This window comes from Fodinibius halophilus (assembly GCF_011059105.1).
Taxonomy (GTDB): Bacteria; Bacteroidota; Rhodothermia; order Balneolales; family Balneolaceae; genus Fodinibius; species Fodinibius halophilus.
Window position 1 is genome coordinate 115,344 of record NZ_JAALLS010000002.1, and the last position, 56,655, is coordinate 171,998.

General features: G+C 41.1%; 63 protein-coding genes and 1 tRNA gene (2 of these 64 running past the window's edge). 27 read left to right on the forward strand and 37 right to left on the reverse strand.

Annotated features, from left to right (window positions below; all coding sequences use genetic code 11):
- From G3569_RS02145 to rpmB, 7 genes are all read right to left on the reverse strand, one after another.
- Positions 1-61: the 5' end (the start) of an exodeoxyribonuclease III gene (locus G3569_RS02145; RefSeq protein WP_165265632.1), read on the reverse strand. 707 nt of this gene lie to the left of the window's left edge; 61 of the gene's 768 nt are visible here — the first part of the coding sequence; it begins with the start codon at positions 59-61; its stop codon lies off the left edge, out of view.
- A 96-nt stretch (positions 62-157) separates the two neighbouring features.
- A complete protein-coding gene (gene tyrS, locus G3569_RS02150; protein ID WP_165265634.1) occupies positions 158-1,372 on the reverse strand; it encodes a tyrosine--tRNA ligase in 1,215 nt (404 codons plus the stop codon).
- A 7-nt stretch (positions 1,373-1,379) separates the two neighbouring features.
- On the reverse strand, positions 1,380-1,949 hold the full coding sequence (locus G3569_RS02155) for a CvpA family protein (protein ID WP_165265636.1): 570 nt from the start codon (positions 1,947-1,949) through the stop codon (positions 1,380-1,382).
- Between the two features lie 11 nt (positions 1,950-1,960).
- Positions 1,961-2,416, reverse strand: coding sequence for a GatB/YqeY domain-containing protein (locus tag G3569_RS02160; protein ID WP_165265638.1), 456 nt, complete (start codon positions 2,414-2,416; stop codon positions 1,961-1,963).
- A gap of 111 nt (positions 2,417-2,527) precedes the next feature.
- Positions 2,528-2,701, reverse strand: a complete 174-nt coding sequence (locus G3569_RS02165) for a DUF4295 family protein (RefSeq protein WP_165265640.1) — start codon at positions 2,699-2,701, stop codon at positions 2,528-2,530.
- Positions 2,702-2,721: 20 nt separating this feature from the next.
- On the reverse strand, positions 2,722-2,886 hold the full coding sequence (gene rpmG, locus G3569_RS02170) for a 50S ribosomal protein L33 (RefSeq protein ID WP_165265642.1): 165 nt from the start codon (positions 2,884-2,886) through the stop codon (positions 2,722-2,724).
- 3 nt (positions 2,887-2,889) lie between these two features.
- Entirely contained in the window at positions 2,890-3,135 is a 246-nt protein-coding gene (gene rpmB / locus G3569_RS02175; RefSeq protein ID WP_165265644.1) for a 50S ribosomal protein L28, read from the reverse strand.
- A 286-nt stretch (positions 3,136-3,421) separates the two neighbouring features.
- Here rpmB and gyrB point away from each other — a divergent pair, with 286 nt between their 5' ends.
- The 5 genes from gyrB to G3569_RS02200 all read left to right on the forward strand — a co-directional run bounded on the left by gyrB (position 3,422) and on the right by G3569_RS02200 (position 10,008).
- Entirely contained in the window at positions 3,422-5,347 is a 1,926-nt protein-coding gene (gene gyrB, locus G3569_RS02180) for a DNA topoisomerase (ATP-hydrolyzing) subunit B (protein ID WP_165265646.1), read from the forward strand.
- A gap of 58 nt (positions 5,348-5,405) precedes the next feature.
- Complete coding sequence (gyrA, locus tag G3569_RS02185) at positions 5,406-7,865, forward strand: DNA gyrase subunit A (protein ID WP_165265648.1); 2,460 nt, start codon at positions 5,406-5,408, stop codon at positions 7,863-7,865.
- A 184-nt stretch (positions 7,866-8,049) separates the two neighbouring features.
- A complete protein-coding gene (locus tag G3569_RS02190) occupies positions 8,050-8,409 on the forward strand; it encodes a hypothetical protein (RefSeq protein WP_165265650.1) in 360 nt (119 codons plus the stop codon).
- Between the two features lie 147 nt (positions 8,410-8,556).
- Positions 8,557-8,784: a hypothetical protein gene (locus tag G3569_RS02195; RefSeq protein WP_165265652.1), complete on the forward strand. Its 228-nt coding sequence runs from the start codon at positions 8,557-8,559 to the stop codon at positions 8,782-8,784.
- Between the two features lie 210 nt (positions 8,785-8,994).
- Positions 8,995-10,008, forward strand: coding sequence for a 6-bladed beta-propeller (locus G3569_RS02200; protein WP_165265654.1), 1,014 nt, complete (start codon positions 8,995-8,997; stop codon positions 10,006-10,008).
- Between the two features lie 519 nt (positions 10,009-10,527).
- On the opposite strand, the gene G3569_RS18875 is transcribed toward G3569_RS02200, so the two are convergent.
- The 5 genes from G3569_RS18875 to G3569_RS02235 all read right to left on the reverse strand — a co-directional run bounded on the left by G3569_RS18875 (position 10,528) and on the right by G3569_RS02235 (position 15,105).
- The gene (locus G3569_RS18875; protein WP_165266006.1) at positions 10,528-10,635 is read right to left on the reverse strand and encodes a hypothetical protein; all 108 of its coding nucleotides are present in this window, start codon (positions 10,633-10,635) and stop codon (positions 10,528-10,530) included.
- Between the two features lie 34 nt (positions 10,636-10,669).
- Positions 10,670-11,617 (reverse strand): helix-turn-helix transcriptional regulator, encoded by a 948-nt coding sequence (locus G3569_RS02215; RefSeq protein WP_165265656.1) that lies wholly within the window; start codon positions 11,615-11,617, stop codon positions 10,670-10,672.
- A 110-nt stretch (positions 11,618-11,727) separates the two neighbouring features.
- Entirely contained in the window at positions 11,728-12,360 is a 633-nt protein-coding gene (locus G3569_RS02220) for an RsmG family class I SAM-dependent methyltransferase (protein WP_165265657.1), read from the reverse strand.
- 45 nt (positions 12,361-12,405) lie between these two features.
- Complete coding sequence (gene mnmG / locus G3569_RS02225) at positions 12,406-14,295, reverse strand: tRNA uridine-5-carboxymethylaminomethyl(34) synthesis enzyme MnmG (protein ID WP_165265659.1); 1,890 nt, start codon at positions 14,293-14,295, stop codon at positions 12,406-12,408.
- Between the two features lie 417 nt (positions 14,296-14,712).
- A complete protein-coding gene (locus G3569_RS02235; RefSeq protein WP_165265660.1) occupies positions 14,713-15,105 on the reverse strand; it encodes a hypothetical protein in 393 nt (130 codons plus the stop codon).
- A gap of 179 nt (positions 15,106-15,284) precedes the next feature.
- Here G3569_RS02235 and G3569_RS02240 point away from each other — a divergent pair, with 179 nt between their 5' ends.
- Positions 15,285-16,052, forward strand: a complete 768-nt coding sequence (locus G3569_RS02240) for a sugar phosphate nucleotidyltransferase (RefSeq protein WP_165265662.1) — start codon at positions 15,285-15,287, stop codon at positions 16,050-16,052.
- Between the two features lie 305 nt (positions 16,053-16,357).
- Here G3569_RS02240 and G3569_RS18685 read toward each other — a convergent pair whose 3' ends face one another.
- The 6 genes from G3569_RS18685 to G3569_RS02265 form a co-directional block, all read right to left on the reverse strand.
- The gene (locus tag G3569_RS18685) at positions 16,358-16,486 is read right to left on the reverse strand and encodes a hypothetical protein (RefSeq protein ID WP_276611281.1); all 129 of its coding nucleotides are present in this window, start codon (positions 16,484-16,486) and stop codon (positions 16,358-16,360) included.
- 300 nt (positions 16,487-16,786) lie between these two features.
- The gene (locus tag G3569_RS02245; RefSeq protein ID WP_165265664.1) at positions 16,787-17,947 is read right to left on the reverse strand and encodes an ABC transporter permease; all 1,161 of its coding nucleotides are present in this window, start codon (positions 17,945-17,947) and stop codon (positions 16,787-16,789) included.
- A gap of 4 nt (positions 17,948-17,951) precedes the next feature.
- The gene (locus G3569_RS02250) at positions 17,952-18,911 is read right to left on the reverse strand and encodes an HlyD family secretion protein (RefSeq protein ID WP_165265666.1); all 960 of its coding nucleotides are present in this window, start codon (positions 18,909-18,911) and stop codon (positions 17,952-17,954) included.
- 19 nt (positions 18,912-18,930) lie between these two features.
- Complete coding sequence (locus tag G3569_RS02255) at positions 18,931-20,340, reverse strand: TolC family protein (RefSeq protein ID WP_165265668.1); 1,410 nt, start codon at positions 20,338-20,340, stop codon at positions 18,931-18,933.
- A 12-nt stretch (positions 20,341-20,352) separates the two neighbouring features.
- On the reverse strand, positions 20,353-20,955 hold the full coding sequence (locus tag G3569_RS02260; protein WP_165265670.1) for a TetR/AcrR family transcriptional regulator: 603 nt from the start codon (positions 20,953-20,955) through the stop codon (positions 20,353-20,355).
- A gap of 601 nt (positions 20,956-21,556) precedes the next feature.
- Positions 21,557-21,630: transfer RNA gene (locus G3569_RS02265), tRNA-Asp, on the reverse strand.
- 123 nt (positions 21,631-21,753) lie between these two features.
- Here G3569_RS02265 and apaG point away from each other — a divergent pair.
- Positions 21,754-22,146 carry a Co2+/Mg2+ efflux protein ApaG gene (gene apaG, locus G3569_RS02270; RefSeq protein WP_165265672.1) on the forward strand — a complete coding sequence of 131 codons (393 nt, stop codon included), beginning with the start codon at positions 21,754-21,756 and terminating at the stop codon, positions 22,144-22,146.
- 76 nt (positions 22,147-22,222) lie between these two features.
- On the opposite strand, the gene G3569_RS02275 is transcribed toward apaG, so the two are convergent.
- A complete protein-coding gene (locus G3569_RS02275) occupies positions 22,223-22,771 on the reverse strand; it encodes a glutathione peroxidase (protein WP_165265674.1) in 549 nt (182 codons plus the stop codon).
- 127 nt (positions 22,772-22,898) lie between these two features.
- Between G3569_RS02275 and G3569_RS02280 the strand changes: the two genes are divergently transcribed.
- From G3569_RS02280 to G3569_RS02290, 3 genes are read left to right on the forward strand one after another with little or no spacing between them, the layout of a single operon-like run.
- On the forward strand, positions 22,899-23,585 hold the full coding sequence (locus G3569_RS02280) for a hypothetical protein (RefSeq protein ID WP_165265676.1): 687 nt from the start codon (positions 22,899-22,901) through the stop codon (positions 23,583-23,585).
- A 10-nt stretch (positions 23,586-23,595) separates the two neighbouring features.
- A complete protein-coding gene (locus G3569_RS02285) occupies positions 23,596-23,901 on the forward strand; it encodes a hypothetical protein (RefSeq protein WP_165265678.1) in 306 nt (101 codons plus the stop codon).
- The gene (locus G3569_RS02290) at positions 23,901-24,659 is read left to right on the forward strand and encodes an MBL fold metallo-hydrolase (RefSeq protein ID WP_165265680.1); all 759 of its coding nucleotides are present in this window, start codon (positions 23,901-23,903) and stop codon (positions 24,657-24,659) included. The genes G3569_RS02285 and G3569_RS02290 overlap by 1 nt, the downstream gene beginning before the upstream one ends.
- Positions 24,660-24,693: 34 nt before the next feature.
- On the opposite strand, the gene G3569_RS02295 is transcribed toward G3569_RS02290, so the two are convergent.
- The 5 genes from G3569_RS02295 to G3569_RS02315 form a co-directional block, all read right to left on the reverse strand.
- Complete coding sequence (locus G3569_RS02295; protein ID WP_165265681.1) at positions 24,694-25,158, reverse strand: hypothetical protein; 465 nt, start codon at positions 25,156-25,158, stop codon at positions 24,694-24,696.
- Positions 25,159-25,297: 139 nt separating this feature from the next.
- On the reverse strand, positions 25,298-26,383 hold the full coding sequence (locus tag G3569_RS02300) for a mannose-1-phosphate guanylyltransferase (protein WP_165265682.1): 1,086 nt from the start codon (positions 26,381-26,383) through the stop codon (positions 25,298-25,300).
- An 86-nt stretch (positions 26,384-26,469) separates the two neighbouring features.
- Entirely contained in the window at positions 26,470-26,718 is a 249-nt protein-coding gene (locus tag G3569_RS02305; protein WP_165265683.1) for a tetratricopeptide repeat protein, read from the reverse strand.
- Between the two features lie 10 nt (positions 26,719-26,728).
- On the reverse strand, positions 26,729-27,826 hold the full coding sequence (locus tag G3569_RS02310; RefSeq protein ID WP_165265684.1) for a sensor histidine kinase: 1,098 nt from the start codon (positions 27,824-27,826) through the stop codon (positions 26,729-26,731).
- Positions 27,823-28,503, reverse strand: a complete 681-nt coding sequence (locus tag G3569_RS02315) for a response regulator transcription factor (protein ID WP_165265685.1) — start codon at positions 28,501-28,503, stop codon at positions 27,823-27,825. Before G3569_RS02315 ends, G3569_RS02310 begins: the two co-directional genes overlap by 4 nt.
- Before the next feature lie 252 nt (positions 28,504-28,755).
- Between G3569_RS02315 and trkA the strand changes: the two genes are divergently transcribed.
- Entirely contained in the window at positions 28,756-30,096 is a 1,341-nt protein-coding gene (trkA, locus tag G3569_RS02320) for a Trk system potassium transporter TrkA (protein ID WP_165265686.1), read from the forward strand.
- Positions 30,093-31,589: a TrkH family potassium uptake protein gene (locus G3569_RS02325; RefSeq protein WP_165265687.1), complete on the forward strand. Its 1,497-nt coding sequence runs from the start codon at positions 30,093-30,095 to the stop codon at positions 31,587-31,589. The genes trkA and G3569_RS02325 overlap by 4 nt, the downstream gene beginning before the upstream one ends.
- A gap of 51 nt (positions 31,590-31,640) precedes the next feature.
- Here the strand turns inward: G3569_RS02325 and ruvA are convergent, their stop codons facing one another.
- The 3 genes from ruvA to G3569_RS02340 all read right to left on the reverse strand — a co-directional run bounded on the left by ruvA (position 31,641) and on the right by G3569_RS02340 (position 33,463).
- A complete protein-coding gene (ruvA, locus tag G3569_RS02330) occupies positions 31,641-32,243 on the reverse strand; it encodes a Holliday junction branch migration protein RuvA (RefSeq protein WP_165265688.1) in 603 nt (200 codons plus the stop codon).
- Between the two features lie 22 nt (positions 32,244-32,265).
- Positions 32,266-32,847: a crossover junction endodeoxyribonuclease RuvC gene (ruvC, locus tag G3569_RS02335; protein WP_165265689.1), complete on the reverse strand. Its 582-nt coding sequence runs from the start codon at positions 32,845-32,847 to the stop codon at positions 32,266-32,268.
- A gap of 136 nt (positions 32,848-32,983) precedes the next feature.
- Positions 32,984-33,463, reverse strand: a complete 480-nt coding sequence (locus G3569_RS02340) for an ankyrin repeat domain-containing protein (protein ID WP_165265691.1) — start codon at positions 33,461-33,463, stop codon at positions 32,984-32,986.
- Positions 33,464-33,805: 342 nt separating this feature from the next.
- Between G3569_RS02340 and G3569_RS18690 the strand changes: the two genes are divergently transcribed.
- Positions 33,806-33,937, forward strand: coding sequence for a hypothetical protein (locus tag G3569_RS18690; protein WP_276611283.1), 132 nt, complete (start codon positions 33,806-33,808; stop codon positions 33,935-33,937).
- Between the two features lie 83 nt (positions 33,938-34,020).
- On the opposite strand, the gene G3569_RS02345 is transcribed toward G3569_RS18690, so the two are convergent.
- Entirely contained in the window at positions 34,021-35,454 is a 1,434-nt protein-coding gene (locus G3569_RS02345) for an alanine/glycine:cation symporter family protein (RefSeq protein ID WP_491523259.1), read from the reverse strand.
- Positions 35,455-35,503: 49 nt separating this feature from the next.
- Positions 35,504-35,971: a DinB family protein gene (locus tag G3569_RS02350; protein ID WP_165265695.1), complete on the reverse strand. Its 468-nt coding sequence runs from the start codon at positions 35,969-35,971 to the stop codon at positions 35,504-35,506.
- Between the two features lie 126 nt (positions 35,972-36,097).
- Between G3569_RS02350 and G3569_RS02355 the strand changes: the two genes are divergently transcribed.
- Positions 36,098-36,862, forward strand: coding sequence for a type III pantothenate kinase (locus G3569_RS02355; RefSeq protein WP_165265697.1), 765 nt, complete (start codon positions 36,098-36,100; stop codon positions 36,860-36,862).
- A gap of 18 nt (positions 36,863-36,880) precedes the next feature.
- Here the strand turns inward: G3569_RS02355 and G3569_RS02360 are convergent, their stop codons facing one another.
- Positions 36,881-37,555, reverse strand: a complete 675-nt coding sequence (locus tag G3569_RS02360; protein WP_165265699.1) for a MarC family NAAT transporter — start codon at positions 37,553-37,555, stop codon at positions 36,881-36,883.
- A gap of 132 nt (positions 37,556-37,687) precedes the next feature.
- Between G3569_RS02360 and G3569_RS02365 the strand changes: the two genes are divergently transcribed.
- Both G3569_RS02365 and G3569_RS02370 read left to right on the forward strand, forming a co-directional pair.
- A complete protein-coding gene (locus G3569_RS02365; protein ID WP_165265701.1) occupies positions 37,688-38,164 on the forward strand; it encodes a GAF domain-containing protein in 477 nt (158 codons plus the stop codon).
- Positions 38,165-38,182: 18 nt separating this feature from the next.
- Positions 38,183-38,680 (forward strand): DUF4920 domain-containing protein, encoded by a 498-nt coding sequence (locus G3569_RS02370; protein WP_165265703.1) that lies wholly within the window; start codon positions 38,183-38,185, stop codon positions 38,678-38,680.
- A gap of 94 nt (positions 38,681-38,774) precedes the next feature.
- Here G3569_RS02370 and moeB read toward each other — a convergent pair whose 3' ends face one another.
- Genes moeB through G3569_RS02390 form a run of 4 tightly spaced genes read right to left on the reverse strand, consistent with a single transcriptional unit; the run spans position 38,775 to position 41,657 of the window.
- Entirely contained in the window at positions 38,775-39,953 is a 1,179-nt protein-coding gene (gene moeB / locus G3569_RS02375; RefSeq protein WP_165265705.1) for a molybdopterin-synthase adenylyltransferase MoeB, read from the reverse strand.
- Positions 39,954-39,978: 25 nt separating this feature from the next.
- The gene (locus G3569_RS02380) at positions 39,979-40,263 is read right to left on the reverse strand and encodes a MoaD/ThiS family protein (RefSeq protein ID WP_165265707.1); all 285 of its coding nucleotides are present in this window, start codon (positions 40,261-40,263) and stop codon (positions 39,979-39,981) included.
- Positions 40,264-40,280: 17 nt separating this feature from the next.
- Entirely contained in the window at positions 40,281-40,712 is a 432-nt protein-coding gene (locus G3569_RS02385) for a M67 family metallopeptidase (protein ID WP_165265709.1), read from the reverse strand.
- Positions 40,713-40,721: 9 nt separating this feature from the next.
- Positions 40,722-41,657, reverse strand: a complete 936-nt coding sequence (locus G3569_RS02390) for a PLP-dependent cysteine synthase family protein (protein WP_165265711.1) — start codon at positions 41,655-41,657, stop codon at positions 40,722-40,724.
- A gap of 665 nt (positions 41,658-42,322) precedes the next feature.
- Between G3569_RS02390 and G3569_RS02395 the strand changes: the two genes are divergently transcribed.
- The 7 genes from G3569_RS02395 to G3569_RS02425 all read left to right on the forward strand — a co-directional run bounded on the left by G3569_RS02395 (position 42,323) and on the right by G3569_RS02425 (position 48,951).
- Positions 42,323-43,165, forward strand: a complete 843-nt coding sequence (locus G3569_RS02395) for a sulfurtransferase (RefSeq protein ID WP_165265713.1) — start codon at positions 42,323-42,325, stop codon at positions 43,163-43,165.
- 32 nt (positions 43,166-43,197) lie between these two features.
- A complete protein-coding gene (locus tag G3569_RS02400) occupies positions 43,198-44,883 on the forward strand; it encodes an NADPH-dependent assimilatory sulfite reductase hemoprotein subunit (protein WP_165265715.1) in 1,686 nt (561 codons plus the stop codon).
- 18 nt (positions 44,884-44,901) lie between these two features.
- On the forward strand, positions 44,902-45,714 hold the full coding sequence (gene cobA / locus G3569_RS02405) for a uroporphyrinogen-III C-methyltransferase (protein ID WP_165265716.1): 813 nt from the start codon (positions 44,902-44,904) through the stop codon (positions 45,712-45,714).
- 3 nt (positions 45,715-45,717) lie between these two features.
- Positions 45,718-46,458 carry a phosphoadenylyl-sulfate reductase gene (locus G3569_RS02410; protein WP_165265718.1) on the forward strand — a complete coding sequence of 247 codons (741 nt, stop codon included), beginning with the start codon at positions 45,718-45,720 and terminating at the stop codon, positions 46,456-46,458.
- 35 nt (positions 46,459-46,493) lie between these two features.
- Positions 46,494-47,168: a precorrin-2 dehydrogenase/sirohydrochlorin ferrochelatase family protein gene (locus G3569_RS02415; protein ID WP_165265720.1), complete on the forward strand. Its 675-nt coding sequence runs from the start codon at positions 46,494-46,496 to the stop codon at positions 47,166-47,168.
- A 46-nt stretch (positions 47,169-47,214) separates the two neighbouring features.
- Positions 47,215-47,553, forward strand: a complete 339-nt coding sequence (fdxA, locus tag G3569_RS02420) for a ferredoxin FdxA (RefSeq protein WP_165265722.1) — start codon at positions 47,215-47,217, stop codon at positions 47,551-47,553.
- A 93-nt stretch (positions 47,554-47,646) separates the two neighbouring features.
- On the forward strand, positions 47,647-48,951 hold the full coding sequence (locus tag G3569_RS02425; RefSeq protein WP_205719992.1) for a hypothetical protein: 1,305 nt from the start codon (positions 47,647-47,649) through the stop codon (positions 48,949-48,951).
- Between the two features lie 3 nt (positions 48,952-48,954).
- On the opposite strand, the gene G3569_RS02430 is transcribed toward G3569_RS02425, so the two are convergent.
- Positions 48,955-49,989, reverse strand: a complete 1,035-nt coding sequence (locus tag G3569_RS02430; protein ID WP_165265726.1) for a class I SAM-dependent methyltransferase — start codon at positions 49,987-49,989, stop codon at positions 48,955-48,957.
- A 684-nt stretch (positions 49,990-50,673) separates the two neighbouring features.
- Here G3569_RS02430 and G3569_RS02435 point away from each other — a divergent pair.
- The 4 genes from G3569_RS02435 (at position 50,674) to G3569_RS02450 (ending at position 54,913) form a co-directional block, all read left to right on the forward strand.
- Positions 50,674-50,934 (forward strand): response regulator transcription factor, encoded by a 261-nt coding sequence (locus G3569_RS02435; RefSeq protein WP_165265728.1) that lies wholly within the window; start codon positions 50,674-50,676, stop codon positions 50,932-50,934.
- A gap of 111 nt (positions 50,935-51,045) precedes the next feature.
- On the forward strand, positions 51,046-51,375 hold the full coding sequence (locus G3569_RS02440) for a hypothetical protein (RefSeq protein WP_165265729.1): 330 nt from the start codon (positions 51,046-51,048) through the stop codon (positions 51,373-51,375).
- 113 nt (positions 51,376-51,488) lie between these two features.
- Complete coding sequence (locus G3569_RS02445) at positions 51,489-52,253, forward strand: GLPGLI family protein (protein ID WP_165265731.1); 765 nt, start codon at positions 51,489-51,491, stop codon at positions 52,251-52,253.
- Positions 52,253-54,913, forward strand: a complete 2,661-nt coding sequence (locus G3569_RS02450) for a carboxypeptidase-like regulatory domain-containing protein (RefSeq protein WP_165265733.1) — start codon at positions 52,253-52,255, stop codon at positions 54,911-54,913. The genes G3569_RS02445 and G3569_RS02450 overlap by 1 nt, the downstream gene beginning before the upstream one ends.
- Positions 54,914-55,509: 596 nt before the next feature.
- On the opposite strand, the gene leuB is transcribed toward G3569_RS02450, so the two are convergent.
- Both leuB and G3569_RS02460 read right to left on the reverse strand, forming a co-directional pair.
- Positions 55,510-56,619, reverse strand: a complete 1,110-nt coding sequence (gene leuB, locus G3569_RS02455; RefSeq protein ID WP_165265735.1) for a 3-isopropylmalate dehydrogenase — start codon at positions 56,617-56,619, stop codon at positions 55,510-55,512.
- Positions 56,606-56,655, reverse strand: partial view of a 3-isopropylmalate dehydratase gene (locus G3569_RS02460; RefSeq protein WP_165265737.1) — the end only. 523 nt of this gene lie beyond the right edge of the window; the window shows 50 of its 573 coding nt (coding positions 524-573); its start codon lies off the right edge, out of view; it ends in the stop codon at positions 56,606-56,608. The genes leuB and G3569_RS02460 overlap by 14 nt, the downstream gene beginning before the upstream one ends.

Consider the following 56,655-nt stretch of genomic DNA (forward strand, 5'->3'; position numbering starts at 1 on the left):
TAAAACCATGCCGATGAGCCGCACGAATACCATTAAGGTTTAATGATGATATTTTAAGCAAGGTAGAGGAGTTTCAAATTGAGGTTCAGAGAAAAAGAAGTGAGAACAAAAGACGTAATGCGTATGGAATTACTCCTCACGCATTACGCATCAAAAACTACTTAGCTTTTACGATAGCATATTTCCGTTTACCAACCTTTAAGGTAAATTCCGTGGCATCGTCAAAAGTAATGCTGTATCCTTTATCTGATATTTTTTCATCATCAATAGAGATACCGCCCTGCTTAATAAGACGCTTGGTTTCTCCGTTACTGGAAGTAAATTCAGCGTCAGAGACGATATCAAGAAGGCGTACTTCTGATCCGGCCTCATATTCCAGCGTAGGAGCATCATCGGGCACAGCGTTGCCGATCACTGTTTTTTCAAAATGTTCACGTGCCGCTTTGGCTTTTTCTTCTCCGTGATAGATGCGAGTGACAGAGAGTGCAAGTTCGTGCTTGGTATTACGGGGATCTTCTTCGATCTTTTTCTTGTATTTCGGAAGGTCATCTACGTCAATATCAGAGACCAGTTCAAACCATGAGTACATTAACTCATCCGGGATAGAAAGAACTTTTCCATACATATCATTGGCATCTTCTGTAATGCCAATATAGTTGTCATAAGATTTGGACATCTTTTTAGTTCCGTCAGTGCCAACTAGCAGAGGCATCATCAGGGCAATTTGTGGCTCTTGCCCATCATCTTTTTGGAGTTCACGGCCTACCAGAAGATTGAATTTCTGATCGGTACCGCCCAGTTCCACATCCGACTGCAGGTGAACTGAATCTTGGCCCTGAGCCAGTGGATATAAAAATTCGTGCAAGGATATGGGTTCATTGTTGTTGTACCGCTTAGAGAAGTCGTCACGCTCAATCATCCGTGCAACGGTAAGCTTAGATGTCAGTTTAATAACATCCTGGAAGTTCATAGATCCTAACCACTCAGAGTTATATACAATAGTGGTCTGCGATTCATCCAGAATTTTAGTAGCCTGGTCTAAATAGGTCTTGGCATTTTCACGAATCTCTTCAGGGGTAAGAGCAGGACGCGTTTCATTTTGTCCCGTAGGGTCGCCGATGAGAGCAGTAAAATCTCCGATAATCAAAATAGCTTCATGGCCCAGATCTTGGAACTGGCGAAGTTTGCGCAAGATTACAGAGTGCCCCAGGTGTAAATCAGGGCGCGTTGGATCGCATCCTAACTTAATCTTGAGGGGTTTATCCTCTTTCTTTGATTTTTTGAGCTTTTCAACAAGCTCGTCTTCCGGTACAATTTCAACAGTACCTCTTTTAATTACGTCAAGTTGTTCGTCAACAGGTAAGAATGCCATAGTAGTTTTAGGAATTACTGTTCTTATCTAACGTTGGGAAATTGTTTATTGGGTTATTTTTCTCAAGCGTTTGTTCTATCGTTGCTTTAAAGTCTTCGGCGCCGGGATAGATAGTGGCAACCACATCATAGGCCCATGGGGCAAAATATATCACATAAGAATAGGTTGCGGAAGCATCGCGAGATTCTTGTGAGGGAAGGCTAAAGCCAGCCATAATTAACAAGACAGCACTTATAACAATACCACTTTTTAAGGAGCTGAATAACGCACCTGCGATTCTATTGATAAAGTTGAGCTTAATTGTTTCTAAAACCTTTTTGCTGAGATACGCTATAAGGTTTACCCCGGCCACGGTACCTATAAAAATCACCAGTCCCGAAATAAAGGGGACAAAGGATGCTTTTTCTTCAAAGAGGGGTTCAATAATACGACCCACCGGCTCCATATATTGGAAAGTGAAGAAGACAGCCAGTATTATACCAACAATGCTAAGTACTTCTTTAATGATACCATTCATGAATCCGCGGTAACAAAAATATGCGATGGGTAGCAGTATAAGGATATCCAGCAGATTCATGATCAAATAGGCTATGAGAGTTCTTCTTTAACCACTTTGCTGACAAGAGAACCTTCTGCTTTGCCTTTAAGTTCTTGCATCATTACTCCCATAACCCGGCCCATATCAGACATGTCATTGGCACCAAGTTCATCTATCTTGGCTTGAGCTACATCGCGGACTTCTTCCTCAGAAAGCATTTCAGGGAGGTACGATTCAATAATCTCAAGCTCTTCTTTTTCATTTTGAGCTAAGTCAGCACGATCGCCTTTTTCAAACTGATCGATAGATTCTTTTCGCTGTTTAGCCGCTTTCATTAACACTTCTGTTGCCTGTTCATCAGAAATGGAGCCTTCACCACCTTCACGTTCGCTTATTTCACGTTCTAATAACTTAGATTTAAGTGAACGAAGTACGCGAAGTCGATCTTTGTCTTTGTTTTTCATGGCTTCTTTAAGGTCTGCCATGATCTGTTCTTTGATAGCCATAATGCCGTAATGGTTATGTTAACGGTATTGTGAGTGGGTACTCCCATCCCATAAAAAAAGGTTCCACTCGTAAAAACGAATGCAACCTTTTTGGCAAGTAAAGACTGGGTCTTAGTTCTCTTTATTTTCTTTAATAAAGTCCTTTACATCCTCTTGGTCAATGATTGCTTCTTTATAACCGTACTTGTTGTTATCGGTTTTAGTAGCAACAATTACCTTTGCCATTCGTCGGTCAGCGGAACTGCTTCCTTCGCCTTCTGTTCCAAATGTTTTCTTTTTAGCCATAACTCTACTCTGTTCTTGTACTATTTAATTTCTTTGTGAACGGTGTGCTTTTGAAGAACCGGGTTGTACTTCTTAAGCTCAATCCGATCAGGAGAGTTACGACGATTTTTTGTCGTAACATATCGGGATGAGCCCGGCTTTTCGGTGCACTCTAAAATTACCTGTATTCTGTTTCCTTTTGCCATTGTCTAAACGTCTTTTATGATAGTTCCTTTTCTTCGGGCTTCTTCCAGTACGGCATGAATGCCTTTTTTATTAATTGTGCGAAGCGTCTTAGCAGAAACCTTTAACGTAACCCACTTATCTTCCTCGGGGACATAGAACTTCTTTTTTTGCAGATTCTGCTGAAACTTGTGCTTCGTTTTGTTATTAGATTTTGAAGAGCGGTAGCCGTTCTGCGCTCCTTTTCCTGTTATGTCGTCTTTACGTGCCATGTCAATAAAAGCTCATTAATTGTGTTTCTCAGATAGACTGGAAAAATAGGCTTATTACAAAAAAATATCAATGTTTCTTTTAGACTGATTTTTTTTACATATTTGGAGCGATTCAGCCGCAAGCATTTAGCTGTAAATATGGCATTTTAAAAGACGCTTTAAATTGCATGTGCAAGCTTATCTCAACTTTTGGCGATAAGGGTATTGCTTTCTTTGATTTTGCCTATTTATGCGCTATTTTCAGGCGTCTTCATCATTGTTTTAACCCCTAGTCACACCTTTATTTATGGCGAAAGAGAAAAGATCAGATTATAAGGCGGAAAATATACAGGTATTAGAAGGGCTTGAAGCCGTCCGCAAGCGTCCGGCAATGTATATCGGAGACACCGGTCAGCGCGGGCTTCACCACTTGATCAATGAGGTTATTGATAATTCCATTGATGAAGCAATGGAAGGCCACTGTGATTTAATCGAGATTATAATCAATGAAGACGGTTCCATTACGATTACTGATAATGGCCGTGGTATTCCGGTGGATGAACATCCGAAAATCAAGTTACCGGCCGTAGAAGTTGTGCTTACCAAGCTGCATGCTGGCGGTAAGTTTGATAGTAATACCTATAAAGTATCTGGTGGTCTGCACGGTGTGGGTGTAAGTTGTGTGAATGGTCTATCTTCACATTTCTATGCTGAAATCCATCGTGATGGCGAAATATATGTGATGGAGTTTGAGCACGGTAAAACCGTACAACCCCTAAAGGTAAAGGGCAAAACAGACAAAACGGGCACAACCATTACCTTTACTCCAGATCCGGAGATTTTCAAACAAACAACTGAATTTAAGTACGAAATTATTGCAAGCCGAATGAGGGAGCTTGCATTCCTGAATCCCGAGATCACAATTTTGTTGCGTGATGAACGTGAGGATGAGCTTGAAGATGAGTTTCACTACGAAGGCGGAGTTAAAGATTTTGTTCAATACCTGGATGAGGATCGTGAACCAATGATGGATGAACCTATCCTGATTGAGGGGGAGGTTGATATGGTTCCGGTTGAGCTGGCGATACAATATAATGGCAGTTATTCTCAGAACGTCCACTCTTACGTTAATAATATTAATACGCGCGAGGGTGGTACACATATTTCAGGATTCAGACGTGCCTTAACCCGATCATTGAAAAAATATGCGAAGGATAACAACCTGATAAAAAGTGATATTAAAGTATCAGGAAGTGATTTCCGCGAAGGGATGACGGCTGTACTGAGTGTTAAGGTTCCTGAACCACAGTTTGAGGGGCAGACTAAGACAAAGCTTGGTAACTCTGAAGTACAGAGTGCAGTGGAGGTTATTGTGTATGAGCAGATGAACGAATTCCTCGAACGCAATCCTAAAACTGCCAAGACTATTCTTAAAAAAGTTATTCTTGCTGCTGAGGCCCGTCAGGCGGCCAAAAAGGCTCGAAAACTTATTCAGCGGAAGAGTGCAATGAGCGGCGGTGGACTTCCTGGAAAGCTGGCCGATTGCTCTATTAAAGATCCCGAGCACAGTGAAATCTATCTGGTGGAGGGTGACTCTGCCGGTGGTTCTGCAAAGATGGGTCGTAATCGAAGTTTTCAGGCTATTCTGCCACTTCGAGGTAAGATATTGAATACCGAGAAGGCCAAAATCAATCGAATTCTGAAGAACAATGAAATTCAGGCGATGATTACCGCACTCGGTGCGGGGGTTGGCCACTCAGAAGAGGATTTTGACCTCGATAACCTGCGGTATCATAAGATCATTATTATGACAGATGCCGATGTCGATGGCTCCCACATTCGAACGCTGTTACTCACATTCTTTTATCGGTATATGAAACCACTGGTAGAAGGAGGGCATGTATATATTGCAACGCCACCACTCTACAGAATCTCTTATACAAGAGACAATATTGAGTATGCGTGGGATGATGACACACGAGATAAGATTATCAAAGACTTGAAAAGCTCTCGTAAAAAATTCGATGTATCTCGTTACAAGGGTCTTGGAGAGATGAATCCAGAGCAGCTTTGGGAAACCACTATGGATCCTGAAACAAGAACACTGCAGCGCGTGACTGTTGAAAATGCAGCGGCTGCCGATAAGCTCTTCTCTCGTCTCATGGGACCTGATGTGAAGCCCCGTCGTGAGTTTATTGAGCAGAATGCAAAGTATGCTACGCTGGATATATAACAGCGATCTGATAACACAACTAAATTTAGATTAACACTGACTTAGATTAGAATTATCTATGGCGAAAGAAAAAATTGTACCTATTGCGATAGAAGATGAGATGCAATCGGCTTACATCGATTATTCGATGTCGGTTATTGTGTCTCGGGCCTTACCCGATGTTCGGGATGGTATGAAGCCGGTCCACCGCCGTATTCTGTACGGAATGAGCGAGCTGGGTATGCTTCACAATAGAAATTATAAAAAGAGTGCTCGTATTGTAGGTGAGGTGTTGGGTAAGTATCACCCACACGGCGACTCTGCAGTATATGACTCTATCGTTCGAATGGTGCAGGACTTTTCTCTGCGTTATCCGTTGGTTGACGGGCAGGGGAACTTTGGTTCTATTGATGGCGACTCTGCAGCGGCCATGCGTTATACTGAGGTTCGCATGCAGCGTATTGCCGAAGAGATGTTGACTGATATCAACAAAAACACGGTCGACTATCAAACAAACTTTGATGATACCCTGCAAGAGCCAACCGTTCTGCCGAGTATGTTGCCAAACTTACTCCTGAATGGTGCTTCGGGTATTGCCGTGGGGATGGCCACTAATATGGCGCCTCATAATATTACGGAAACTATTGACGGGATCGTTGCCTATATCGACAATCCTGATATCGAATGTGAAGAGTTGATGGAGCATATTACAGCTCCCGACTTTCCAACGGGCGGTATTATTTATGGTTATGGCGGAGTTAAAGAGGCGTATGAAACAGGGCGTGGTAAAATTACACTACGAGCACGCTGTACTACCGAAGAACTACGGCATGGACGTGAACAGATTGTAATTACAGAAATACCATACCAGGTCAACAAGACTACGCTTGTTAAAAAGATTGCCCGGTTGACCCAAAATGATAAGCTTGATGAGATTTCTGAGATTCGCGATGAGTCTGACAGAGATGGAATGCGTATCGTAGTTGTGCTGAAACGTAATGCTAATACAGGCATTGTGCTTAATCAGCTCTATAAGTATACGCAAATGCAGACCACTTTTGGGGTTATTAGCTTAGCACTTGTGCAAGGGCGGCCCAAGGTGATGCCGCTCAAAGAGCTTATCTACCATTATGTTGAGCATCGCATTGAGATTATTATTCGCCGAACTCTTTATGACTTGGATCAGGCGGAAGCTCGAGCTCATATTCTGGAAGGCTTAAAGATTGCCCTTGACGATCTTGATGAAGTCATTAGAACTATTCGAGGATCTGACAGTCCTAAAGAGGCAAATGCAGAGCTCCGCCGTAAGTTTGCTTTAACTGATATCCAAGCTAAAGCAATTCTGGATATGCGACTGCAAAAGCTAACCGGACTCGAACGCGATAAGGTTGAACTTGAGTACAACGATATCGCTGAAAAGATTGCAGAGTTTAGAGAAATCTTGTGGAACAGGGGTCGTCAGACTGACATCATTAAAGAAGAACTCCTCGAGCTACAAGATCGCTACGGTGATGCACGTCGTACACAAGTAGTACATTCTGCTGAAGATTTCAGTGTCGAAGATATGATTGCTGATGAGGATGTGGTAGTAACCATCTCCAATAAAGGATTTATTAAACGTATGCCAGTCAGCGGATACCGACGACAGAAGCGCGGTGGTAAAGGAATGAAAGGTACAACTACAAAAGATGATGAATATGTAGAGCATCTGTTTGTGGCTACTAACCATAACTACATACTCTTCTTTACAGAGAAGGGACAGTGTTACTGGTTGAAAGTTTACGAAATTCCCGAAGCTTCCAGAACGGCAAGGGGGCGAGCAATAGTCAACCTTATCAATATTGAAAAGGATGATTCTATCAAGACCTTTGTGCCTGTTAAAACGCTTGATGATGAAGAGTATATTAACAACCACTACATTATAATGGCTACTAGAGAAGGTCAGGTTAAGAAGACTTCGCTAGAAGCATATAGCCGACCTCGTAGTGATGGTATTATCGGAATCAATATCAAGGAAGGTGATGCATTGCTTGAAGCTGCACTTACAGATGGCGAGAGTAATGTACTCTTATCAAATCGAAAAGGCCGTGCTATTCGGTTCCATGAAGATGAAGTACGAGATATGGGGCGTAATACGACCGGAGTTAAAGGCATGGACCTTGGCGAAGAGGATAATGAGCTTGTTGATATGGTTGTACTCAGAAATACTCACGAGGCAACGGTATTGGCCATCTCCGAAAATGGATACGGTAAACGTTCTCTTGTTGAAGATTACAGGGAGCAGAGCCGTGGAGGCAAGGGTGTAATTACACTTAAGGTAACTCAAAAAACAGGAGAACTGATTGCACTCAAGCAAGTCTCTGATAAAGATGACCTTATGGTAATAACGGAAGGCGGAAAAGTAATTCGAATGAATTGTGGTGGCATACGAACAATGGGGCGTAATACCCAGGGAGTTCGAATAATGCGACTCGATTCTGACGGTAAAATTGCTGCCGTTACACCGGTCGTCAACGAAGAAGAGGATGAAACGGTGTAGGCTTAAATAGCTAAATACAAAATTTTAAAAGCCTGATGGGAGAAATCCTGTCAGGCTTTTTTTATATGTCTCATATAAGATCAGCTGTAGAAGCATTAGAATCTTCTAAGAGCTTCATTTTTCTTGTAACAGATTGGGAGGTAGTTACTCTTGTCTAGTTACAGGCTAATGATAAAAGATGAATATGTCTGACGGAGAGGCACCGCGATTGATAGAGAACTCAAAAATTTCGATGGATCGGGCACTAGACATTTTGGAAGATCACTTTCATGAGATTAAGATGGTATGTGATTGGTCTATAAAGATGGGCTGGAAAGGAAAATGTTTATTTTCGGATGCTTTTCGCGCAAATAAAGCAGTACAGCTGCTCTGGAATACCACCCAAACAAACTATGCGATTGCAATAAAGTTGCAACTAAAAGATGAAAGGGGATTTTACCAATTTCTAAAACGACAGACCGGATATTCGCCAACAGAGATTAAAAAACTAACGGAACATGAGTATAACCTGCTTATCGAAAGATTAAATAACGTAATTATATAACAAGATTATATAAAGAAATTAGCGAACGGAAGTGCTTGCGGTTTTAGAGATGAGTTTTAACTATTTAAGGGAGTTAAGCTTCGGATAACCCCTTTGGGTTAAGTAATTATAGCACATTTTATTAACCTTAATTATAGAAAACTTGTTATGAACAATTCAGCAAACATTTTTAAAACTTCAATTTTTTTATTTTTTCTTCTATTACTAAGTATCAATCCTTCAAACACTAATGCCCTTGATGTTGATTGTGATGCAATGGTTGAAGAGTGTTCGGATAGAAACCCTTATTGGTATATTTTACAACCGGGCGAATGGGCAGCATATGAAATGGGATGCGGGAATGCTGGTGATATTTGTAAAGCTATGAAAGAGTAACAACCGTATACGAAAGTTGAAACTGTAAAATATTAGTCTAGCGTCAGTTCGGTATAGCAATCTTATATCGAACTGACGTTAAAATTATTAAATAATATGAAGGAGCTTATAAATATAATTTTCATTGTAATCTTTTGTTTACTCTTCTTCGGTTGCTCGAATAAACAAGAAACTGGGGAGTACAGAACGGATAATAACTTTCACCTTTTTTTGGATTCGTTAGACAGACATAAGCCAACTAATGTATCCATTTTTTCAGGGGAGGATGCAATAGTAGACAGGCCAATCCGTATTACTGCTGATCAATTCGGTCGGGCTATTATCGTTGATGCTGCTGATTGGAGCCTTAATTTGTTGGGTATTGATGGAAATCTATTATTCAAAACCGGACGAACGGGCGAGGGACCGGGTGAATATAAATTGATTAATCAGGTAGAGATGTTCAATGACAACAAGCTTTCTGTACTTGATAAAAAGCTTTATAGATTAACTTTTTATTCTATTACCGAAGATAGTCTTACATTGATAAAAACGGTTAATTTACCTGATTATGCGCCCCTTCGAGTGGTTTCTATCCATAGCACATCAAACAATGAATTTGTTGGGGTGTTTAAAAAAATAGGGCATCCAGAAGATGGGAATTTTATAATTCATAAATTGGATACAAACTTCAAGCCTAAAAATAAGCTTCTTGAATTACCCGGAAATGATCAATTATTACTTAGTGGATCTAACAGTCGCCATATAGATGATGCATTGGGAGCTAGGACTCATTGGGTTGTATCTGAGAATAAATTAAGTTTTGCCCGGTCAGATGAATTGAGGATCCATCCAATAGATTTAAAGGATCAATCAAAGGAGCAAGTTATCTTTGACAGGGAGATTCCCGAATACCAAAAGAATTCAAAAACTCAAAAATACCTTTCAGAAAGATTTGCTCCAATTACTAACAAGTTTCCGGATATGGCAAATAAACTTTTTGAGAGAGAACTGTTACCCTATTTTTTAAAATTTGCAGCAGCTGATAGACATTTCTACTTTTCTATTTTTAACTCTGGTATTGCGGAAAGAGGAAAAATACTGCAAATAAATAAAAAAACGGAAGCAGTAAAGGTTATCGATGTTCCCAAGACCTTTACTTTGTTCAGTGCTACTAATGAGAGATTGTATGGCATTATCGTTAAAAACAATGGTGCAAATGATATAGCGGTCATAAAACTATAGGTTGAGGTGGGCTAGTAATAAAAGGTATCAACTATGAAGTTTTAATTTAAATCAACCTTAATGATCCTTTTACTTTTTCTATTCAGTTCTATTTAGAGTGTAAAACCTAAATTAGAAAATACTGATATACAGGTATGTCACTTTTATATTGAGATAGTTTCACAATTTGTTTCAATAAAAATTTATTGTTTATTAGAATCTCTATCATTAGCAATTCTGAATTCCCTGTTCTTTGAATCTTCCAGTTCTCAGTTCTTTTGAAACATAAGTTAATTTATAAACATGATTTATTGCTATAATAAGGATTGCAATAGGGGCGTACTTATCGTGATTTGAAATGATGTTTCTATAAACAGAGACGTTCCTGATTAATAATTCAAGACGTGATTCATCGGGTGAGATCTATCCCACGCCGTGTGTAACTACGGTAACTTGTGAGTCGGTGAGATCCTCATAAGTTCCTGACCTGACTTTCACATCTCCCACCAGGAGCTGCCCATTCATAAGATCCATCGCTTCTCACTGCGCTTTTTCTTCATCAAGATCTACCAATGTTATTTCACTGGCAATCCGTTGATTTAAGAGGGTATAGGCTGCGGCTACTCCAACATTGCCTGTACCTATTATAGTAACTGATTATTTTTGAACTATATATATACTATTATTTGTCTTTGTCTATCATAACTTCTAGTAATTTACTTCTTTTTTCTAATAAAAGATCTGGAGAAATAATTTTAATATTATTTGCGAATTGCAGGAGCCATTCATTGATAAAATCCAGATTATCAAAAGAGAACCAAAACCGAATAAAATTAGGTTTAGCTTCTTTTTTCTTAAAAACCTTAGCCGGCAGATTTGCCTTAAACCGCTTTTCTATGGATTTGTGTACATCTAACTCTATTTCATGGGTTTTGCCGTTAGATCGAAAAATAAGGGATTCTACGTCGATTTTGCCATATGGGACGAATTCTTCGTCCAATAATTGAATATCAGACATGCGATCGAGCACAAAATTCCGAACAGCCTCTCTTTTGTGCGAATGTCCAATTACGTTCCAATGATCTCGGTAAAAAACAATAAGGTAGGGATCAATTTTTCGAGTTGATTTTTTTTCATCAGATTTTGATCGGTATTCAAATTTAATGGATTGATTTTGAGAAATTGCATTGCTGATGATATACCAGTCACCGCCCGCCATTTTCTCTGCTCCAAAATTTAAGTAGGGGTCTACCACTGTTCGCTCATTGATAGATTCCATGAACGCTCTGAGATCATCGGGAATGACCTCTTTAATTTTTAATTCTACGCCTTTAGCATCATCGATCAGCGTTTTGTCAACTTGGGATTTTACAAAGTTGAGCCCCACCATAATAGTAGCCAACTCTTTTGAAGTGAACATAAGCGGCGGAATTTTATAACTCGGTATAATTCCATACCCTTTATATTTATCGTGGGTTACGGGCACATTCATTTCCGAGAGGCCGTTAAAATCTCTAAAAACGGTACGCCTGCTTACGTCAAATTTTTCAGCAATGGTATCTACGGTAATTCGACTATTGGATTGTTGAAGCATAAGAATGAGCTTCATCCGTCGTTCTGAGCTGTTCATTCGTCTGGGGATTAATGAGCTTTTAAGGATTAATTTAAGCTCAATATAAATGAAAGTCACTAGTTTATCAGCAGAAGGTGGGCTAATTTAGAGTACTAAAGAAAAGGTACTTACCGGGAAATAACGAGAATAGATTTGCCTTCATAGAACTCCGAATAACCGGAAAGATTATAGCAATTTATGTTTAGAGGGGTGGAAATGTCTTCCAGTTCTTGTTCGAAAGAAGCCCCTTTATAGAGCACTATCTTTTGCCAGGGGAGGTGGGAAGTCATCTGGATGAGATCACTTATCTTGAATGCGTGCTTTGAGATAAGCAGAAAAGATTGGTCTTGTTCAAGATGTTCAATAGAACCATCAATAATCCCAATATTTTTAAGTTGCAACTTTTGAGCCATCTGCTTTATGGCTAAGCATTTTTTTGTTACTAAATCATTGAGTACCAAATGTTTATCCGGGTGGGTGATGGCAAGGGGCAGGCCGGGTAGCCCCCCACCGGTACCTGCATCGACAATAAGTTCGGCATTTATAAAAGCATCAAATTGAGATAGCAATAACGAGTGGCGTATATGTTGGAGTATTGTTTCACGTGGAACATTGCGACTTACTAAATTTAAGCGACTGTTCCACCACAGAAGGCGCTCAAGGTATAGATTTATCTTGTCATGGTACTGATCAACGATATCTTCCGTGCGATCAAATGTTTCACCTGATACGGTATGGGTTGAGATGTGATGATGTTCCACGTGAAACAATAGTTGGTCTTAAGGGTTGGAAGGGCTATTTAGTTGTTAGTTCTTGAGATAAACCATCAGAACTGAGACATCGCTGGGGCTTACTCCACTAATTCTGCTTGCTTGCCCAAGGGTTTCCGGCCGAATACGGTCCATCTTTTGTTTCCCTTCAGCTGAAAGACTTTCAATTTTGTCGTAATCGAGGGATTCAGGGATGAGTGTATCTTCCTGTTTTTTCATCTCTTTTACCATCTCAAACTCTTTCTCAATATAACCAGCGTATTTGATCTGGATTTCAACCTGTTCAAAGACAAGCTCATTAGTCGTAATTTCAAGAGCCTTATCTTTTAGTTCAGAGTCAGCTTCCATGATATTGCGGATGGAGAGCTCAGGGCGGGGGATCAAGGTTTTGGCTTTAACAGGCTGGCTAAGAGTAGAGGTCCCGTTTTCTTTGAGCATTGGGTCCATCTTTTCGGGATAAACGGTGTAGTCAGCAAGCAGGTCATGCAGCTCATCAATAGCTTTTTTCTTCTCTGCAAACTGATTGTATCGCTCGTCAGAGGCTAAACCAATTTTGTGCCCTAACTCTGTTAGTCGTAAATCTGCATTGTCCTGTCGCAGTAATATGCGATGCTCAGCACGGGAGGTGAACATGCGGTAGGGCTCTTCGGTACCTTTAGTGATCAGGTCATCAATAAGCACACCGATATAAGCTTCGGATCGCTTAAGGATAAATTCATCTTCTCCCTGTACCTTACGGGCTGCATTGATGCCGGCCATCAATCCCTGGCAAGCGGCTTCTTCATAACCGGTAGTGCCGTTAATTTGTCCGGCAAAGAAAAGTCCTTCAGTTATTTTTGTCTCCATACTTCTGCGAATTTGGTATGGGGGGAAATAGTCATACTCAATAGCATAACCGGGTCGCAGCATTACGGCATCCTCAAAACCGGGAATGGTCCGAAGTGCTTTATACTGCACATCTTCGGGGAGGGAGGTAGAAAATCCATTGAGATACATCTCGTAAGTATTCCAACCCTCAGGTTCTAAAAAGAGCTGGTGACTATTCTTGTCAGAAAATCGGTTTATCTTATCCTCAATGCTAGGGCAGTATCGAGGTCCTGTTGATTCAATAGTGCCATTAAACATAGGGCTTCGATCGAAACCGGACCGTAATACATCATGAACCTCCTCATTGGTATCTCCAATCCAACAGGTAAGCTGCTCTTCACGGGTTGGTAGAGAATCTGTCATAAATGAGAAGGCAGTTGGTTCTTCGTCTCCATATTGAACTTCCAGCTGGTCAAGGTCGATCGATCGGCCATCAATACGTGGAGGGGTTCCCGTTTTAAGACGACCAACTTCAAAGCCGAGATCTTCAAGAGCAGCAGAAATTCCAATAGAGGCACGTTCCCCGGAGCGTCCACCACCAAAATTAGTATCCCCAATATGCATAAGGCCGTTCCCGAAAGTGCCGGTAGTGAGTATAACTGATTGGGCTTGAAATACTTGTCCCGTTGCAGTACGAACTCCTTTAGCTCGTTTACCGTCTTCTGTAGTAATAACATCAACGACATTATCTTGGCGAAAATGGAGGTTATTTTTCTTTTCCAACTCCAGGCGCATCGTTTTACTATAAAGAGCTCGGTCGCTTTGGCAGCGTGGACTCCACATAGCAGGTCCTTTACTGGTGTTGAGAATGCGAAACTGAACACCAGACTTATCAGCTACTTTACCCATTAGGCCTCCAAGGGCGTCTATCTCTTTTACCAGTTGGCCTTTTGCAACCCCGCCTATAGCGGGATTACAAGACATTTTTGCAATGGCATCAAGATTCATGGTAATAAGTAGCGTTTTGGCACCAATTTCTGCAGCAGCACCGGCGGCTTCACTGCCGGCATGTCCAGCGCCAACAACGATGACATCGTAATGGGGATATAGCGACTTCATTTTGTGTAAGTGTATGTTTTTATTACACTTATTAAGTGTTATTGTTGTTATGCTCTAATAAGAGCTCAGATAGGGTATTTGTTTCTCCTCAATCCAAAAGAACCCGTACAGGGAGTCTCCTAAAATAAGGGTTTTATCGCTAAATGTTTAGTTGCCCGGAATTTTTGTTTGCTCTCCATTTTTAAACGAAGTGAGATTCTTCTTCTTCAAGGCTATCAACCCCGTGGTTAATATTGAGGTAAAACTGTTCGGGGCCGACTAGATCCTTGAGGCCGGACCTTTGAGAAATATCACGTACCAGGCCTTTAACACCAGTAAATAGCAGATCAATGTCTCAACGCTGATATTCATCAGTAAGTTCTTTTAAAGCATGAAGGGCACTGGTATCAACTTTATTAATGCCAATAGCATTAATGATTACATGGTCCAGATTCTTACCGTTTTCAATTTCCAGTTCTTTGAGCTTTTATTTCCTATAAGGAATATTGGGAAGTATAGAGAGGCGTCGATGCGAACGATGATCATATTTGTTTGTGTTAGTCCTTCCGGATGGCGTTCAAGGTCTCTATAGTGATCAGTATCAGGCAGGCGACCTAGAATTACGATATTTGGATAGCTGCTGTGGTGGATAACAATGCAAAAAGAAATAATTACTCCGATTCCAATTCCCTCTAAAATGCCCAAGCCAAGGCTAGCACTGAATAGTAAAGATATACTTGTTTGGGCTTGATTTTGTTCATTGACGGCAGTTATGAAAAAGCTGTCGGCAACCGGGTAAACATTAAAAACAGATCCGACCATGTTAGCCAACCCAAGATCTTTTTTAAGTACGAAACGTTATAGTCACGTCCCCAATTGGTTATGGGGATATACTGATCCAGTAGGGTCTTGTTGTTCATTCCTGTGTAATGGATATTTATTTGTTATTTATAAATTCCATTGCTGATAACGAGATAAAAATAATTCCAATTATCAAACAATAAGTAGATATGGAGAGGATAAAGAAGGCTGTAATACCGGCCGCCGGCAGGGGTAGTCGGTTATCACCTATCACTAGTTATCTGCCTAAAGCTATGCTTCCATTGGGTAAAAAGCCGGTTCTGCATCATATCGTTGATGAACTGTTACAAACATCAATTAAAGAGATAGCAGTGATAGCAAAGTCTAACCAAACGGCTATTTTCAAATATTTTAGAGAATGGTCTCAAATACAAATCATTATTGATGATACCGAGTCTGGGCCCGGAGGGGCCGTGTTAAGTGCAGAAGAGTTTGTGGGAGGGGAATCGTTCTTAGTCTCATTTGCAGATGCGCCTATTTGGGGAGAAGGAAAATCAGATTATATACAACAGCTATTGGAGCTCAAGAATGAAAAAGAGGCAGATGAGGTGATAGGCGTATATAAAATTCCTAAAGAAGAGCGAAGCAGTAGGGGCGTAGTGATGTCTGAAGGAAGTTTAGAAATAAACATTCCCGTTAGGCTTCGGGACATAATCGAGAAGCCGAAGAATGGGACAGTAGAAAGTTGCTGGGCTGCAGTAGGTCGTTATGTATTGGATCAACATATTTTCAAAGCCCTAAAAGAAATTGATGAAGATGATAAAGGGGAGCGGCAAATAACAACCGCTATTCGTCATATAATTAAGAAGGGCGGGCAGTTTTGGGGACTGCCTCTTGATGATGAATTAAAAAGATATGATACGGGAACCTTTAAAGGGTACTATAGCGCAGTGAAGGATGTAGTATTAGAAAGTTAAGCCATCTATTTTGATAGGTCAATGAATGTTAAATAGTCTTACTAAAAGAGATATCAGAGAGCTTGGTTTTGATGAAATGGCTTAACATCCAGGTATAGATATAAAAATTAAGATAGGCTAAAGAAATCAGTGAATAAGTAATAATAATATTTTCGATGTCTACTGTTAGGTATATTGCAACGGGTAGTAATACGAAGAACCCAAAAGTGTAAATAGCAGAATACCATTTAGCGCGAAATAGTTGCCATAACATATAGGGTGTAAAAACCAAAGCTAACACGGTTAAGATCATAAAAACGATCCCCCTAAGGCATGAACCCGATAGCTCCACCCAGAATCCATGTATGCTTTTCATAGTCAAGCCAGTAGCGGACTTTTTTGAGGGCTTCTTCCTTAACTGAAACCCTATTATTTAGCAGTTCGTCTTTGTCCATTGTTTACGATCCGTTGATGAATGTTAGCAGATCTGAGATTTGTAGTTCATATAAAGCGTAATGAAAGAAATAGTAAACAATAATGCACGTAAATTTTTAAATACGGGGCCTTACCGCTTTCGGTAATCAAAATATTTTTAGATATCTATTGACCCAAATCATATTGATATTAAGCTCCCGTTAGAAATACAGAAAATATAAAGTTGACATATTGGGTTAGCAGTTGGGCTAAGGACAAATATAGCTTGTAGAAAAGAGGGGAAAATCCGAGGGTTGGTTATACCCCCGGATTATGGATTTTTACGTTTTATGATGTCTTCGTATGCGGTATTGTAATGCAAAGTAGGACAGCACAAACAGGACCACACACATTATAATCAATACCCAAAACTGCTGCATCACATTGCCCAGTGAAGCACCCATTAATTCCAGTTTGCGGTAGGCCTTAAGGAAATGGGTAAGTGGAATGAGGTTTGAAACATAGGTAACGACCCATTCCGGCATGCCATTGAGCGGCCAGGTAAAACCACTTAGAATAAAGCTGGGCATAGAGATGGCCATCAATATTTCAGTTGCTTTGAGCTGGGAGGGAAAGCAGATACTGACCAAGATTCCCAGAAACACATTGGCAAGAGTGAACAGGAATACCAATATCCAGTTACTAAGCATAGCAGCAGGAAGCATTACCTTGAATAGGGGATAAAATCCATAATACACCAGTCCCCACATTAAAAAGGTGAGCACCATAATAGGCAGGCTTTTGATAAAGATGAGGAATGTGGGAGAATCAGAAAGTTTAACCAGCTTCCGGAAGCTTTCATTTTCAAACTCCATGGCAAAGCTTAACGCCATCACAATAAGTATGACTTGCTGCATAACCGCACCCATAATTCCCGGCCAAATAAACTGAAGATAATTATTGGCAGGGTTGTAAAAGCGATTAACCGTTACATTAAATGGCTGAAACTGCGTTTTCGCTGTAGCTTCGGGCAGTCCTTGTTTTTTCATGGATTCGATTTCAATACCTGCGTTGAGGGTCCCCAGTACCTTTTGTATTCCCGAAGAGGCATAATTACCCGATACCATATTGCTGCCGTTAAGTTCGACATTTACTTCGGGCTGGCGCTTTTGCAGAATATTACCCTCAAATTCATCAGGAATATAAATAGCAGCAACATAATCATTTTCCACTACTTTTTGCTCTACCTCTTTTTGCAGGTATTGCACTTCCGCTACGTCTAGGTATTGGTTGTCATCCAAGGCATCAATCATTTTGTTGCTTAACGGAGTATTGTCAGCATCTACTACAATAACCTCCAGGTTGGTGAGTTTGCCCTGCATATATGTACTACCAACCATTAATGCGTAACCGATGGGAGCAGCAAAAAAGATGAATACTGCTACGCTGTTCGAGAAAAACAGCTTCAGTTCACGTTTAAATAACTTGCTGAAAATATTCATGATACTATTGGTTAAGAAGTATAGTCGTATTGGTGTATATATCGTTAAGCTGTTCAGTTGAAGCAGGGATCATTTTTAATTCATAAACTGCTTCACCCAAAGAATAATTAGGATAGGAACTGGTCTTATTAGCATAGGCTGCCAGTTGTTTTACGCTAACCAGCTTAGCAGTGAACTGTTTCTCGGTGTAAGGATCTTTTACATTATAACTAGTGCCGGTTTTGAAGTTGCCAAGCTTACTTTCAGCTACGGTAAAACGTAGGTAGGGGGCCTTAAGACGATAACCGGTAAAGATACTATAGCCCGCTAATGCTAACTCGCCCTCATCCAGCGAAATCGTTTGGATATCCATCGTGGCCGGGGCCACAATATAGCGTTCGTCGTAGGCGATGGTGGCCTCTTCAAGAGCTCCTTCGGCACGATTAAGCTGTCCTCTTGTTATACGCACCTTTTCCGTTCGTACACCGACCAGCACTTCTTCCTTTTTGGCTCGGGCTTGTTCGTATTGTGCCTTTGCCCCCTTAAATTTGGCCATGACTTCGTCATACTTTTGAGCAGAAATCAGTGAGTCATTATACATCTCACTCATACGCTGCATTGTCTTTTTAAGGAATTCAAACTGTTCTTTTGCTGCTTGATAAACTGCATCAACCTGTTCCTTTTGTTCTGATGTAGCGCCGTTAACAGCCATGTCGTGTTGTGATTTGGCCGACAGCCAAGCGCCTTCTGCTTGCTGTAGCTTGGCTTCAACTTCCGGGATGTCTAAAACGGCCAGTGTATCACCTTTATGCACGACATCGCCTTCTTCTACCTTCAGCTCAATGATTCGCCCCGGTACTTTGGTAGTCAGCTCTAATGTTTCCCGTTTAAATTTTCCTTGAAGAGCTTCTTGTTCGGTATTTCCACAAGCCGAGACCAGAAGCATCAATACTGTAAGTGCTAATATGTTATTGCGAATATTCATAGTTAAACCTTTATCTGTTTTAATTACGATCGTTATTAATACCGAAGAGTGAGTTCAATTTTCCACCTGCTACCAGGTAGTTAACCACAGCCATGTTGTGATTGAACAGGGATTGACTGTAGCCAAGTTCTGCCTTTTGCAGATCACTTTCTGCATCCAGGAAATCTTTCTGTGAGGACAAGCCCACTTTATATTGCTTGCGATTGATGGTGTAGGTCTTTTTCGAAGTATGGAGTTGCTTTTGAGCTACTTGCATCTTCTGTTTGGCCTTGCTCAGCGCCAGCGATTCTTTGGTAAGGTTAAGTTCCAGCTTTTCGCTTACCAGGTCTTTCTTTAATCGACTGTTCAATACCTCTATCTTGGCATTTTGCAGATCCCGCGAGCGTTTAAGTCCATCAAAGATATTCCACTGCAGGCCTACACCCACCATCCATTTGGGGTCCAGTATCGATAAGTCATCTTCGTATAATTCTTTTCGACCGAATATTTTTACCTTGGGTAAGAAGTTGCTATACACCGACTTTTTCTTGAACTCGGTGGCTCTTTGGGCCTCTTGCAGAGCTTGGAGTTCCGGTCGGTGTTTAGCTGAAAGCTGTAATCTACCCACAGACCATTCTTCAAGCCTGGGATTTAACTGCTCAAGCTGGGTTTTGTTATTACCGGTAAGCTGTTGCAAAAGCGAAAGTACCAGCTCTCGTTTGGTATCCAGTTCAATATTCTTTTCCTCCAGCTTCTGTTCTGCCAGTTGAATGCGGGATTTTGCAAGGTCGGTAGTTAACCCATTTTCAATAGCCTTATTAACATATCGTTTTTGTTCATTAAGACGTGTTTGGCTTTTATCTAAGACCTTTTCGGATTCCCTGATCAATGCCAGGCTTTGGTAGGCCTGCAAGGTTTGACGTATAACTGCTGACTTTTTTGCATTGCTTAATGCATGGTATGCGTTTCGCTGGTGCTCGGCAGCTTTAGCCAGGAAAGGAACTTTGAGCCCACTGAAGACAACCATATCAGCTTGCAAGGTAGCTTTAAAGATATCCTGTTCTTGAATGGGGGCAACCTCTTTAACGGGAACTGACGGCGGGAGAGGAGTATTAAACCCTAACCCCATCTGTTCCTTAATCAGCAGCTTCTGGGTACCAACAAGCAGAGTTTCCAGATTGTCGGGAAAGCGGATCTCTTCATTTAAATGAGTAAAGCTACCCGTGATATCCAGGGTAGGTAAATAAGTTTGATAAGCTTTTTTTCGGTTGTTCTCTGCAATATTGGCCTCGTTTTCTTTCATTTGTACTGCCTGTGAAGACTCCACGGCATCGTGTACAAGCTGTTTAAGCTCACCGTGTACGGCTAAGTTCTGCGCCTGCGAGGTAGCCGAGAGGGCAGTAAGTATCAATATTACTAAGTAAACTATATACGTTTTTTTAGTTTCCATATTATAAAAAAATTATGAGTTATCTGTAAGAATTCCATTTAGCATAACTTCAACCATCCCGCGAAACATATCGGTAGATTTATAGGGTAGCTGTGCTTTTACTTCATCCGGAATTTGTTGGGTGTTGGCAGGATTCATTACCCATTCAATGATGGAGGCATATAATAAAACAGCCATACTTCGGTCGATATCCTGGCGAACATATCCCTTTTGGATACCTTCATCGAGTAGAGCATTAAACCGGCCGAAGGCAGCCTCTTTTTTATATTCATCCAGTTCTCGGCTTAGAGCAGGGGAAGTACGTTTTAAGTCCGAAATAAAAGTGGCTTCCATACCAGATAATTTACTGGCAATAAAAGAGAGTATAGAGCTCAGTTTTTCAATAAAGTTAAGACTATCATCTACTAAAATTCGGTCAACGCCGGAGCTTAATTCATGTTTTAGATCTTTTATAACCAGTTCCAGCATCTCCGATTTACTGCTAAAATGGTTATAGAGCGTTTTTTTGCTCATTCCCAGCTCCGAAGCCAGTTCATCCATGGTTACTTTGCTGAATCCTCGTTTAAAGAAGAGTTCACGAACCTTGTTTAATATTCGTTCTTTTGTATTGTTCATTTTGGAAACTATTTTGGTTTCTTTAGTGTAATTTATGAACTCTTTTCTATAAAGTCAAAAAATTATAAAGGGGGGCATGAGAGAATGGTATCACAAGGGTTTGAGAATTCAAATCCGACTGTCGGAAAATATTTCCCGGCTTTTATTCCAGTGATAAAAGGTGATATCGGTAACTCAAAAAAAAGATTAAACTTGAGATGCTTCTACGTTAGAAGCTTTTGAAGAGGTATTAATCAACTAAAAAGGTCGTTATTTAGGAATAAAAAGGGATTTTAAAACTAGGTTGGTAGAGAGTATCGCTTGGTAAAATATCAAATAATGTTATTAAACCGAGCGATGTAGCAAGAATTCCGAGGAGGCTGGCATAATAATTTCATTATATACTACCTCTGGTCAGTTATTTCATAACATATTTAAGAATGACCAGATCAGAGCCGATAATAACCATAGATAGTTAGTTTGCTCACAGAAGTGACGGAGGTTAGTGAGTAATTAAAAAAGGCTCGAGAAATGGGTAGGTCCCTAACAGTTTGTAAGTAAGGGGAGCCCTGGTAGCAAAAGTTAAAGCCTCTAACTCCGAGGAGCTAGAGGCTTTAAAGAGCGATCCGGACGAGATTCGAACTCGCGACCTCCTGCGTGACAGGCAGGCGTTCTAACCAGCTGAACTACCGGACCAAACGAGAGCCCAAATATAAGAACCTTTAGTGCCACATGTCAAGTAATATTTGACCTTTTTTGAGTTTTTAGTTGGCTAAAGGAATATGGTTACAATGAAAGCTTAATTAAAGATTAGTTATTATGTATCAGCCAAAATTTGTAGAAGTTTCGCATGATGTCAGTGTTGAAGTAAAACCTGTATATTTAGAAGAAGAATCTAACCCTATAGCGCATAAGCACGTATTTGCGTATTTTATTGAAATAAAAAATATGGGTGATGAGCCTGTACAATTAGTGAGTAGATACTGGGAAATTGAAGATTCAAAAGGTAAAGACCATGAAATTAGTGGCGACGGTGTTATTGGGGTACAACCGGTAATTCAACCTAATGATTCACATAGCTATAACAGTTTTTGTGTGCTGAAATCTTTTGAAGGGAGCATGCAAGGGCATTATACCATGAAGCGTGAGGATGGAGAGAAAATTGAAGTACGTATACCAAAATTTCTTCTTGTTTCTCATTTATTGAACTAAATAAAAAGGAGAGCCGCAAGTATCAGTTGCGGCCCTCCGTCGGGATGGTGATGGGATGTATTAGGGATACATCACATTATTGGTTCAAAGCGTTTTCTATGGCATTTGTCAGTTCATCGCTTTCGGGTTCAACATCGCTTCGAAAACGATGGAGTAATTTGCCATCTTTACTGATCAAGAATTTTTCAAAATTCCATTTAATTGCACCCGTAAAGTCTGGATTCTGAGCAGAAGTTAAATAATCGAAAAGCGGGTGCTGATCTTTTCCTTTTACTGATATTTTAGAGAACATTGGGAAACTCACATCATAGTTCACCTTACAAAACTTTTTAATTTGCTTATCCGTTCCCGGTTCTTGTCCACCGAAGTTATTTGCAGGAAATCCTAAAACATTAAAGCCTTTCTTATTATATTTTTCCTGTAACGCCTGAAGACCCTCATATTGCGGAGTATATCCACACTCCGAGGCGGTATTAACAATAAGCAGAACATCTCCTTTAAACTTATTTAGGGATGTTTCTTTTCCATTAATGTTTGTAGGTTTGAAGTCGTAAATAGTATCAACTGTTATATTTGTTGGTATAGTCATTACCGATAGTAATATTAGGTATAAAAAGGTTTTCATTTGTAAAGAACTGTTTTAATAGGCTATATATATGAAATGTGATTATACACCAAAGAATTCCCGAAGTACAAAAATAGTTGCCTCCAATATAACGATAATAGTTTTTGTATTAATATCATTGTTTGTGATGCCTGCAATAGTCAGGGCGCAGATGTTTTCTGTGGGAGAGGAAGAACCCCGCTTTAATATCCCCAGTACAATAATATATGTGGGCTTAGAATCGATTGATGTTTCTTATTCCGGCCCTGCCAGCTTAAATAGCGGGGGGCAATTTGAATTTACGGGCACTATTCTAAGAGCAGGGTATAAAAATCGATTTGTGAATTTTAGAATAGGAAGCGGTGGTGGAATAACAGGACTGGAACACGCATCGTATTTTGATGCAGGTGGGGATCTGAATGTTTTTCTGGATCTATATAAGTCAGAAAAATTATCTTTGCTATTACCTGTTCGTATTTCCTCGAGGTTTGTGAATATGACCAATAGTGAAAACTATTATCCCCGGTTTAATTCTTTTCGTTTTGGAAGCCTGGCTGCAGGGGTAGGGCCTAAGCTGTTATTACGACCGATGGACAAGCTTAGAATTCATATAGGGGGAATTCCAAGTTATGGGTTCGGATTCGCTTCTGCAGGCTCTGACGGTGGTTCATATGCATCTGTTGCCCTGAATGGTCAGCTTTATTTTGATCGGTTATTCGGAGATAGCGGATTAAGTATTGGATATAAATATTTTTATAGAAGTTACGATATTGATCAAAATGTATATGACTATAAGATTAGAGGTCATAATATTGAGATAGGCTTCACCTTTTAGAATAAGTGATATGAAAACGGAAAATCTACTACTAGAACTCGAAAAACTGGTAAAACAGGCGGGGTACACCATCCGCAAGGAGAAGGGGACTTTCAGAGGCGATTCTTGTGTGATGGAAGGTGAAATGCTTGTTGTGTTAAACAAGAAAAAGCCCCCTCAGCAGCAAGTGGGGCTGTTGGCTCGTGTACTTAAAGGTAAAAACTTACAGGATATATATATTAAACCGGTAGTACGTAAACAACTTGAAGAGTTGTGGGATCGTTTTGATGAATTTAAAGACAGTGAAATCGAAGAACTGGATATCGAGCTGGAATAATGAAATTTACTTTTTTGGGCACAGGCACATCAATGGGAGTACCCATAGCCGGTGGTTTTGGCAAGGAGCATATTGATGGAGATCCGCGAAATATAAGATGGCGTTGTTCGGCCTGGGTAAAAACGGAGAAATCGTCAATAGTTATTGACACAGGCCCGGAATTTAGATTGCAAACGATACGGTCTGGACTATCTCAGATAGATCTTGTGCTAATTACCCATGAGCATATGGACCATATTGCGGGACTCGATGACTTGCGCCCGTTTTGTTATAAGCAAGAGCAAAAAATTCCCGTATATGGTAGTGCAACTTGTTTGGAGGCCATTCGAAGTAGGTTTGATTATATGTTTGGTCCAGATCGATATCCCGGGGCAACTGATATTGATCTTGTGGAAGTACACCAACCAATGACGTTTCGGGATGTCGATATAACCCCATTGCCGGCTATACACGGGAAGGTCGATGTGTTAGGATATAGGTTAAATAACATATCCTACCTAACAGATGTGAAAGAGATGCCGGAAAAAACAAAAGAATTGGTTCGGGGTTCGGAAGTGATGGTGCTAAGCGGATTGCGGTGGAAGCCAGAACATCCAACCCATCTGACAATACCTGAAGCTGTGGATATGGCTGATGAGTTGGATATTCCTCAAACCTATCTTATCCATATGAACTCTTATGTCAACCACCAAGAGACCAATGAACGATTACCTGATCACGTAAAACTGGCCTATGATCAGTTGACAATTGAGATATAGAAAATTAGATTTTTTTGGCAAGGTAAGAGATAGGTTAGCTCGTTCTTTGTGCTGCTATCTTTTCCTCTTCTGTATTATCTATAGGCAGATAACTTAATACAAGCTTGTTTCCGTCTTCACAGTCTAGGCCAATTACAGCTTCTTTGGCAGGATTACCATGGTTATTATATAAGACATAATTTTCCTCAACATATTTTTCCAGGCATTTCATTGATTGTGCATCCAATAAATTGCCGATGAAGGTTAATCCAGCCCCTATACTGGTAATTGGGCCGGGATTGAGGAGTACAAATTCGGTAAAGGTGGGTCCTGAAATTCCTACCCGCAGTGAACTGGGGCCAAATAGAAGAGTTCCAATACCGACAACTAAAAAGATGATAGCGATGTAAAAGACAAACTTGGCAATATACATCAGTATATTGGACTGGTTGATCACTTTCAGATCAGTTAAGGTTATAGGTAGATCGTTAGCAGTGATACGCTTGGGTTGAGTCTTCATTAAACAGTAAATATTAGGTGCAGGAATATTGTGCTTCCAGTATTCGAAAGGTACTCAGCAGCTATCCCCGATTCGATGTTAGAGTGATGGGTTACTTAAAGAAGAAATATTTATATGCATTGTTTGCCGGTTTGTTCCGTCAAACAAACTTTTTGAGATGGTCATTTTTGCGCATATAGTTAACAACATCTTTGATGCCTTGAGAATCATCAAGATTGCACACCATAATTGCAGTATCAGTTTCTACGACAGCAATGTTTTCAACCCCGATTAGGGCAATCATCTTATCACTGTTGCTGTGGATTAGGTTGTTTTTGGAATGTGCAAATGTAGCATGATCTGTTTCTATGACATTACCATTTTCGTCTTTAGAGCGTAGGTCATAGACGGCTCTCCAGCTACCAACGTCGTTCCAGCCAAATGACCCGGGTACTACAAATACCGATTTAGAACGTTCCATAATCCCATAATCAATAGAGATAGAAGGGCAAGCATGGTAAAACTTGTCGACAGCGTCTTTTTGGGATCCCGTTGTTAGAGAAGAACGGAGCTTTTCTATTTCCTGGTTGATTTCGGGAAGGTGTTCAGAAAACTCTTCAAGAATAGTAGAGGCCTGCCAAACAAACATGCCGCTGTTCCATAAAAAGTTACCGGCTTTTATAAATTGTTCCGCTGTTTCCCGGTCTGGTTTTTCACGAAACTGTGCTACTTTTTTTACTTCGTGGTCTCCGTGGGATTCAGAATGCTCTTCATCATATTCAACATAACCGTAGCCGGTTTCAGGTCTGTCGGGTTTAATACCTATAGTTACTAATGCATTGCTGTCAGCGGCTTTAGATTCTGCAGATTTGAGGATGGATAAAAAAGTATCTGTATCGCTGATAAGGTGATCAGCAGGAAGAACGACCATAGTTGCCTCTGGGTCACGGTCTTCAATTAAGGTAGCTGCAGCGGCAACGCATGGCGCGGTATTACGGCCTACCGGTTCACCCACGATATTTTCGGTAGGTAGATCGGGCAGTTGTTTTTGTACTAAATCCACATATTTATCATTGGTGATGACCCATACCCGTTCAGCTGGTACGAGTGCTTCAATCCGTTCAACTGTGGATTGTAGCATTGTACGATCCCCAAAAATATTCAAAAACTGTTTGGGATGTTGTTCAGTACTTCGGGGCCAAAAGCGTGTGCCGGATCCGCCGGCCATAACTACGGCATGGAGCATTATTCAATGATTTATTTGAGTGAATTATTAATGCACAAAAGTAGGGATAATTCTGGCAATATTGAAAAGCACAATTCCTGGAAAACTCAGTTAAAATGATATGTTTGATCAAGATAATCGTGCCGAATGACTTCAATTAGCTTACGTGCAGATTCGGCATAAAAGCTCTCAGGATAGTGTTCTATAATTTTTTCGGCGGTATATATAGCCGCTATATATTGATCTTCTTCTACCAGAGAATGAGCCAGTTTAAGAGTAGCATGCTCTTTGTTAGCGCCGGCAGCTGCAATTAGGCCGGTAACTAAAAAAATAGCCTCTGTTTTAAGGTTGTTCATTATTCAGTAGTTATTCTTTAGGGCTCGTGGCGGCAGGACCGCTATTATCTACTTTCGTGAGCGTAAAGCTAAATGTTGAGCCTACATTGGGAGTACTTTCAATGAAAAATTCCTCATCATGGGCCTCCATAATATGCTTAACAATAGCCAGGCCGAGTCCGGTTCCGCCTTTTCCGCGAGATCGAGATTTATCTACTCGAAAGAAACGCTCTGTGACCCTGTCAATATACTGCTGATTAATACCAATTCCAGTATCTTCTACGTATACCAGCACGCGACTTTCGTCTTGCGAGTAGGGTTTAACCCCAACTGTAACGCTACCATCGGGTTTGTTATATTTAATAGCATTTTCAACCAGGTTGATAAGCACCTGTTTGATCTGGTTATGGTCGGCGGTAACAAGTAGGTTTTTGGGAATTTCTTCAACCTGGAGCTTAATTTCTTCTTTATTGGCTTTATATTGCAAGCTCTCGACGACGTCAAGAATCACATCTCGCAGGTAGATATCCTGAATTTCCGACTTTAACTCCCCTGTTTCTAGCTTTGAAATCTCCATCAGATCTTTGGTGAGAAAGGTGAGCCGGTTCACATTTCTCATCGCCTTTTTCAGAAACTTTCTGTTTACATTATCGTCTTCAATAGCCCCATTAAGCAGGGTTTCAATAAAACCCTGGATGGCAAAGATAGGGGTCTTTAATTCGTGAGAAATATCCCCAATGAACTCTTTTCGGTAATTTTCTATTCTATTGAGGCGTTGAATTTCACGTTCTACCGTTTTACTGGCTCTAATGGATTGTTTAATGAGATAGTCAAGCTCATCATGCCCCCCGGTTCTGAGATCTTCGTAATCACGAAACCGTTTACGGGCGATATTGCGGTTAATCTCATTGAGAGTTTCTAAACGTGAAAACTGCAGCCTATAGATCACCAGATAGACAGTGGTGCAGCAAATAATAGCCAGCGCTCCACCGGTTAAAAGCGAGTATCCCCACCACATGTTAGACAGAAGCAGGCAACCGGCAGCGGTAAGTGTTCCTAATATAAGAGAGGAGAACAGTCCACCTCGAAAAGCCAGACGCGAAGATTTTTTGAAAGGATTCCTTTTCATTCTTTAAAGCGATATCCCACACCTTTTACAGTTTCAATATATTTTTTCCCAAGTTTTTCCCGAATCTTTCGAACGTGCACATCTACCGTGCGGTCTACAACATAAACATTGTTGCCCCATACATGGTTGAGCAGGGTTTGGCGATCCATCACTTTGCCTTTACGGCTGGCCAGGTAATAAAGCAGTTCAAATTCTTTTCGCGGCAGCTGGTGCTCGTCTTCACCCTGTGTAACAATATAGCGATCTTTATCGATGACAATATCGTGGACCTCTATTTTATCGGTCATCGTTTCGGTCTCTTCAAAACGTCGTAAAACGGCCTTAATACGTGAGATCAGCTTTGTAGTACTAATGGGTTTCGTGATATAATCATCACCGCCTTTATCGAGACCTTCCACCTCTGTTTTTTCATCGCCACGGGCCGTAAGAAAGATGATAGGGATATGCTGTAACTTGCTATCATTACGTATTTTTTCCACCACTTCCAGCCCATCCATTTTAGGCATCATTATATCGAGCAGCATGAGGTTAGGATTGTGCTCTCTGGCCATTTCGATACCTTCCAGCCCATTTTCTGCTTTTAGTACATTGAAGCCTTCTTTTTGGAGATTGTATTCTATTAGGTCGAGGAGGTCCTGTTCATCATCAACAACAAGGATGGTTTGTTTGTCAGACACGGGCAAAAGGTTTATTGGAATGTTTCGCTGAGATATTGTAGTGTTCCGAAAATTTGTCTGCCAAATTACGAAGCCCTTATCTTAAATTAAACCCCAAGGCTGTTAAATAATTGTTATTTCTTTTGGGAAAATGGAGCTTTTATAATTTTGGGTTGATCAATTTATGGGATATTATTCTCATTATTTAATTTTGACGGAGCAATCGATTAATTATTAGTTTCATAGATCTATCAATGGTACAAACTATATCTTATGAAGATACTAATTGTTGGTGCAGGACAGGTGGGAATGAGTGTGATGGAAGATCTCATTGATAACCATGAGATCTCAATGGTCGACAAAAATGCCAGTAGCCTGGATCGCATACCTTTTGAAGTTGATGTGACTGCCGGTAATGGGCTCGAGGAAGAAGTGTTGCAATCAGCGGGAATAGAAGAAGCAGAAATTGTGCTGTCAACGACCTCCGAAGATCATACCAATGTTCTTATTGGAAGTATGGCTAAACTTCTTACTGATTGTTTTACAATCGCCCGTGTATCTGATCCATCGTTTGCTAATATCTGGGATACGAGAGAGGGCGCGTTTGGTATTGATGCGATGATTGACCGATCAAACTTAACAGCAAAGCAAATTACAGAGCTTCTCTGGTTCCAATCTACTCGGCAAGAATCAATAAACGAAGAGTTGTATTGTCAGCGAAAAGTTAAAATGTCAGAGTTTAGATTAGAAAGTGACAGTGAACTGATTGGTAAAACAGTTCAGCAGTGTGAGAAATATCCGGAAATTAACATTGTTGGGGTTTTCCGGGACAGTAATTTTAGCTTAGTTTCAATGGATACCACTTTTGAAGAAGGGGATCGTATTACGGTATTTGGGCCGCCCCAAAAAGTAGATAACTTTGGAATATCAATAGCATCGAAAGAGATGAAGCCGGTGCAAGATACGTTTGATATCCTCGGCGGTGGTGATATCGGTTACCAAACGGCGCTATTATTGGAAGATACTCCATTGAGTATTCGTATTTTTGAAAAGGATCCCGACCGAGCACAGTTTCTTTCTGAACACCTGTCCCAGGCCATGGTGCTACAGGCCGATATAACCGAACGTTCGGTTTGGGAGGAAGAAAATATCCCTCAATCTGATATACTATTGGTTTGTACCGATGATGACGCTACAAATGCATTGGTAACCTTGATAGGTCAAGAATATGAAACCACGCGATTGGTAAGTCTTGTTCACGAATATCAGTATTTATCGCTTTTTGAGTCGTTGGATATTACCCGTGTAGTTCATCCCAGAGAAGTAGTTGCTTCCAGTATAACTAACTATATACAAGATAGTTATATAGGAAACTTAACAGAGCTGGAACATGAAAGTGGGGAGGTCTTTGAAATTAAAATTGATGCAGAAAGCCAAGTGTTAGATAAAACTATTAACGAATTGGAAAAAAGCTTTGACCAACCTTTTGCTGTTGGAGCAATGCTCCGCCAAAACCATTCTATTATTCCCACCGCAGATACATCTATAAAATTGGGGGACCGGTTAGTTATTCTGACAACCGGTGAGGCCGAAGATATGATAGAAAAGCTATGAGAAAACAGGTTGATATTTTATGTGTTTTGAGCCTGTTTGGGGCTATTTTAAAGTGGCTTTCGGTACCACTTAGTGTGCCATTTATCTATTCCTTGTTTGGCCGTGAAAATCCGTTGGTTTTTCTGATTCCCATTGGGGCGTCATTAATAGTAGGATTTCTGTTGGAACGACTTGATACCAATCCCAAGCTGGGATTGCGGGAAACTTTTTTGTTGGTATCACTAACGTGGTTAGGAGTAACGCTGGTTGGCGGGCTTCCCTATTTGCTGGCCGGAGCAGGAACGGTGGCTCTTCCCATTAATGCCTTGTTTGAAAGCATGAGCGGTTTTACAACTACAGGGGCCACCGTCATGGCTTCCATTTCATTTGATACCCATAGCCCTGAAATTATGCTTTGGCGTCAAATTACGCAGTGGCTTGGCGGTATGGGGATAATAGTCCTCGGGATAGCTATTTTGCCTCGATTATCTGTAGGTGGATCAGAATTAATAGAGGCAGAAGCCCCGGGTACGCAGTTCGATCGGATTACACCACGCATTGTTGAAACGGCAAGAATTTTATGGTTGCTCTATGTTATCCTTACGATAACACTTGGCATTTTGCTTTATGGATCTCACCTAATTGGGCTCTCCCCCGAAATGGACCTTTATAATGCAGTAGCCCACGCGCTAACAACGATGCCTACCGGTGGTTTTTCACCTGAAGCTGAAAGTATTGCTGCTTTTTCATCAACAGTGCAATGGATAATTATTCCATTCATGTTTATCGCAGGGGTCAACTATGCCTTGACGTGGAGAGCGTTTACCGGGAACCCCCGGAAACTGTATCGAGATACCGAATTTCTCTTTTACAGCTTTATCCTCCTTTTTACAGCAGGAATAATATTTGTGATGACTTTGGGGAATACTTTTGAGCAGCCACAGGATGCCATACGCCATAGCTTGTTTCAGGTGTTGACGGTTGTTACTACGGCCGGATATGCGAGCCATGATTTTAATACATGGAATTCGATGGCAAAAACGCTGTTATTTATGATGATGTTTATTGGCGGATGCGCCGGGAGTACCGGGGGTGGAATTAAGGTTTTCCGCTGGATTGTGACCATAAAAACGTTTTTTAAACAGCTCTTTACGACCATTTATCCGCGTGCAGTTCAATCTATTCGAGTTGGCAAAAACATCATTAAAAATAAAACGGCGCGACGCGTAACAATAATGATCATGCTGTATATATTCACCTTTCTGGTAGGGGCTCTTATTATAGAAATTGAATCCTACCGCATTGGTCTTGAGCTGGATACTCTGGAGATAATGAGTGCATCTGCGGCTTGTATAGGAAATATTGGTCCGGGGTTTGGGATTGTGGGACCAATGAATAATTATCTTGCCTTTTCGCCGCTATCAAAAACTGTGATGGTCTTTTTGATGTGGGCCGGGCGCCTTGAACTGTTTACACTTTTTGTAATTTTTATTCCCAAATACTGGAGGAATTAGTAGAAGCAATTTGCACCGGCAAATCCAGGGAGAAAAACGCTATATTTTCAGTTATTTGTCCATCTGGGATAAGGCTTTTTTAACCAACTTTTGCACATCCCCGTCAATAGATCCTTTTTGGGCTGCCAGCTCAACGGATTCTTCGGCATCACGCTTTTTGAAGCCCAGTGATTGAAGAGCTGATACGGCTTCATCTTTCACATTGCCTGCTATATTGGAGCCACTACTTGGCTGGTAGGTAGCGTCAACCATTTCAGACATTTTATCTTTGAGCTCCAAGATCATACGTTCGGCTGTTTTTTTGCCTATGCCTTTAATTTGGGAGAGCGCCGATTTGTCTTTTTGGACAATGGCTCCCGTAATTTCTTGGGCCGGAAGACCTGAAAGGATCGTGAGCCCCAGTTTGGGGCCTACGCCTTTAACCGTAATTAAGAGCTCAAAAAGATCTTTCTCATTCTGACCCAAAAACCCAAAAAGCCGTTGGTCGTTATCGGTAATATGATGATAAACGAGTAGTTCTACTTCTTCACCTTCGGCGGGTAGTTTTTCCAGGGTTTGGGATGAGATTTCGAGCGCGTATCCTACATCACGAACGTCAATAATTAGTTGTTCGTCGGTTTTCGCTTTGATAGATCCTTTGAGATATGCAATCATAAATAGTGTGGTAGTGTATCGTCTATGAACTTATTCGGTCGGGATTATTAGCAACAAAGCTTTCCCAGCTAGATTTACTATTATTTTGATGCCGTTTTTTACTTGACTTAGGACTCGTGCCCGGAATGCTGTTTTGTTTCATAAGGTGACACCAAGCAACAGCAAGGGCATCAGTCGCATCTTTTGATAGCTTTTCGTTGGGCAGTGTAACCATCTTTCGAAGCATAAAGGCAACCTGCTTTTTACTGGCGTTGCCATTACCGGTAATCGATTTTTTTACCTGCTTGGGGTAATATTCCGACACCTGAATATTGTTGTTGGTGATGGCTAGCATGGCGGCAGCCTGGGCCCGCCCCAATTTGAGCATTGCCAGAGGATCTACCCCATAAATAGGGGTTTCTACGGCACATGAAGTTGGTCCAAAGGAGGAAATGATGTTGGATACTTCTTCAAAAATGAATTGCAGGCGATCGGCATGGTCATCCATATGTGCCATTTTCAACACATCGCAACGCAGCGAAACCAGTTTGCCGTCTTGTTCTGTAAGGATAGCATAGCCCGTATTTCTGGAGCCGGGATCTATGCCGAGAATGAGATCTGCCATAAAAAAGTGGTCCAAATGCTAATTTTCTAAAATATAACGCATTCGGACCATCATTACATACCTAAAATAAAAAACCCCGACGGGTTACTAGGCGTCGGGGTAAAATAGGTAATAGAGATTACCTATGCTTAGAAAGTTACTTTGAATACGGTGTTAGTATTCGTCTTTTTTTCAAAAATGTTACAATCTTTTTGTGACCATACTTTGAGGCAAATGTTAACGCTGTTTTACCATCTTGGTCGGTATGAGAAATATTTGCACCACGTCTAACAAGTTTTTGGACCGTACTAAACTGTCCTGTCTTTGCTGCTATCATTAACGCGGTTAAACCTTCATTATTATAATTATTTATTTCAGGGTTGTGAGAAAAAATAATGTTCAAAATTCGAGGGTTACCTATTTTGGCAGCAACCATTAAGGGGGTATTCCCTTGTTGGTCTACGGTATCGATATCTGTACCATCTGCTAACAGTATATTGATACTGGTGTAGTCAATACTGCGGATGGCAGTGAAAATATTATCCTTGATTTCTTTGGAGGTAGGACTATCGTTGATACTGGTAAATGCCATTGCAGACATGCTTAGTAACAGGATTAATCCTTTGATTGATTTCATAGTATTTTTTAGAATTTTTGGATTTTGTTGTGGAGTGTTTGTCTCCATTTTTAATGCACTTAAAAATACGGAGGCAGTGGGGAAAAGGTTTTGCTAATAGTATGAAATAATGAGAAATAGAAAGGTTTAACAGGTAGCTGGCTGACACCTAATTAATTAAGGTATTAGCGGAGAGGCGATTAATTCTTAGCTTTAAAATGAATAGATATATCGAAAAGGCTTAGTAGAGGTAATTATTTTTAATATGAAGATACTGTAAAGAAGCGATTTTGTTGTGCGAGGCGAGATATGGAGGCCGATGTTACTATCTTAAAAGGACCTAATTTTATCTAATAGGGACCTTTGCAAAACCAGGCAGTCATCCTGAATGTAATGAAGGAACTCCCTTTCAACGGCAGCAGATGGATACTGGAGATTCTTAGACAAGTTCAGAATGACGAAATCAAAGGTTTTGCAAAGCCCTCTAATATATAGTTAAAGGATTGGACTCCGGGAAAATGATTTTCCCGAAGCCATCTCCTTCAAAATGGCAAATATCTATATCGGCAAACTGTTCGTTAGTCAAATGTTTTAAATGTCTCTATGCGAGAGAAGTAACTTTGTGCGGCTTCTTTTACTTTGGGAGCAAGTAACACAGCCGATATCATGGTGGGGATCGCCATAAGTGCAAACATGCCATCAATAAGATCTATTACCGCACCGATGGAGGCGATAGACCCAAATATGATGGAGCCTACATAAAAGTAATTGTACAAGTGCTGGTATTTAGCCCCTATCAAGTACCCCAGGCATTTTGTGCCGTAATAGGAGTAGGTAAGCATTGAACTAATGGCAAAGAAGACGACACAGATTACCAGTAAGTATGTTCCAACGGTTGGGAGGGCTTCGTTAAAAGCATTTAGGGTGAGTGTTACGCCGTTGGCTTCGCTGGATTTCCAGACGCCGGTAACCAAAATAGCTAGGGCAGTCATGGTACAGGTTATGATAGTATCGATCGCAGGACCGAGCATAGCAACAAGTCCTTCTCGAACGGGCTCTTTGGTTTTAGCCGCGCCGTGGGCTAGTGCTTCGGTACCCAAGCCCGCTTCATTAGAAAATACTCCGCGTTGGATTCCAATGACAATGAGCGATCCAACAATACCTCCGAACATAGCATCACCATTAATAGCACTTGGTCTAACATGATTAGCATTAAAGGCATCCGTGACAATGAGCCCGAGGTAATGAGGAATCTCGGTGATATGTGATGCTAAAATGGCGATTACGCAACCCACATAAATGACAACCATTGCAGGAACTACACGTGCTGTTACTTTGCCGATGCGGGTAATACCGCCGAAAATTACAATAGAAACAATGATTACAAGTACGATACCGGTGATAAGATCACCGCCCATGTGGGCATTTGCCGTGACCCAGCCCTGCGGGATATAAATACTGTCGCGCAGAATTTGTGTAAGTTGATTGGCTTGGAAAATTGGCAAAGGACCAAAAATGCCTGCTAAAGCAAATAGCCCGGCCAATGGTTTAAAAAGATACGTCCAGTTGCCCCCCCATCTTTTTTCGAGTCCTTCGCGGATTACATACATGGGGCCGCCCTGTACTTTACCTGCTGTATCTTCTCCTCGGTACATAATGGCCAGGGTACAGGTAAAAAATTTGGTGGCCATACCAACAAAAGCACTAACCCACATCCAAAAGAGGGCGCCGGGCCCACCCATGAAAATAGCTACGGCCACGCCGCTAATGTTGCCCATGCCTACAGTGGCAGCCAGCGCACTGGCCAATGCCTCGAAGTGATTGATATCGCCAGGATCATCGGGATCATCATACTTACCTCGAAGGATATTTAATGCATGCTTAAAATATTTAAAAGGGGCAAATCGAGAATAGAGCAGGAAGAAAAGCCCGCCCCCCACTAATAAATAAACTAGTGGCATTCCCCACATAAAGCTTGAGAAATCGGATAAAAATTGTTCAAGGAGTTTCAGAACGGAACCTCATGTATATTTTTATTGGGATGATAACGAAGCGAATATATCAATTTGCACGGCTAAAAAAGATGAAATCGGTGCCGGGAGGGTCAATTTTTGCATTTCGTAACATTTTGGCAATTTGTGCCCGGTGGTGTTGGCCGTGAATGATAATATGATGCAGAATATCGGAAAGCATGGTCTCGAAAGGTGTACCGCTGGAATTTTTATAAGAGATAGGACGATCGAGCTCTGATTGGTTAGAATCAATAAGTCTGTTCCAGTTCGCTGAGAGCGTTTTCAGTTTTTGAAGTGCAACAGGCAAGGGATGTTCAGGCCAGACTTCAAGTTGATCTTGTGTTGCCCCTGTAATGCGAGCATACCATAGTTCTTGAGCTCCAACAATATGGGCAAAAGAATGGATACACTCTTCATCGCCTTCAAAAGGGATATTTTCTTGAATAGTGAGCAATATCTGTTCATTGGCCCACATGTCATATGAAAATAATCGTAATAGTTGATCGCCGGCTCTCATACGGAAACAGTTATATCATTTAATGAGTATTGAAATAATACATAGTTAAAGGAATTATACAAATTTTGAAGTAGACCAAAGGCAAGCTATTTTAGTCTCAAATAATGATAAATACAGTAGAACGCTATGCTCTTAGCTCTGGATATTGGTAATAGTAATATTGTAATAGGGGCCTCACAGAATGGCGATTGGAAATATCAATGGCGAATTCAAACCGATGACAGTAAAACAGCGGATGAATACGGGGTATTATTCCACAGCCTGTTCAACGAGGTAGGCCTTGCTTACAGTCAGCTAAACCGTATTATTATTTCAAGTGTAGTACCTCAGCTTACCCAAACAATTGAAGAGGTGTTTGCCAGCCGTGTGAGTATCGATACGGTAGTGCTTAATAATGATATTGACACGGGGATTACGGTGAGTACGGAAAGTCCCCAAAGCGTTGGAGCAGACTTGCTTGCTGATGCTGTTGGGGCATATGAGCTTTTTAAGGATGATTGTATTGTCGTGGATTTTGGAACTGCAACCACGCTAATGGGGGTTCGAAAGCCAGGAGAACTTATTGGCGGATCTATTTGTGCGGGCCTGAAGGTGACCATTGATGCATTGGTAGGAAAGGCGGCTCAGTTATCTCAAATTCCAATGGAGCCCCCTGAAAATGTAATTGGCAGTAATACGATAAAAGCGATGCAGTCTGGAATGGTGTTGGGGCACCTTTGTATGATAGAAGGGCTTATTGACCGTATGAATGAGCAGTTCGAATCCGGTAATTCCAAAGTAGTAGCAACAGGTGGTCTTTCGGAAAAAGTAGGTTCCTATACCGACTATTTTGATGTTGTTGACCCGATGTTGACGTTGGATGGGCTACGTGTAATTATGGATCGGCAATAAGGAATGTTCTCTTTTTGTTCACACTCCAAAGAATTTCGAAATTCCATTCAGTATAAACTGCACTCCAATTGCCATAGCAATAAACCCCATCATTCGGGTGATTGCGTTCATGCCGGTAGGGCCGATATATCGTGCAGAAAAAGGGGCCAATCGTAAGACGATATAGGCCAGTAATGCTACCAATAATATCGCCACGCTAATAATAAGCAGATCCATAATACCCTCTGCTTGTGAGGCCAGACCAATAACGACGGCTATGCTTCCCGGACCCGAGAGCATGGGCATAGCCATGGGACTAAAAGAAATATCCTGCTTGTCTTTAGCAGCCTCTTGTGCCTCTTCCGAAATTTTCCGCTCAGAATGGTCGGGGTTGAGCATAGCATAAGCGGCGCGCAGAATAATAAGTCCCCCGGCAATACGAATGCCCGGCAGGCTAATGCCAAAGAAACTCATGATATAGGTCCCGGCCAGCAAAAAGATGATAAGAATGGCAAACATGTAGAAAGAGGATTTTTTCGCTGTAGAAATTCGTTCCACATCTTTATTACCTTCCGTAAGTGATAGAAATACCGGCATGGCTGCCAGTGGGTTAGCTACCGAAATAATAGAGGTAAAGGCCGCAAAGAAAAGGGTGACCGAACCAGATAAGTACGTAGTAAAGAAATCGCTTTGGCTGAGTATATCTTCAAACATAAGCCGTTAAGATAGGAAAGAGATGCTGAAGAAGTAATTGTTTTTAAATATTTAACTATGATTTTTTTTAGGGTTAATTTAACCTTAGTTTTGGGGATCAAATAAAAAGCATGGTTATAATTATTGATAAGAATGGACACGTCGATATTCCAGGAATACAGAGTTTTGTTAAGCCAGATAAAGAAAACGGTTGATAACCCCAACAAAGTGCAGGACGAAAAGTTGGGAGATATCTGTAAATATTTAGCTGATGAGGTGGGAGTTTTTGACTGGGTGGGTTTCTACCTGGTTGACCCCAATGCTGATCGCGAGTTGGTGCTCGGACCCTACGTAGGAGAAGAAACCGATCATACCCGTATCCCTTTCGGGAAAGGTATTTGTGGACAAGCAGCTGAAACCAATGAGACTTTTGTAGTACAAGATGTAAGTGAAGAGGATAATTATCTGGCTTGCAGTGTTCACGTAAAAGCAGAGATTGTGGTTCCGGTTAAAAAAGATGGTGAGTTTGTAGCAGAATTAGATATTGACTCGCATACAAAAGATTCGTTAACTAACGAACATCGGGAAATGCTCGAAGAAGTTTGTAGCATTATTGCTCCGTTATTTTAAGATAAAATAGGTAGGACAATGAAAAATATATTTCTTGTAATATTAGGGTTTCTTTTTGTTGCTAATATTGGATTTGCCCAAGAGAAAGTTATTCGTTTATCGGCACCTGTTGAACAAGGTGATAATTATGAGGTTTTTGGAGATGAATTTCCTCAAGGCATGGAAGTTACAGGTCTAGAACGGCTTATTGCTAAAAGTGCTGACTACAAAGGCCAACAGGTTACGACTGGGGGGACCATAAAGAAGGTGTGCCAAAAGAAGGGTTGTTTCTTTATGCTCGGAGCCCAAAATGGAGATGTTCGAATCAAGTTCAAGGATTATAGCTTTTTCGTACCCACAAATAGTACGGGTAAAGAAGCAAAGCTTGTAGGTACATTCCAGGTTAACGAGCTTTCTGAACAAAAGGCTAAACACTATGCTAAAGATGCCGGTGAAGATACCCCCAAAGTGGAAGGGCCTCAAAAAGAGTATAGTGTGATCGCTACATCAGTAAAAATTATTGATGCAGAAAGGTAGTTACGGCTGTTTTATAGAGTGCAAGATACTGATCACTGTCCACTGCAAACTGACTCCTAAGGCACTAAGTTCACTTAGTTAGCATCAGCTGAAATTAGTATTGCGGAATGCTATCATCAATTTCTTCTGACCACGCCAGAATACCACCTTTAAGATTATATAGGTTATCGAAGCCATATTCTTCTTGTAGTTTCTTAATGGCATCAGCACTACGTTGGCCGCTTCGGCAGTGTACCACTACCTTTTTATCCCGACTTATTTGTTCGGCATTTTCCGTTACTTCCTTTAAAGGGATAAGAGTACCGCCAATTTCAGCAATTTCGACTTCATGAGGTTCGCGTACGTCAATGAGTTGAACATCTTCATCCGACTCCACCCATGATTTGTACTCTTTCACACTTACTTCGGGCACCTCACTTTCTTCTTTTTCTTCCTCGGCAGATGGAATACCGCAGAATTCCTGGTAGTCTATAAGTTCGGTAATTTCCGGATTTTCTCCTCGCAGTGGGTTATCGGTGTTCTTGGTAACCTTTACTTTACGCGTACTAAAATCTTGAGCATCAAAAAGAAAGAGCTCACCCGCAAGTGGCTGACCAATGCCGGTGATAATCTTGATTACTTCGCTGGCTTGCAGGCTTCCTATAATACCCGGAAGTACACCGAGTACCCCCGCTTCGGCGCAACTGGGTACCAGGCCGGGAGGTGGAGGCTCTGGAAAGAGATCACGATAATTGGGGCCAAGCACGCCTTCCTCATCCTTATAGTTAAACACCGAAAGCTGACCTTCAAACTGGAAGATAGATCCGTGGACATTGGGCTTGTTAAGCATCACGCACGCATCATTAATCAAGTATCGGGTTGGGAAATTATCCGTCCCGTCAGCCACCACATCATACTCTTTGATGATATCCAGAGCGTTTTCGCTGGTAAGACGAACGTTGTGTATTTCAATATCGATATACGGGTTGTTTGCTAATAAGCGTTCTTTAGCAACTTCTACTTTGGAGCGTCCCACATCGGAAGCTCCAAAAAGTACCTGTCGGTGCAGATTGCTGGCTTCCACGGTATCAAAATCTACAATACCAATGGTTCCTACTCCTGCAGCAGCCAGGTATTGCAGCATCGGCGCGCCAAGTCCACCGGTACCAACGGCCAGTACTTTGGCAGCTTTTAGTTTCTTTTGGCCTTCCATCCCAAATTCCGGAATAGAAAGGTGTCGGCTGTAGTGGCCCAGCTCTTTGCTCGAAAATTCAATCTCTTCTAAACTACTCATAACAGTGTTTTCAGTTTTAAATCTTTTATATTTTTGGAGTACCGCCTGCTATTGCCGGTACAATACTCACTTCCGTATTTTCATCCAATGAAATTCCACCGTTATTTTGGGGATTCACTTCATCGTTTCCAATGTACAATTTGATGTAAGAACGAACATTTCCGTCTTCATCCAGCAGGTTCTCTTGCACATCGGGATATTCATTTACAAAATCATCAATAGCGTCAGATAAGGTGCTTTTTGAGGTCTCAAAAGTGCGATTTTGGTTCGTGTATTTTCTCAGTGGTGTAGGTATTACTAAGGTTGCCATAGTATAATTTACTATTTTTAGGTTCTGTGTAGTTCTGTTTGTTCAATAGATTCTTCTTCAAACTGGCGGTCTTCATTAAGTCGCCATGATCGTGTTGTCGTAGCCTTTCCGTCTTGTACTGAAATTATGATGTATGAAAACCAGGGCATAGCTACTTTTCGGTCGTGTTCAGAAGGTTCTGCCGGATGGTCAGGGTGAGAATGATAAACGCCCAGCAGATCCAGGTCATGTTCTAGTGCAAACTTTTCGGCCTGTTGATAATCTCTGGGGCTGATCTGAAACCGACGTCGTTGATCTCCTTCTTTAGCATTCTTGACTTCTCGAACAGTGGTTACTGTTCGGATCTCATCGGCTTGTCCATAAAAGAAGCCACAACATTCATTTGGATAGTCGGCTTCGGCATGAGCATGCATCTTTTTTAGTGGTGATTCATTGAGTACTAACTTCATAACTAATATTTAGAATAATTGGTTAAAAACTTCTCCATATTTGTTTCCGTCATCGGGGAAAACAGTAACAATTGTGCCTTCATCTATTTGGTCAGCTAATTGCAAGGCTCCCAATAAGTTTGCTGCGGAAGACGGACTTAATAACAGTCCCTCTTTACGCGCTGTTTCTTTGATAATTTCATAAGAATCTTCAGTACTAACAGACCATGTAGCATCCGCCATGTTTTCATCATAGATGGCGGGAGTTTGGGCCGTTGGCAGGTGTTTCCAACCCTCGAGTCCATGCATAGCAATGTCAGGTTGGAGACCGATAAGAGAAATGTTTTCGTCAAATTCTTTAAGGCGCTTTCCGGTCCCGGTAAAAGTTCCGGTGGTTCCCAGACCGGCAATAAAGTGGGAGATTTCGTAATCGGTCTGCTCAAGAATCTCAATTCCGGTGGTATCGTAGTGCGCTTTCCAGTTGCTTTCGTTGCTATATTGGTCGGCATAGAAATATTTTTCGGGATGCTCTTCGTACATCTGCTGTGCTATTTTTTGGGCTTCATCGGTCCCTCCACCGCGCGGTGTTAAGCGAAGCTCAACCCCTAACGCATTCAGAATTTGTTTGCGTTCTTCCGAGGCATTTTCTGGTAAACACAGCGTTACCGGAATCCCCAGACGAGCCCCGATATGAGCATAGGCGATACCGGTATTGCCACTGCTGGCATCGAGCAATGATTTGTCGGAATTAAGCTTGCCGGATTGTATAGCATCACGGATAATACGGTAGGCCGGACGTGCTTTTACACTGCTCCCGAACTGTTGCCATTCCAGCTTGGCAAAGATATCAACATTGGAATGCTCGCCAACGTTTTTTATGGGATACAAAGGCGTATGGCCAACAAATGGGCGTAATTGAATAGCTTTGTTAAGCAACGAATCTGTAATGGTTTCTAGGGAGTTCATCTTCAGAGGGATAATTTTTATTGGGGAAAAATGATTGCAGAGCCAAGGTCAAGCTTGGTGACTAGAGGAGATTACCGATAAGAAAAAAGGGTGTTTAAAGCGGTCGGTAATTAGCTACAACAGCAGCAACAACAAAACATAGCACAGCAATGGTGCTTGGAGGTAGGGAGGAATATGTTTTGTGTGTTTTTCAAAATAAAAATAATCAGAATATGAATTGTCTTGCGTAAAGTTACGAAAACTTTTTGTTATTGCAATAACGACTTTTAAAAACTAATAGTTCATTGCCAAAAATCGGGTAAGCATTAATTTTTTTAAATATAGCTTGACATCAATCAAAACTGTGGCTATTCTTTACGCGTTGAAACGAAAGACAACTTTTTTCGAAATATTATGAATTTTTTGAATTACATCTATAAACCTTTTGCAAACATGCCTATGTGTATGTGTTGTATGTGCTGTATGTGTACCGCAGAAGGTAGGGGATGTAATTTTGTAACATAGTTTTGTACTAAATTACTTCAAAAAGCCCACTACCTGCTGCAGGTGGTGGGCTTTTCTATTTTAAGATAGAAAATATACCTCTCCTCCTGCATCAGGCCTGGGCTTATGAAACAAACGCAATCATAAACCCAACACACAAAAACAAACAAAGGTAACATATTATGCCTGATGTACTAACAAACGAACAAACACTTGTAACTTTAGACTGGGCCTCCGAACATCTCAATGATGAGGATGTCCGTTTTGTAGAAATAGACGTAGATACCCAATCGTATGATTCCGGGCACCTTCCGGGAGCTATAGGATGGAACTGGAAAACTCAGCTTCAGGACCAGCTGCGGCGTACTATTGCATCAAAAGAAGATTTCGAGCAACTGCTTCAAGAAGCAGGAATTGATGAGGATACAACCGTCGTAGTATATGGCGACAATAACAACTGGTTTGCGGCCTGGGCTTACTGGCTGCTCAAGTATTATGGCCATGAGAAAGCAAAAATTCTGGATGGCGGTCGTAAGAAATGGGTCGCAGAAGATCGTGAACTTACTACCGAGGTACCGGAGTATGAGACCACGGATTACACAATTGACAACGTAGAGAGTCAGTACCGTGCATTCCGTAACGACGTGAAAGAAAATCTGGAGTCTGACGATTTTGGGCTGGTTGATGTGCGATCTCCCGAAGAATTTAACGGCGAGATCATTGCACCTAAAGGCGTGAAAGAGCTTTCTCTGCGAGCAGGTCACATTCCTGGTGCGTCTAACATTCCATGGTCAACTGCTGTAAATGAAGATGGCACGTTCAAATCTAAAGAAGAGCTGAAAGAGATCTACGAACAAGAGGGAATAACCCCGGATAAAGACATTGTCGCTTACTGCCGAATAGGAGAGCGATCGGCCCACACGTGGTTTGTCCTTAACGAGTTGTTGGAATATCCCAACGTTAAGAACTACGACGGGTCATGGACTGAATGGGGTAATCTAATTGACGCTCCTATCGAACGATAACGGTAATTACTTGAATATCTGACCTAATCGTTATGGGTAGAAAAAGAAAGAAAAGAACAAAAAGTAAAATCGAAAAAATAAAAGAGAGCAGCGATTACTTGCGCGCGCCTCTTGCCAACGAAGTGGGGACTGACTCCTCCCACTTCGGCAAGGAGGCTATACAGGTGCTTAAATTTCATGGCACTTATCAGCAAGATGATCGTGATCTCAGAGAAGGACGTGATCGTCACTATATTTTTATGATTCGCGGGCGAATTCCGGCAGGCAAGATGACAGCCGATCAATATTTGGCAATTGATGATATTGCCGATGAATATGCTGATGGGACCTTGCGCGTTACTACGCGCCAGGCCTTTCAGCTTCATGGAGTCATAAAAAAAGAGCTAAAAGATACGCTACAGGCTATTAACGATTCGTTAATTACTACCTTGGGCGCTTGCGGTGATATCGTACGAAATGTAATGGCTACGCCGGCACCCGATATCGATGGTCGGCAGACACAAGTGCAATCCTTTGCGGATGAGCTTTCGGATATCTTATTACCTGCAACAAAAGCCTACCACGAAGTATGGCTCAATGGGGACAAGGTATATTCCGGTAAAGAAGAGGTGACCGACAGCGAACCGCTATATGGGCACAGCTATCTGCCGCGAAAGTTTAAGATAGGTATCACTCTGCCAAAAGATAACAGTATAGATGCCCACACCCAGGATATTGGATTGGTAGCACTCTTCGATGATCAAAATTTAATCGAAGGATTTAACGTAATCGTAGGCGGCGGCATGGGAATGAACCACCGCAAAGAAAATACGTTTCCGCGACTTGGCGACGATCTGGGCTACGTCCCCAAGGAGAAAATCGTAGAGGTCGTAAAAGGAATCATCAGTATTCAACGGGATCATGGCGATCGTAAAAATCGTAAACAAGCCCGGATGAAATACCTGATCCACAAGTGGGGACTCGAGAAGTTCGAAAAAGAACTTATCAAGCGAATTGGGTTTGAATTAGAACCCTTCCGAGAGTTGCCCGAATTTGACTTGGATCTGTACTTGGGATGGAATCAACAGTCAGACGGTAATTGGTTCTTGGGCGTATCCATAGAAAATGGACGTATCAAAGATGAGGGGGAGCTTCAACTGAAGACGGCCCTTCGAAAGATTGCCCAAGAGTACCAGACCGGTGTACGCCTGACGCCCAACCACAATGTACTGCTGACAGATATCGCTGAAGCAGATAAAGAAGCGATAACCCAGTTACTTCATGATCATGGTGTTTTACTGGATGATGAGATTTCAAATCTCATTAAATATTCTATGGCGTGCCCGGCACTGCCCACTTGTGGCTTGGCCATTACTGAGTCGGAGCGTGCACTACCGGATGTTATTCGTGATCTTGATGAAGTTGTGCACGATCTGGGCTTGGAAGATGAGAAGCTGTCGGTACGCATGACGGGTTGTCCCAATGGCTGCTCGCGTCCATATGTTGCTGATATCGGTTTCGTAGGGCGCTCGCTGGATAAGTATTCCATTTTCATTGGTGGTGATCCCAACGGTACGCGTTTAAATACCAAGTATAAAGATCTGGTAGAACGCAAAGACCTGGTCGATGAGGTGCAGCCACTCTTAGAGCACTACTCCGAAAACCGTTCACAAGGCGAATCGTTCAGTGACTTCTGGAACCGGGTTGGTTTATCAGAAGCAGAACAAGTCACAGTCTAACTCTCAGTACAATAAATTATGAGTATTCAATCATTTGCCTCCTACGGTAAAGTATATCTCGTAGGAGCCGGGCCCGGCGATCCCGATTTAATAACAGTAAAAGGATCCGAGGTGTTGAAGAAGGCCGATGTCATTGTATATGACCGGCTGGCCAATCCGGCATTATTGTCCAAAACACCGGAGCAATCCGAACATATTTATGTTGGGAAGCGTCCCGGCAAACCTTCAGTATCACAAGAACAGATCAATCAAATTCTGATCACCAAGGCAAAAGAGGGGAAAATTGTTGCCCGGCTTAAAGGGGGAGACTCCTTTGTGTTTGGCCGTGGGGGAGAGGAATGTGAGGCCCTTCGCGCCGAACATATTCCTTTAGAAGTGGTACCGGGCATAAGTAGTGCGCTGGCGGCCCCGGCTTTTGCAGGCATCCCCCTGACGCAACGTAAAATTGCGCGCTCCTTTACGGTTGTGACAGGACATACCATCCACAATACCGATACTTTTGCGGGATGGAATTACTATGTGCATGCTGATACACTGGTCATTCTCATGGGGATGGGCCGGCTGCCTCAAATAGCAAGACAGCTTATTGGGCACGGTCGAAGTGCTGATACCCCTGTGGCTGTAATAGAAAAAGCGACCTATCAGTCACAGAAAGTAATAACAGCAACACTAGGTACTATTGCTGATGAGGCGGAGGAGCTATCGCCACCGGGCACAATTGTAATAGGTGAGCTTGCAGCCAAAAGTAAACAGCTTGCCTGGTTTACACCAAACAGTGAAGTCGATTTCTCAGTATCAAATACTAATAGAAGGACTCAAGTTGTGGGATAAAGAATGGATTCAATAGAAAACGAGCTCGTACCTAATGAGGAGTTATCCGATGAATTACTTAGTGGCCTAAATACCCAGTTCGAGATGGCAGGGCCCGACGAGGTATTACTTTGGGGATATGACACATTCGGTGCAGGCATGGTTTTGGGTACAGGATTTGGTCCCTCCGGCATGTTCCTTATTTACCGATTATGGGAGCTGGGTATTGAGGTCCCCATATTTTATCTGGATACCCATCTGCTTTTTGATGAAACTTACGCACTGCGCGACCGGGTAGAAAAGCGGTTTAATATCCAGATAACAAGGGTTTCTACCGATTTATCGCTGGAAGAACAGGCAGATGAGTATGGGGAAAAGCTTTGGAAAACAGATCCTAATAAGTGCTGTCAGTTAAGAAAGGTATTACCGCTGCGTAATTACCTATCTGATAAAGAAGCATGGGTCACCGGTGTTCGTCGCAGCCAGTCCGAAACTCGCAAAAACACCCAGTATGTTGAGTGGGATCCGGAAAATGAGGTGGTCAAATTAAACCCACTTGCCAACTACACTGCCGAGCAGGTATGGAATTATATCCACAGTAAAAACTTGCCGTACAACCCGCTGCACGATGAAGGATATCCTAGTATAGGCTGTATACCCTGTACCGAAGCGGTAGGTCAAACGGTTAGTGATGAAAGGTCTGGCCGTTGGAATGGCAATGAAAAAACCGAGTGTGGAATTCATCTTTCAACGCAGCAAAAATAGAATTACGAATTATATAGTGAAGCAAAGATAGTACAATGGAAACGTTTCCAATTTATTTACGTCGTTTAGACAAACGAAAAACAGTATTAATAGGTGGCAATCATGAGGCCGAACATAAGGCCGAGCAATTACTGGATCGTAATGCAAAACTCACAGTAATTAGTCCACGATTGACAAAGAAGATGCTTTGGTGGGCCATACAGAATCGTTTTCAATGGTTCCGTCGAACATATGAACAGGGGGATCTCGAAGGTGCTTTTATGGCCATAGTTGCCGACTACGAAGGGGATACCAATAAGAAAGTATACCAGGAAGCGCGGGAAAGAAACATCTTAGTTAATGTGATGGATGATATTCCCCATGCCAATTTCGCTTTCGGCTCTATCGTAAAACAGGGACCACTGACAATCTCGATTTCTACAAGCGGAGCGGCTCCGGCACTGTCGGTACGGCTGCGCCAGCGATTCGAAGAGGAGTTTGGCCCGGAGTACGGAGCATTTCTCGAGTTTATGCAGAAACTCCGTGAGCCGATGTCCCGTCACCATGATAGCTTTGAAACCCGGCGAAAACTATGGTACGAACTTATTGACTCTGAAGTGCTAACCCATTTTCGAAATGGAGACCTTGAAAAAGCCTACGACAGAACAGCCGAAATTATTGGCGAAAAGCTCGTAGAAGAAGCACTTGATATCGAAAAAGTTGCTCAGTAACTGATCGTATTAACTAATAATAACATCTGAATAATCATTTTTTGAAATGGCATATGTAGTAACAGAACCATGCATAAATTGTAAGTATACGCATTGCGCTTCGGTTTGTCCGGTAGATGCATTCCGTGAAGGCCCCAACTTTTTAGTAATCGATCCCTTTGAATGTATCGATTGTGATGCTTGTGTGCCGGAATGCCCGGTAGAGGCGATCTACCCCGATGACGAGGTGCCCCTGGAATGGGAGCACTATATCGATATTAATGATCAGCTCTCGGAACAGTGGATAGACCATCATATAAATGAAACCTCGGAGCCATTAGCCGATGCCGATGAATGGGCCGAGAAAGAAGATAAAGAAGAGCTTTTGCAGGAGGAGTGGGGCTGACAGCTGTTATAGGCTTTAGCCCCCCATACTGGTGGGCGGTTGCGAGGCTGCCCCATCAGTATGTTTTTTAAAAACATAGTCACCTATATCAATATGGAAACAGTAACTAAAAACTACCGCAAAGCCCTATCTCAAATCATTCGCCGAAAGGCCGTAGGGCCGAAGGGCAGTCGAAGTCTGGAAAGAGAAGATCTGGATGTTATTATACCGGCCTTAGAATCAGATGATGTGCCGTTAACGACGAAAGCCGTGTTTATTACAGCTGTTATTATTCAACAAAAAAACCAGCTGGAAAAAGATCTATTAGAGGCATGGAAACATTGGAAAGATACTATTCCGGAAACGCTTTCTGCATTCTTTTTTAATAACCATAATTCAGGTTTTCCAAGGGTGCTGAAGAAGGTGTTAAATAGTCAAGATTTAAGTGCCAATGAGGCTTCTTCGGCAATTACCTATTTGTTGGATGATAAAATTCCGGACTATCAAAAAGGGGTGCTGCTTATAGGACAGCGTCTTAAGCGAGAAACATTTCTGGAGAATAAAACCTTTCTCCGAACATTCCGTGAGGCTATTGGTATTCAAGAGGTGGATGTGCCTTTGTTGGTTGATTTGGCCGACCCCTATGACGGTTATCAGCGCTATCCCATATATACGCCTTTTGTGGCAGCACTATTGGCGTCAATTGGATTCCCAACCTATTGCCATGGATTATCGGAAGTGGCCCCAAAACATGGAGATACTATTCATAAAGTTTTAGAACTGGCGGGTAAAAACCCCCATAAAAAAAGCGCCGCTGTAGCAAAAGATATAGAAAATGAATCCGTAGGATGGGGCTATATAGATCAGAGAGAATGCTTTCCGACTCTGCATAAGCAGCTGGGGCTTCGGGATAAAATCGTAAAACGAACGTTTTTGGCTACCCTGGAGAAGTTGTTGCAGCCGTTACGTACTTCAACCGGAGCTAATTATATGGTGGCGGGCTATGTGCATAGCCATTACCGGCAAGAGCTGGCCAATTTGTTGGAGCCTCAAAAGTCACTGGATAAGGTATTTGTGGTAAAGGGAATGGAAGGTTCTACCCAGATCGATTTTCGAAAAGATTCGAAGCCGGTGTTGGTACATGATGGAAATCGCGAGATACAGGAAATAAGGGCAGTAGACATCGCATATTCTCAGGACAATTGGGATCAACAGGATTCTTTGGCTGAGTATGTGCTCAAAACCGGGACGGCAGCTTTACAAGGGGATCATAATACGGCGCGGGAGATACTGGTCCACCAGGTGAGTCAACTGATTTCGGGTTTTGAACCTATCGAAGTTACTGGCGCCCGCCGGAAAGTGATAAATGCGATAGAATCGGGCCGGGCTTTGCAGCATTGGCAGAGCGGATGCTTATAAACGTTATTGCACCTTACAAATAAGTCCGTTGTGGGCCTTTATATAGCCGGCGCGGAGGATATCGAATCCATTTTCCCAAGCGTAGAGTCCCATCTGACGAACATCCATCAGCTCACGATAGCCGTAATTCATATAGTTACTCATCACGGTATAAAAAGCTTTACTTCGCAGCTGACTTCGCGGTGTGGTTAGGATGGCGTAGCCACCCGGCTTTAGGAATCGCCGGTGCATCTCAAAAGCTTCGTGTTTATATTCATCGGGGAAATGTTCGATAAGCCCGATGCTGACCACAATATCGAACTCTTTGCCGTATTTCAGCTTTCGGATATCCTCCACTACGAAGTCGATATTCATATCCTCGCGATAATAGACTTTGTGATTGCCCGTAGCTGGATTATTACCAAGGAAAGGGTAGCGGGCGGGGAATTTGCCAAAGCGCTCGGTCTTGCAGAATTCATCGTAGTCCACCAGTACGGCATGTCCGCCGGGATATTGGGCCATCAGCTGCATCGCCTCGTAGCCGTCGGCGGCTCCCAAGAATAGTACCTCCGGTTTTTCTACATCCAGACCCTCAAAGAGGGCGCGTTTTCCTCGGGGATCCCAGATGGCGTCTTCCACGCGATGTACTTTGTTCCAAACCAATAGCTGAATCAGCTCTTCAATAGCTTCGCCGGCTCCGTGGACATCCATCGAAAGTAGCGATTGCCATATTTTAGAACGTGTTTCTTGCTTTTCTTTGGGGACATTTTTTTGAAAAAGCTGGTGAAAAGAGCGATTAAAGTGTTCCCAGCCTTTTTTAACAGGTAGCCGTTCGCCGTGTTCTTGCTCCCAAAGTTTTTTGCCTTCCGCCCATTTGTCCACTTTGTAGGGGCGGTTAACATCATCCCAGGAAAGAGAACTCCAGTCGATATAGCTCACGTCTTCAAAGAGGTCGGGTGGGGTATTGCGGAGATCACGGACGTGGGTAGCTAGTTGTTCAAAATATCCAACTTGATGTTTTGTTTCTCTGGCTGGTTCTTGTTGCCTGACGGTTTCCATAATGTCGCCCTTTTTTATTGGTTATAGTAGCATTATAACTATCACTGGGCTTAAAGTCATTTACAATAACTTCAAATGAGGTAACCATCAATAATGGGTTTCAATTATTTGATGTAAAATGAACTCTTTAATTGAAGAAAATTCCAACTGTTGAAAAGAAGAGTAAAAGGGAGAGTTTAAGGAAGGGGTATTTTACACAATAATAGAATATATCGAGCAGCATGACGGATTTGTTATTATTCTTGATTACTCTGAAATAGTTGAAGTATTTAACTAATCTAGTTTAGAAAGAGGAGTTGGCATTCCAACTTATTTACAGTAGCTAGGAAAGATGAAGGGTAGGGCCTGCAGGGTATTAGAGAAATCTAATCATAAGTAGATATATGTCAAATACACTTACCGCTTTGCGGGGATAGGGCGTTATAAAAATATATTATGTAGTGTTTTTAGATGTTAAAAATGGGGTTCTGGCATTATAAAGGCAGGTTATGCTAACTAAATATAAACTATAGTAGATTAGTCCAGATGATAGTTTTGGAATATTAAATAAAAAGACTGTTTACAGCTTTATACCTTGTGGCCTGGTTTATGATAAAAAATTTGTAACAACTTTATTCTTTATTCCTCTTGTGGTCTAATAAATGTTGAACGCTAACCTGTTGTTTTAATATTTATCCAAGAAAAATGAGTGATAGTGCAAGGGAGTTAGAGAAAAGATTGGTTTACAAGGAATATCTTGATGCATTGAAAAAGCTAACACCTCGTGAAATTCAAATCCTTAAATATGTAGCATTAAATTTTACGAATGAAGAAATTGGCAAGGAGCTTTGTAGAAGTCCATATACGATAAAAAAGCACAGACAGAATATATGTAATAAACTTGCCTTGAAAGGAAAAGGGGCGTTATATGAATGGTGTGTAAATTATAGTATATATAATGAGTGAAGTTATAATATGCAATAACTATAATTATAGTTATTGCCATTGATTATTCTTGTGATTTAGTTGTAATTGCTGATAAAGGCATACATGTAAATCACAAAAAATAAATATATCATGAGACAACTAATATTAACTCTTTCGGTTTTCTTTTTATTTTCACTAGCCGGTAATGCGATGACAAGTACTTCTTCGTATGAGGCTTTCACATCTTCACAGGAGAGTAGTGTTAGTAACAAAGTTACTAATATAGTGAACTTTTCTGAAGCAGAGTGGAAAAATGGGATTACATCCATAACAATTGTATCAACAAAAACTGAGTGTACAGTTACAATTGAAGGGCAAATCGGATTTGCCGGGTCACATATAAATGTTTCAGTAAGTGCAACAGCTGGAACATGTGCAGATGCACGAGCTGAAGCATTTTCAGAGTTTGAAAAAGCCTGAAACAAATGGTAGAATAAGTTGCTGTAGTAGAGGGATAGACTAACTATCCCTCTATTTATTATTCAATAATATGAATTGTATCGAAACAAACTATTTACGTTGCTATACCTATTATGAATGTTAAAAAAATGTGTATCTGGATACTATCATCAATTATACTGAATGTCCTCATATTAGATTCAGGCAGTGGGCAACCTATTGATAGTAGAGGTATAACTGTAGAATATGATATTAAGTTATCAGATGTACAAACCACCGGAATGCTCTTTTTAAAAAATAACAGATCAGTTTTTGAATGGTTGAAGTTTGATTCTAATGAGGTATCATCAAAATTCAACAAAAAAAAGGGTAAGTTTAAGATCAATTCTCGTGATACAACCGGCAAGTTTGTTTGTAAAAAAGAGCATGGAAAGGAAATGTTCTCCAGAAATAGGACCCTTTCTAAATATTACTATATAAAGGAAAAGATCCCTTCTATACCCTGGGACCTTAAACAAGATGAAAAAGTAATTGGAGGATATGAGGCCCATAAAGCGGTTGGGGCATTTCGGGGAAGGAGTTATACTGTTTGGTACACGCCTGAAATACCAATCTCTAATGGCCCTTGGAAGTTAGGTGGGGTGCCGGGATTAATATTAGAAGCAAAAGATAATGTAGGGGAAGTTTCTTTTCAATTAAAGAAAATCAAAAAAAATATTCCAAGTGTTAAGTTCACAAAATGCTTTGCGAAAAAAGGCATTAGCTGGGAGGAGTTTAGAGAAAGGTTTAATGACTCTATTGATCGGTTTGCCAGATATATGGAATCTCGTATGAGTGGAGAAGCGAAAGTTAATATAAATGGGATATTTAATATTGAAAAATCCATTATTAAGGAGTAATGAAGCTTAAAAGAAGTATTTTATTCTTCTTTCAGGTAATGGCCATACTCGTTTTTTTCCCGCTTATGGTTCATGCTCAGTTTACGATTAAGGGATATGTCACCGATTCTGAAGGAGATGAATTAGGCGGGGCTACTGTAGTACTGAAAGACAGTATAAACAACATAATTGATTATGATATAACCACTTCAGGAAATTTTAAAATACAGGGAACAGACTATGATGGTACCAGTTTGTTAAACGTGCGATTTCTGGGGTATCAACCAATTGTTGATACACTTAAAATTCATGAAAACTTAGCTATAACAAAAAAATATGTGCTGCAGGACTCTTCCTATTCTTTAAACGAGGTGAAAGTTACTGAAGAGATAAGTTGGGAAGTATCTCAAAAAGGTGATACTACATCATATAATGTATCTGGTTTTATAGATGGTACCGAGCATGTAGTAGAAGATGTTTTGAAAAAACTACCCGGCTTTCAAGTAACAGATAAGGGGAATGTCTTATTTAAGGGTGAGAATATTAAGAAAATTTTGATTGAGGGGGGAGATTTGTTTGGTGAAAGCTACAAAATACCATCTAAAAATATAAAAGCAGGGACTATTGAAAATATAGAAGCAATCGAAAACTATTTAGATAATGAAAAACTGAAGGGTATTAAAGACTCTGATTTGACGATAGTTAATTTACAACTAAAGGATAAATCTTTATTCAACCCTTCTTTAAATAATTCATTAAAATATGGGTATTCTGATTATTATGATATTGAATCAGATTTCATCATGACGGGGAGAATATTGAAGAATTTCACTGTTGTAAATGGTAATTCTATTGGAGAGAAAGGGGTAATAACTAGCGGCCACAATATACCAACGGAAGGCATACTTCCTCAAAAAGTGGATGCAATTATTTTTGAAAGCCCAATAAGAAAAACCTCCATTTTTTCTGACATAGAAAAACGTAGGATGAATGACAATAGCGTTTGGTCTGGAAGTTTTAATAATCTGATTAAGTTAGATGATAAATCTAAGGCAAGAGTTAAATATTCTTTTTTGTCAGGGAAGAATAAATTTCATGAAAACACCCAAAAAAATTATTTGCTTAATCAGAATTCATTTAGTGTGAATGAAGAAAGGAAGTTAATTCAGAAGCCGTTTAAACACGTTGGTCAACTATATATTGACTATAATGTTTTTAAGAACGGTAAGATAAGGATGAACAATATATTTAATATTTCTTCTGGCAGCAGGATAAGGAGTATAAATTCAAATATATATACTTATACAGAAGATCTCAGTAATAATAATTTAGAATACAGTACTAATTTAGAATATACCCACAGGTTAACTTCAAAAAGTGCGTTAATAGCACGAGCTTCGTACTTATTTAGCAGTCATGACCAAAGTTTTGAGTTGAGAAACTCAGATTTAAGCAATTCGTTAACCCAAGAAAATGGAATAGGGCATGATTATATAAATATTTCCGGCAAGTATTTACTAAGCTTGGGATCCGATGAGTTTTCTATATCTGGCAAATACACAAATAGGAAAAGAGACTTTTCTTCAACTATTACCGAAGGGAAGTTAACTGATACTCTTTCAGTTGGAAACTACATCAATAATATTTCTAGTGTAGATGAAACCACCGCTATTAAGGGAGAATATGAATATAATATCAATTCTTGGAAATTTGATTTTAATCTCGGGTACGTTTCAAAAAGGTTTAACTCATTAGATGATAGGAATGATCTACGTAATAATATCCAGTACCTGGAACCTATTCTTTCTTTTAGAAAAAGATTTTTAGATTCTCAGGCCGAATGGGCATTTAACTATTCTTATAAAAAAGACTTTATCGATATTGGGGAGGTCTATCCGAATAATATTTTATTAGACTATAGGACTTTAGGAAAGGGATTGAATAAAGTCTCTATTGTAAGCAAACATACATTGTTAGGGATATTATCCTATTCCGATATTTTTGACAAGCTTATTACGGCAAGCCTATCCCTATTTCACTCTAGCCATGATAAAGCAATTGGCTCCATATCTATTTATGAACCAGCAATTAATAATATTTCTAAGGTTTATACGCCGGGTAATAAAAATACAAATATAGGGTTAAGCATTGACAAATATGTTGATGTTTTACGTGGTACTTTTGTTATCACCAGTAACTTTTCATGGTTCGAATATTATAATTACATAAATGATTTAGCTCTAAGACATAATCTTGCCAGTTCATCTAAATATTCACTCACATATAGAACGGATTGGGATACACCAGTAGATCTTGAAGTTGGTATTAACTATAGAATCTCTAAATATGCTTCAGACAAAACAAGTGACATAAACAGCTCAAGCATTTTCCCCTTGTTGGAAATTGTATATAAACCCACTTCGAAGTTTCTTATTTCCATTGATAGTAAATCCTATCAGTATTTTAGCAACAGTAGCAATAAGATTGATAGTATGATACTTATTGATAGTCTCCTTGAGTACAAATATTTAAAAAACAAGCTTTCTTTTTCGGTAAAAGGATCAAACTTATTAGGACAGAATAAGTTTAAACAGCAAATTAATGGGTATTATTATACCAGTGTAACTTCCCGAAAAGTCAGGTCCACTTCTATTTTGTTTGGAGTTGAGTTTAGCTTTTGAGGGATAGGGATGCATTCAACTATTAAGAGGAGAGTGTAAATATCCTCAAACAATACCGTGTTTATGGCAGTACCTCTAGAACCTAACTGGCATTATTATTCTGTCGTAGCTGCGGAAGCTTCTTTAAAATTATGTCCCGAAGTATTACTCTACGCAGATAGGGTATTATCTCTGCTTCTTCTGACAGTGCATGCTTTTTTTAATGCTTCTTCAAGCAAAGGTACCAGCGGTTTGTATGATGTACGTTGTCAAGGCTCTCTCATTTACTTATATAAGAAGACGTTCTAGAGCCTCTATTATCATGTCGTGAGATTGATAGGTGCTAGGTCTTTTTCTTTAACCTGGGGTACCGTCATCCCTGCCGTGTTATTGATGTGCATAAAGGGTTTCATCGGTTAAACCACTATTGTCTAAGTTTACAACAAATGACATTATTATCATTGTGAATAAATACCGTTCTCGTTTTAATGCTTAAGCTAATATATCGATGAAATACTGGTAAAAATAAAAAAGCCTCTCCTTAGGGCTAGGGAGAGGCTTGGGTAATTAGAGCCTTCAGGTTTTAGGTTTAACTACCTTTTTTAAGGCAACTTTACCTACAAAAAGGTGCCCGGTTGTAAATTGGGATTTAGATGTTTCACCACGGCACTGCCCATCTCCGAAGTGCTAACCTCATATTCATTGGCCGGATCAGAATAAATATCCGCAGTACGGAAGCCATCTTCGAGAGTAGTCTTAATAGCTAATTCAATTTCACGGGCAGCATCAGGCATATCCAGTGAGTGACGACACATCATGGCTACAGAGGCAATTGTTGCCAGTGGGTTTGCGATATGTTGTCCGGCAATATCCGGGGCAGAGCCGTGGATAGGTTCATACATTGCATACTCTTCGCCCAGGCTGGCCGAAGGTAACATCCCAAGAGACCCCGTTATCATGGAAGCCTCATCACTCAGGATATCTCCAAACATATTCCCTGTCACAATCACGTCGAACTGACCGGGATTGCGGACCAGCTGCATGGCCCCGTTATCTACAAGCATATGGTCCAGGCTCACCTCCGGCCACTGCTTGGCCGACTCTTTAACAGTTTGTCGCCAAAGACGGGAGCTGTCCAATACATTTGCCTTATCCACAGAGGTGACTCGACGGTCGCGGAGCGTTGCCGTTTCAAAGGCGATGTGAGCAATGCGGTCTATTTCCTCGGTTGTATAGGCCTTGGTATCTACGGCGCGTTCGCCGGTTTCGGTTTTTTCAATATAACGAGGACGTCCAAAGTAGATGCCGCCTGTTAACTCGCGCACGATCATGATATCTACATCCGTGATAATCTCCTCTTTTAACGGGGAGGCATGGATCAGCGAATCATAGGTTTTAATGGGGCGCAGGTTCGCAAACAAGTCGAGTTCTTTGCGCAGTCCCAGCAGGGCAGCCTCCGGACGTTTGTCCTTGGGTTGATCGTTCCACTTAACCCCGCCAACGGCTCCCAGTAATATTGCCGGACTTTCTTTACAAGCTTTCAGCGTTTCATCTGTGAGTGGCCGTCCATATCGATCTATGCTGGCACCGCCAATAGGAAAAGTTCGGGTTTTCAGTTTATAGCCGTGTCGCTCACATACTGTTTGTAAAATATTAACGGCTTCTTTGGTTACTTCCGGGCCGATACCATCGCCCGGTAAAACAACAATTTCTTTAGTTTTTGACATCGATCATTCCCTCCTTACGTGCAAATTCAAAGATCC

Excerpts from the sequence above, each read along its gene's own strand:
- G3569_RS02260 (WP_165265670.1), bottom strand. The coding sequence starts at position 20,955 with ATGAACAATACAAAAGAACGAATATTAAACAAGGTTCGTGAACTCTTC.
- G3569_RS02245 (WP_165265664.1), bottom strand. The coding sequence starts at position 17,947 with ATGAATATTTTCAGCAAGTTATTTAAACGTGAACTGAAGCTGTTTTTC.
- G3569_RS02425 (WP_205719992.1), top strand. The coding sequence starts at position 47,647 with ATGGAAACAGTAACTAAAAACTACCGCAAAGCCCTATCTCAAATCATT.
- gyrB (WP_165265646.1), top strand. The coding sequence starts at position 3,422 with ATGGCGAAAGAGAAAAGATCAGATTATAAGGCGGAAAATATACAGGTA.
- tyrS (WP_165265634.1), bottom strand. The coding sequence starts at position 1,372 with ATGGCATTCTTACCTGTTGACGAACAACTTGACGTAATTAAAAGAGGT.
- G3569_RS02440 (WP_165265729.1), top strand. The coding sequence starts at position 51,046 with ATGAGACAACTAATATTAACTCTTTCGGTTTTCTTTTTATTTTCACTA.
- G3569_RS02190 (WP_165265650.1), top strand. The coding sequence starts at position 8,050 with ATGTCTGACGGAGAGGCACCGCGATTGATAGAGAACTCAAAAATTTCG.
- G3569_RS02360 (WP_165265699.1), bottom strand. The coding sequence starts at position 37,555 with ATGTTTGAAGATATACTCAGCCAAAGCGATTTCTTTACTACGTACTTA.
- G3569_RS02305 (WP_165265683.1), bottom strand. The coding sequence starts at position 26,718 with ATGAACAACCTTAAAACAGAGGCTATTTTTTTAGTTACCGGCCTAATT.
- G3569_RS02215 (WP_165265656.1), bottom strand. The coding sequence starts at position 11,617 with ATGAACAGCTCAGAACGACGGATGAAGCTCATTCTTATGCTTCAACAA.
- G3569_RS18685 (WP_276611281.1), bottom strand. The coding sequence starts at position 16,486 with ATGGACAAAGACGAACTGCTAAATAATAGGGTTTCAGTTAAGGAAGAA.
- trkA (WP_165265686.1), top strand. The coding sequence starts at position 28,756 with ATGAAGATACTAATTGTTGGTGCAGGACAGGTGGGAATGAGTGTGATG.
- G3569_RS02290 (WP_165265680.1), top strand. The coding sequence starts at position 23,901 with ATGAAATTTACTTTTTTGGGCACAGGCACATCAATGGGAGTACCCATA.
- rpmB (WP_165265644.1), bottom strand. The coding sequence starts at position 3,135 with ATGGCACGTAAAGACGACATAACAGGAAAAGGAGCGCAGAACGGCTAC.
- G3569_RS02325 (WP_165265687.1), top strand. The coding sequence starts at position 30,093 with ATGAGAAAACAGGTTGATATTTTATGTGTTTTGAGCCTGTTTGGGGCT.
- G3569_RS02350 (WP_165265695.1), bottom strand. The coding sequence starts at position 35,971 with ATGAGAGCCGGCGATCAACTATTACGATTATTTTCATATGACATGTGG.
- leuB (WP_165265735.1), bottom strand. The coding sequence starts at position 56,619 with ATGTCAAAAACTAAAGAAATTGTTGTTTTACCGGGCGATGGTATCGGC.
- moeB (WP_165265705.1), bottom strand. The coding sequence starts at position 39,953 with ATGAGTAGTTTAGAAGAGATTGAATTTTCGAGCAAAGAGCTGGGCCAC.
- G3569_RS02430 (WP_165265726.1), bottom strand. The coding sequence starts at position 49,989 with ATGGAAACCGTCAGGCAACAAGAACCAGCCAGAGAAACAAAACATCAA.
- rpmG (WP_165265642.1), bottom strand. The coding sequence starts at position 2,886 with ATGGCAAAAGGAAACAGAATACAGGTAATTTTAGAGTGCACCGAAAAG.
- G3569_RS02385 (WP_165265709.1), bottom strand. The coding sequence starts at position 40,712 with ATGAAGTTAGTACTCAATGAATCACCACTAAAAAAGATGCATGCTCAT.
- G3569_RS02280 (WP_165265676.1), top strand. The coding sequence starts at position 22,899 with ATGCCTGCAATAGTCAGGGCGCAGATGTTTTCTGTGGGAGAGGAAGAA.
- apaG (WP_165265672.1), top strand. The coding sequence starts at position 21,754 with ATGTATCAGCCAAAATTTGTAGAAGTTTCGCATGATGTCAGTGTTGAA.
- gyrA (WP_165265648.1), top strand. The coding sequence starts at position 5,406 with ATGGCGAAAGAAAAAATTGTACCTATTGCGATAGAAGATGAGATGCAA.
- G3569_RS02390 (WP_165265711.1), bottom strand. The coding sequence starts at position 41,657 with ATGAACTCCCTAGAAACCATTACAGATTCGTTGCTTAACAAAGCTATT.
- G3569_RS02255 (WP_165265668.1), bottom strand. The coding sequence starts at position 20,340 with ATGGAAACTAAAAAAACGTATATAGTTTACTTAGTAATATTGATACTT.
- G3569_RS02370 (WP_165265703.1), top strand. The coding sequence starts at position 38,183 with ATGAAAAATATATTTCTTGTAATATTAGGGTTTCTTTTTGTTGCTAAT.
- G3569_RS02340 (WP_165265691.1), bottom strand. The coding sequence starts at position 33,463 with ATGAAATCAATCAAAGGATTAATCCTGTTACTAAGCATGTCTGCAATG.
- G3569_RS02195 (WP_165265652.1), top strand. The coding sequence starts at position 8,557 with ATGAACAATTCAGCAAACATTTTTAAAACTTCAATTTTTTTATTTTTT.
- G3569_RS02300 (WP_165265682.1), bottom strand. The coding sequence starts at position 26,383 with ATGCTCCATGCCGTAGTTATGGCCGGCGGATCCGGCACACGCTTTTGG.
- mnmG (WP_165265659.1), bottom strand. The coding sequence starts at position 14,295 with ATGAAGTCGCTATATCCCCATTACGATGTCATCGTTGTTGGCGCTGGA.
- G3569_RS02355 (WP_165265697.1), top strand. The coding sequence starts at position 36,098 with ATGCTCTTAGCTCTGGATATTGGTAATAGTAATATTGTAATAGGGGCC.
- G3569_RS02415 (WP_165265720.1), top strand. The coding sequence starts at position 46,494 with ATGGAAACGTTTCCAATTTATTTACGTCGTTTAGACAAACGAAAAACA.
- G3569_RS02250 (WP_165265666.1), bottom strand. The coding sequence starts at position 18,911 with ATGAATATTCGCAATAACATATTAGCACTTACAGTATTGATGCTTCTG.
- G3569_RS02395 (WP_165265713.1), top strand. The coding sequence starts at position 42,323 with ATGCCTGATGTACTAACAAACGAACAAACACTTGTAACTTTAGACTGG.
- ruvA (WP_165265688.1), bottom strand. The coding sequence starts at position 32,243 with ATGATTGCATATCTCAAAGGATCTATCAAAGCGAAAACCGACGAACAA.
- G3569_RS02275 (WP_165265674.1), bottom strand. The coding sequence starts at position 22,771 with ATGAAAACCTTTTTATACCTAATATTACTATCGGTAATGACTATACCA.
- G3569_RS02380 (WP_165265707.1), bottom strand. The coding sequence starts at position 40,263 with ATGGCAACCTTAGTAATACCTACACCACTGAGAAAATACACGAACCAA.
- G3569_RS02240 (WP_165265662.1), top strand. The coding sequence starts at position 15,285 with ATGGAGAGGATAAAGAAGGCTGTAATACCGGCCGCCGGCAGGGGTAGT.
- G3569_RS02310 (WP_165265684.1), bottom strand. The coding sequence starts at position 27,826 with ATGAAAAGGAATCCTTTCAAAAAATCTTCGCGTCTGGCTTTTCGAGGT.
- G3569_RS02445 (WP_165265731.1), top strand. The coding sequence starts at position 51,489 with ATGAATGTTAAAAAAATGTGTATCTGGATACTATCATCAATTATACTG.
- G3569_RS02435 (WP_165265728.1), top strand. The coding sequence starts at position 50,674 with ATGAGTGATAGTGCAAGGGAGTTAGAGAAAAGATTGGTTTACAAGGAA.
- G3569_RS02155 (WP_165265636.1), bottom strand. The coding sequence starts at position 1,949 with ATGAATCTGCTGGATATCCTTATACTGCTACCCATCGCATATTTTTGT.
- G3569_RS02165 (WP_165265640.1), bottom strand. The coding sequence starts at position 2,701 with ATGGCTAAAAAGAAAACATTTGGAACAGAAGGCGAAGGAAGCAGTTCC.
- G3569_RS02400 (WP_165265715.1), top strand. The coding sequence starts at position 43,198 with ATGGGTAGAAAAAGAAAGAAAAGAACAAAAAGTAAAATCGAAAAAATA.
- fdxA (WP_165265722.1), top strand. The coding sequence starts at position 47,215 with ATGGCATATGTAGTAACAGAACCATGCATAAATTGTAAGTATACGCAT.
- G3569_RS02450 (WP_165265733.1), top strand. The coding sequence starts at position 52,253 with ATGAAGCTTAAAAGAAGTATTTTATTCTTCTTTCAGGTAATGGCCATA.
- G3569_RS02285 (WP_165265678.1), top strand. The coding sequence starts at position 23,596 with ATGAAAACGGAAAATCTACTACTAGAACTCGAAAAACTGGTAAAACAG.
- G3569_RS02160 (WP_165265638.1), bottom strand. The coding sequence starts at position 2,416 with ATGGCTATCAAAGAACAGATCATGGCAGACCTTAAAGAAGCCATGAAA.
- ruvC (WP_165265689.1), bottom strand. The coding sequence starts at position 32,847 with ATGGCAGATCTCATTCTCGGCATAGATCCCGGCTCCAGAAATACGGGC.
- G3569_RS02365 (WP_165265701.1), top strand. The coding sequence starts at position 37,688 with ATGGACACGTCGATATTCCAGGAATACAGAGTTTTGTTAAGCCAGATA.
- G3569_RS02410 (WP_165265718.1), top strand. The coding sequence starts at position 45,718 with ATGGATTCAATAGAAAACGAGCTCGTACCTAATGAGGAGTTATCCGAT.
- cobA (WP_165265716.1), top strand. The coding sequence starts at position 44,902 with ATGAGTATTCAATCATTTGCCTCCTACGGTAAAGTATATCTCGTAGGA.
- G3569_RS02295 (WP_165265681.1), bottom strand. The coding sequence starts at position 25,158 with ATGAAGACTCAACCCAAGCGTATCACTGCTAACGATCTACCTATAACC.